Here is a 57,671-nt window from a genome sequence, read left to right on the forward strand (position 1 = left end):
GACCGCCCGGACGGGCGCGCGGGGGTCGACGCCGCGGACGAAGCAGATCTCGTTGCGGTAGACGTTGCCCAGACCGGCGAGGTTGCGCTGATCGAGCAGCGCGAGTCCGATGGGCCGGTCCGGGTCCGCGGCCAGATTCGCGATCGCGAGCTCCGCGTCCCACGTCGGTCCCAGCAGGTCGGGCCCCAGATACCCGACCGCCTCGTCGAGCGTGTCCAGGATCTCCACCACGCCGAGCTCGAAGCCGACGGCCACACGGTCGTCGGTGGCGAGCACGATGCGCGCCTGGTAGGCGGGCCGCCGCCAACGCGTCTCGGGGCGGTAGACGTGCCAGGCACCCTCCATCTTCAGGTGCGAGTGGATCACGTGGTGGGCGACCTCGATGGCCAGGTGTTTGCCCACCGAGTGCACCGCCTGCACGCGGTGGCCGGAGAAGTCGACGGTGGCGTAGCGCGGCACCCGCACGTCGCAGACGGTGAGAACCTTGCCGTCGAGCGCGTCGCGCAGGGTGTTGGCGGTGCGCCACACGGTGTCGCCCTCGGGCATCTAGGTGACCCTGATCCGCAGGCCGCGCGGGGTGGCCGTGAACCCCGACTCGGCGAGCACGGACGCGAGCACGGTGCCGTGGATGTCCTCGCCGTCGGTGCGTTCGACCAGCAGACGGTCGACCGAGCGGGTGGTCACCAGCGAGCTCAGCGCGGCACCGGCGGCCGACAGGGCGTCGCGGTCGGCGGTGAACGTCAGCACCGACTTACCGCCGCGCTCGACGAACAGCACCAGGTGACCGTCTACCAGCACCACGAGTGCGCCCGCCTTGCGTCCCGGGCGGTGACCGGACGCGCCCTCGACCTCGCTCTTGGGCCACGGCAGCGCGGCGCCGTAGGGGTTGGCCGGGTCCGTCGCCGCCAACGCGACGGCACCGAGGCTGCGCTCGGACTCGCTGCGCAGGCGATCCACCACGTCGGAGGTGGAGAACTGGGCGCCGCCGAGGGAGTCGACGAAGTACCCCCGGCGGGCGCGACCCGAGTCCTCGAACCCGGTGAGCACCTTGTACACCCCGCCGAAGCCACCGGGAATGCCCTCGTCCATCACCGACCCCCGCGTGACGACGCCGTACCGCTCGAGCAGGATCTCCGCCGTCGCGTGGGCGCGCACGGTGGGGTCCGTGTCGACCTCCGGCACCAGAGCCCACCGACCGCCGACGGTGGGCGGACCGGTGCGGGTGGGCAGGGTGGGCCGTGCGTAGCGCTGGTAGGAGCGGGAGCGGGGGGAGCGACGAGCCGGCCGGTGACTCGGCGCGGACCGCGTGGCGCCGTGCAGCAGTGACCGTAGCGGCGCGAACGTGTCGTTGGTCAGGTGTCCGGTCCACACGAGGTCCCACAGCGCGGCGGCGAGCGTCGTGTCGTCCGGCGGGTCGACCGCGCGTTCGCGCAGCACCGTTCCCACGGTGTCGGAGAGCTGGCGGAAGAAGAACGCGCCGCCACCCGACAGGGCTTGCAGGACGGCGTGTTGGAGGTCGCTGAGCTCGTCGTCGCGGGGGAGGGGGAGGGTCACCGGAGCGGCGTCGGCCGGGTGCAGGCAGACCCACCCGTCCTTCGACGAGATGGATCCGTGGCCGGACCACACGACCTCACCGGTGGCGGTGAGCTCGTCGAGCATGGCCGGCGAGTAGTCCCGCACGCGCTGCGGCAGGATCAGTGACTCCCACGCCGACGCCGGGATCGGGACGCCGGCGAGTTGATCGATCACGGTGACCACGCCGTCGAGACCGCGCAGGGTGCCGCCGACGTGCTGCCAGCGCGGCAGGAACCGGCCGAGGACGTGCGTGGGTACGGGCTCCACGTCCTGACGGGCCGCGGCGAGGGAACGCCGTCGCAGACGGCGGAGCACCTCGGCATCGCACCATTCGCTGCCCGACCCGCCGGGCCGGAACTCGCCCTCCACCACACGTTTCGCCGCGGAGAGGCGCAGCAGGACGTCGCGGGCCACTGCGGAACCCACGCCGAACCGGCCGGCGACGTCGGCCACCGAGAAGGGGCCGTGGGTGCGGGCGTACCGGCTCACCAGGTCGCCCATCGGATCGTCGACGGGTTCGATGAACGCGTCCGGAACGCCGATCGGGAGCGGGACGCCGAGGGCGTCGCGCAGCCTGCTCGCGTCCTCGATGGCCACCCACCACGAGGACCCGGCGAAGGACACCTCGAGGGCGCGCCGGTCCGAGACCAGGTCCGCCACCCATCCGGCCGCGGCCTCCGGGGTCTCGCACCGTGCCGAGAGTTCGGCCGTGGTGAGCGGGCCGAGCAGGCGCAGCAGATCGGCCACGCCCTCCTTGTCGCGGGCCTTCCGGTCCGGCGCGAGCCGTTGCAGCTCGGTCTCGGTGTCCGCGACCACGGCGGCGTCGAGCAGGTCGCGCAGCTCCACCCGGCCGAGCAGCTCGGCGAGCAGCGAGGCATCGAGAGACAGTGCGGCAGCGCGGCGTTCGGCCAGCGGCGAATCGCCCTCGTACATGAACTGGCCGACGTAGGAGAACAGCAGCGACGTGGCGAACGGCGACGGCGTGTCGGTGTCGACCGTCAGCACCCGGATCTGGCGCCGGGCGATGCGGGTGCTCAGCGCCTCCAGGGACGGCAGGTCGTACACGTCCTGGAGGCACTCGCGCACCGTCTCGAGCAGGATCGGGAACGTCGGGTACTTCCGCGCGACGTCCAGCAGCTGGGCGGCGCGCTGCCGCTGCTGCCACAGCGGCGCCCGCTTGCCCGGATTACGACGCGGCAGAAGCAGTGCACGCGCGGCACATTCGCGGAAACGGGAGGCGAAGAGCGCGGACCCGCCCACCTGCTCGGTGACGATGTCGGCGATCTCGTCGCGGTCGAAGACGAACAGGTCGGCGCCGGGCGGCTCGTCCTCGGTGTCGGGCAGCCGCACGATGATGCCGTCGTCGGACGCCGTCGGCTGGGAGTCGATGCCGAACCGCTCGATCAACCGTGCGCCCACGGCCAGCGCCCACGGCGCGTGCACCTGCTGGCCGTAGGGCGAGTGCAGCACCAGCCGCCAGTCGCCCAGTTCGTCCCGGAACCGCTCCACCACGAGGGTCCGGTCGGTCGGGAGATGGCCGGTGGCCGTGCGCTGTTCGGACAGCAACGCGAGCAGGTTGGTGACCGCGTTGGCGTCCAGGCCGCCGGCGGCCAACTTCTCGCGCATCGCGTCGTCGTCCGTCGCGGACCGGAGGAAACCGCCGAGGGCCTCGCCGAGTTCGGCCGGACGACCCAGCCCGTCACCGTGCCAGAAGGGCAGGCGGCCGGGTTGGCCGTACGCGGGGCTGACCAGAACGCGGTCGTGCGTGATCTCCTCGATGCGCCAGCTGGTGGCGCCGAGGGCGAACACGTCGCCCACCCGCGACTCGTAGACCATCTCCTCGTCGAGTTCGCCCACCCGGCTGGCCTTCTCCCCGACCATGAACACGCCGAACAGTCCGCGGTCGGGGATGGCGCCACCCGAGGTGACGGCCAGGCGTTGGGCACCGGGCCGGCCGGTGAGCGAGCCGCCGTCGCGATCCCACACCAGGCGCGGGCGTAGTTCGGCGAACTCGTCCGAGGGGTAGCGCCCGGACAGCAGGTCGAGCGTGGACTCGAAGGCCGATCGGGGCAGCGTCGCGAAATTGCCGGTGCGACGCACGGTGTCGAACCACTCGTCGGCGTCGATCGGTTCGAGAGCGCACGCGGCGACCGTCTGCTGGGCCAGGATGTCGAGCGGATTCGCGGGGACCTTCAGCGCCTCGATGTGGCCCTCGGTCATGCGCTGGACCGTCACCGCGCAGTGGATCAGGTCGGTGCGGTGCTTCGGGAACAGCACGCCGCGGGAGATCTCGCCGACCTGGTGGCCCGCACGTCCCACGCGCTGCAGTCCGCTGGCCACCGACGGCGGCGCCTCGACCTGGACCACCAGGTCCACCGCGCCCATGTCGATGCCGAGCTCGAGACTGCTGGTGGCCACCACGCACTTGAGGCGCCCGGACTTCAGGTCGTCCTCGATGAGGGCACGCTGATCCTTGCTGACGCTGCCGTGGTGGGCGCGCGCGAGCAACGGCTCCGATCCGTGGACCACCTCGCCGGAGGATCCGATCTGCGACGGCGGCGCGTGGTCCGTGGGCACCCCCTCGCCGAGCCGCTCGGCGTACACCTCGTTGAGGCGCGCGGTGAGACGTTCCGACAGGCGCCGCGAGTTGGCGAACACGATCGAGGACCGATGCTCGAGCACGAGGTCGACGATCTGCGCCTCGACGTGCGGCCAGATCGACCCCTGCTGCGGCGCCGCGGAGGCGGATCCCTCCTGCGGCTCGGTGGTGCCGAGCTCGGTCATGTCCTCCACCGGCACCCGCACCGAGAGGTCGAAGGTCTTGGGCGACGCGGGAGCCACGATGCGGATGGGCGCGCTGCCGGTGAGGAAGCGGCCCACCTCCTCGTGCGGGCGCACCGTCGCCGAGAGCCCGATGCGTTGCGCGGGACGGTCGAGCGCGCCGTCGAGCCGCTCGAGTGAGAGTGCCAGGTGCGCACCGCGTTTGGTGCCGGCGACGGCGTGCACCTCGTCGACGATGACGGTGTCGACGGTCTGCAACGTCTCCCGCGCCGCCGAGGTCAGCATGAGGAACAGCGACTCCGGGGTGGTGATGAGGATGTCCGGTGGCGTCTTGAGCATGGCGCGGCGATCCGCGGGACTGGTGTCACCCGAGCGCACCCCCACCGAGATCTCCGGCGGCGCGATGCCCTGCAGCTTGGCGGTCTGCGTGATCCCGACCAACGGCGCGCGCAGGTTTCGCTCGACGTCCACGGCCAGGGCCTTGAGCGGCGACACGTACAGAACGCGCGTCCCCCGCTCGGCGTCGTCCCCGGCGCCGGTGGGCCGCTGGACCAGCCGATCGAGAGCCCAGAGGAACGCGGACAGGGTCTTGCCGGACCCGGTGGGTGCCACCACCAGAGTGTGATCACCGCTCGAGATGGAGTCCCAGGCACCGAGCTGCGCGCCCGTCGGCGCCGGGAACGCACCCTCGAACCACGCGCGGGTGGGCGCGGAGAACCGTGCCAGTACCTGATCGGGCGGGGGAGTGCTCACCGGTCCATAGTGCACCGACCCACCGACACGGCCACGGATCAGATGTCCTCGAGCTTCTCCTCGCCGCGGTTGCGGAAGAACTTGAACCCCGGAATGCCGATGACGGCCTTGCGCACGTCCTTGGTCACCTCGAGCAGTTGGTGGATCTCGGGAGCGACGGTGTCCATGGTGGCGAGGATGGGCATGATCGCCTCCATGCGCTCCATGAGCTCGGGCAGCTGGTCGACCATCCGGATCGACGCGTCGAGCTCCTGCTCGGAGAAGTTGTCGACGAAGCGCCGGCCCAGGGGAATGCCGCGGTCCGCGATCGGCTGCAGCTCGGCGATCATGGACTGCGCCCGCGCGGAGGCGTCGCCCGCACCGACGACGACCTCGGCCGCGTCGTCGGTGGTGCGCGCCGCGGCGTCGATCACCTCACCCGCCCGCGCGGTGATCTCCTCGACCGACGTCAGCAGCGCGTCGAGCCGTCCGAAGAGATCGTCGATCCGCGACGGCATGGCGGCGACGAGGGCGACGGTGTCCATCGACCACGACACCGTCGCACGGACCAGGGAGAGCGCGGTGCCGACGGACGGCACCGGCAGTCGCACGGTCTGAACCTCGAGTTCTCGGTCGGACGCCACCGCATCACTATGTCACCCGGCCGCCTCCGAGCGGGGACGAGCGGGTGACGACCGTCACTCGGACGAGACCTCGCCGTCGACGTCCGTAATCTCGGATCCATGAAGGCATTCGTCACCGGCGCCAGCGGCTACATCGGTTCTCGGCTCGTCGCCTCCCTGGTCGCGGACGGCGTCGACGTCGTGGTGGGATCGCGGACACCGGAACGCCTGCGCTCGTTCGACTGGTACGACGCGGTCGACGCCGTTCGACTCGACGTCACCGACGCCGACTCCTGCCGGGACGCACTCGGCGAGTCCTCCGTCGACGTCGCCTACTACCTGGTCCATGCCATCGGCGAGTCCGGGTACCGCCGCACCGACCTCGACTCGGCACGCCATTTCGCGGAGGCCGCACGCGACGCCGGTGTCGGTCGCATCGTCTACCTGGGCGGATTCGTACCCGAGGGCGAGGAGTTGTCCGAGCACCTCGCCAGCCGGGCCGAGGTCGGGGAGGCGTTGCAGGTCGACGGGATCGAGGTGGTGTGGCTGCGCGCCGCCATCGTGATCGGTGCCGGGTCCACGTCGTTCGAGATGATGCGCTACCTCGCCGACCGGCTGCCCGTCCTGCCGTTGCCGACCTGGCTGGACAAGCCCGTCCAGCCCATCGCCGTCGACGACGTCGTGCACTACCTGCGCGGCACGGCCGACGAGTCGGTGCCGGCGGGGGCCTACGACATCGCCGGTCCGGAGATCCTGCCGTACCGGGATCTCGTCTTCGCCTACGTGCGCGCGGCCGGACTGCACCGGCTCGGCGTTCCGACGCCGCCGGTCCCCACCAAGCTGGCCGGGTTCGTCATCGGGCGGTTGATCCCGGTGCCGGGACTGCTCGCCGACGACCTGGTGCAGTCGCTGGTCAACTCCATGACGGCGTCGGAGAAGCGCATCGAGCGCTACGTTCCCGACCCCGACGGCGGGCTCACCGGCGTCGACGACGCCATGCGGCGCAGCCTCCTCGGCGCGGGACACCCGCGGTCGGTGAGCCGGAACCCCGATGCGCTGCGGCTGGCGGACTCGGACGCGGAGTGGACCGGCGGCGACGTCCGGTCCATTCGCCGCTACGGCGCCGAGCTGCTCGGCGAGGACGGGTGGAAGCTGATCGAGGCGCTCGGTGCCGGGGCCGTCCTCTACTCGTGGCCGATCGCGCCGGTGGTGCGGACCAACCTCGACGTGGCAGCGAGCGTGGTTGGCACCGTCTCCGCACGGGTACGGTCGCTCCTGCACCGCTGACCCGAAAGGACGGTGAGGTTTGTCCATGGTGTCCTGGCAGACCCGAATGGAGAGCGTCGTCCGGTCCGCCCTGGTCGACAAGGTCGACCGCGACCACACCGAAACCGATCGCGCGTTCTTGCGGCGTCGCATCGTCGTCGGGATCGTGCTGGTGGTGGGGGCGACCCTGCTCGGAATCTCGCTGTCGGTGGAGCCGGGCGATCCGTTGTTCTACACCTTGACCATCGCGTTGGCGCTGGTGTGGATCGTCGGCGGATTCCTGTCCGGGCCGCTGCACCTCGGACGGATCCCGTTTCGCGGGCACCTGCGTCGGCCCATCCTGACCCCCATCGCGATCGGCTTGGCGGCGGGCGCGGTCTTCGTCCTGGGCGCTCTGATCGTCCGAGAGATCCCACCGCTGCGGGACTTCACCGCGAACGTTCTCGACCACGCGCGCGTCGGACCGTTGGCCCTGATCGTGTTCATCACGCTGTTCAACGGGCTGGCCGAGGAGATCTTCTTCCGCGGCGCCCTGTTCGCCGCCATCGGCCGGGGACGTCCGGTGCTGATCTCCACCATCGTCTACACCATCGCCACCCTCGCGACGGGCAACCCGATGCTGGGCTTCGCCGCGATCACGCTCGGGTTCGTCCTCGGACTCGAGCGGCGCGCGTCGGGCGGCATTCTCGCGCCGATCCTGACCCACGTCTCGTGGTCGACGGTCATGGTGTTCGCCATGCCCCCGCTGTTCGCGTGAGTGCCGACCGCGTGAGTGCCCCGAAGCCGACGCTCGACGCCGTCGACACGGTGATCGTCACCGAGCTGATCCGCGACGGCCGCGCCACCCTCGCCCACCTCGCGGAGAAGGCGGGCCTGTCGGTGTCCGCGGTGCAGGCGCGGGTGCGTCGACTCGAATCGTCCGGCGTCGTCACCGGGTACACGGCGCGCGTCGATCACGAGGTGTTGGGGGAGCCGCTGACGGCGTTCGTCGCCATCACCCCGCTGGACCCGACGGCGCCCGACGACGCCCCGGCGAGACTGCGTGACCTCGACGGCGTCCGCGCCTGCCATTCCGTGGCCGGCGAGGACAGCTACGTCCTGCTGGTGCGCGTCGGCTCCCCCCGCGACCTCGAACACCTGCTGCAGCGGATCCGCACCACCGCCGGAGTGAACACGCGCAGCACCATCGTGCTGCAGACCTTCTACGACGAGTAGCCGAGCCGAGTAGGCGAGAGCCGAGTTGGTGAGACCCGAGTAGGTGAGCGCCGCACGGCCGGATTACGAGCCGCGACCCGGGGGCATACAGCCCCCATGCCGATGAGTTCGACCGAGGGAAAGTCCTGGACCCGCGATCGCGTGTTCGCGCTGGCGGAGGAGGGGCCGGTGTCGGTGCTCGACATCGGCCCCGGCGTCGGGACGTACGCGAAATTGCTGGCCGGGCCGCACGTGAGCCGACTGACGGGCATCGAGATCTGGCAGCCCTACGTCGACACCTATCGGCTGCACGAGTACTACGACGAGATCGTCGTGGGCGACGCGCGCAAGGTCGACCTGCCGGACGCGGACGTGGTGATCATCGGTGACGTCGCCGAGCACATGACGGAGGCGGACGCCCTCACGCTGTGGGAGCGCTGCACCGCGGCGGCGCGCAAGGCCGTCTACCTGTCCATCCCGATCGTGCACTACCCCCAGCACGAGATCGAGGGCAATCCGCACGAGATCCACGTCGACGAGGACTGGAACCACGAGCGCGTCCTCGCGGCCTTCGACGGCATCGGCGCGTACGAACTCGGCAGCGAGGTCGGCGTCTACGAACGCCGCGTCTGAGCGCCTGTTCGGGCGAGCACGGCTCCGAGCTCGACGAGGTCCCGGACCACGACGTCCCAGTCGCCCGTCGGCCCGGGATCCGCGCCGCCGGGGCCGTGTTCGAGCGGTCGGCGCACGAACGCCGTGCGAAGGCCGCAGGCCTGCGCCGCTGCGAGATCGTCGTTGTGCGCCGCCACCATCAGGCACCGCTCCGGCTCCAGATCGAGCAGGTCGGCGGTCCGCAGGTAGCTCTCCGGCGTCGGCTTGTACGCCCGCACCACCTGGGCGCCCAGAATCGTGTCCCACGGCAGCCCGGCGTTCCGCGCCATGTCCAGCAGCAGCGAGACGTTGCCGTTGGACAGCGGCGCCACCGGCACCAGACCCCGAATCGCGGTGAGTCCTGCGACCGAATCCGGCCACGGCGGGAGCGCGTGCCACGCCGCGTTCAGGGCGTCGACGGCCGCACCGTCCACGTCGATCCCGAGCTCGGTCAGCAGATCCACCAGGCTCTCCCGGTGCAGGACATCGAGTGCGGTGAACCCCCGCGTTCCCTGGCGGATCGGCTGCATCGACGGCTGATACCGCGCCCGCCACCGGTCCGCGAAGTCGAACGGATCGAGGTCGACGCGATCGGGTGCGTGCGCCGCGAACCAGCTTCGCGCGGCCGACGCGATGCCGGACCGCCAGTCCACGACGGTGCCGAAGACGTCGAACAGCGCGACGCGGACGTCGATCATCGGTCGTCGCGGCCGGCGAAGAGCAGTGCGCCCGCCGCCGGGATCGCGAGGAACCACAGCCAGGTGCCGGTCACGAAGAAGAGCACCGTCGCCGCGATCGGCACCAGGGCCATGACGGCGCGCCGCCAGTCACGGCCGGCGCCGGTGTCCGAGACGGCCGGCGTGGACTTCTCGCCCGTCACGGCCGTGGACGACCCGTCCGTCGAGGACGAGGGCACCAGGTCGGCTCCCGCGCCGGGCAGGTCGGCGAACAGCGGGACCAACTCGCCGCGGGTCACGGCACGACCGACCGCCGCCGACCGCTCGTCGAACTCGGCGGGCGAGAGGCGTCCGGCCGCGAAATGCTCCCCGAGCAGCGAGAACGCGCGTTCGCGCTCCGCGGTACCGATACGAACGTCCGGACTGTCGGCCATGCCGCGAGCCTAGACCGCCCACCGGAAACCCGCGGGGCGCACGCGTCACTTCAGTTCGGCGAGCACCGTGCCCTGGGTGATGGCCGAGCCGGGCTCGACGGACAGACCGGTCACGATGCCGTCCTTGTGCGCGTTGACCGGGTTCTCCATCTTCATGGCCTCGAGGACGGCGATGAGGTCACCTGCGGCGACCTCCTGGCCCTCGGTGACGGCCACCTTGACGACGGTGCCCTGCATCGGCGCGGTGACGGCGTCGCCGGATGCGGCGCCCGCTCCGCCGCCGCCGCGCTTGCGGGCGGTGGGCTTGCGGCGAATCGCGCCGTCGGACGGTGCGCCGCCGCCGAACGAGAACTGTCCGGGCAGCGAGACCTCGATGCGGCGTCCGCCGACCTCGACCACGACGTTCTGGCGGGGAGCGTCGTCCCCCTCCTCGATCGGGGCGCCGGCAGTGAACGGCTCGACGGTGTTGTCCCATTCCGTCTCGATCCACCGGGTGTGGACGGAGAAGCCGTTCTCGTCGCCGACGAACGCCGGGTCGGAGACGACGGCGCGGTGGAACGGGATGACGGTCGCGAGGCCCTCGACCGTGAACTCGGCCAGGGCGCGACGGGAGCGGGCGAGCGCCTCCTCGCGGGTGGCACCGGTGACGATCAGCTTGGCCAGCATGGAGTCGAACTGTCCGCCGATGACGGAACCGGACTCGACACCGGAGTCGACGCGCACGCCGGGGCCCTCGGGGGCGACGAACGTGGTGACCGGGCCGGGAGCGGGGAGGAAGCCACGGCCGGCGTCCTCGCCGTTGATGCGGAACTCGAACGAGTGGCCACGCGGAGCCGGATCCTCGGTGATGGAGAGCTCGTCACCGTTGGCGATGCGGAACTGCTGCAGCACCAGGTCGATGCCGGAGGTCTCCTCGGTGACGGGGTGTTCGACCTGCAGGCGGGTGTTGACCTCGAGGAACGACACCAGGCCGTCCTGGCCGACGAGGTACTCGACGGTGCCGGCGCCGTAGTACCCGGCCTCCCGGCAGATGGCCTTGGCGGAGCTGTGGATCGACTGGCGCTGCTCGTCGGTGAGGAACGGCGCGGGGGCTTCCTCGACGAGCTTCTGGAACCGACGCTGCAGCGAGCAGTCGCGGGTGCCGGCGACGACGACGTTGCCGTGCTGGTCCGCGATGACCTGAGCCTCGACGTGGCGCGGCTTGTCGAGGTACCGCTCGACGAAGCACTCGCCGCGACCGAACGCGGCCACGGCCTCGCGGGTGGCGGAGTCGAACAGCTCGGGGATCTCCTCGCGGGTGCGGGCGACCTTCATGCCGCGCCCGCCACCGCCGAAGGCGGCCTTGATGGCGATGGGCAGGCCGTGCTCGTCGGCGAAGGCGAGGATCTCGTCGGCATCCTTCACCGGCTCCGAGGTGCCGGGAACCGACGGTGCCTTCGCGCGGGCGGCGATGTGGCGGGCGGTGACCTTGTCGCCGAGGTCGCGGATGGACTGCGGGGACGGCCCGATCCAGATGAGGCCGGCGTCGATCACGGCCTGGGCGAAGTCGGCGTTCTCGGAGAGGAACCCATAGCCCGGGTGGACCGAGTCGGCGCCGGACTTGGTGGCGGCGTCGATGATTTTCTCGATGTCGAGGTACGACTCGGCGGAGGTCTGCCCGCCCAGCGCGAACGCCTCGTCGGCCAGCCGCACGAAGGGCGCGCCGGCGTCGGGGTCCGCGTAGACCGCGACGGAGGTGTAGCCGGCGTCGGCCGCAGCTCGGATCACACGAACGGCAATCTCACCGCGGTTGGCGACGAGAACCTTGCTGATTCGAGATGTGGCGTGGCTGGGCACGAAGCCTCCTGTGCAGGTCGAGTGGTCGTGGATCCGAGCGTGACGCATCCCTGCATACACGGACGCGGCGACGGATGGACATCCTTGTATCGGAGTCTAGGTGGGCGACATTTCGTCGACGCAGGTGCCCTGTGACACAGCACGGTCGGTGCCCGGAGGCACAGCACGGTCGGTCGCCCCGGACACGGCGTCCGTCACCACGAAGGTGCCGTCGCGGACCACCCGAGCGAGTGCGGCGCGCACGGCGGCGAGGTAGTCGTGCACGGCCGCCGTCGCCCGGTCGGTGCCGGGGAAGCGCGCCGACACGTTGACGCCCTGCGGGGTGCGATGGAACCAGAGGTAGACGTCGTGGTCGTACTTGCGACTGCGCAAGGCCCGCGCCCGGACGTCGGGCCACGTCTCGGCGTCGGGCGCGAACCGCACGTCCATGAACGAGACGACGAAGCGCGGCTCGGTGTCGATGCCCGCCGCCCGGCCGACGACGTCCATGGGCACGCGGGAGACCGTGCGGGTCCGGGACAGGTCGGTCCCGGCGCGCCGTACCAGGTCGGCGAAGGAGTCGCCCGCGGCGACCTCGACGTCGACGGGACCGAGCCCGACGAACCACCCGAGCGACGCCGCCCAGGACGGGTCGTGCCGGGTGTGCATGGGTGTGACGGTGCGGAAGCGGTCCGCCCCGGCGGTGGTGTGCGCTGCGGCGGCGAGCGCTGCCGTCAGCCCCGCGAGGAAACCCGGCCCGGCCCGGCGGCACGCGACGGTGAAGGCCTCGGCTTCGTCGGCGTCCATGATCCAGGCCGACAGCCCGCTCTGCACGACGCGTTGGGACGGCTTCTCGCCGATGGGGAGTGGGAAGGCCGGGAACAGGCCGTCCTCCTCGGCGAGGAAGTCGCTCCACTCGGCCGCGGCGGTCGCTGTCGCGTCGACGTCGGTGCACCGCTCCCGCTCGGCCACGCCGAAGTCCAGGTAGCTGCTGGTGGGGAACAGGCCGGCCGGGACGCCGGAGATCTGCTCGGTGTAGAGGCGGGTCAGTTCGTGGGCGATCAGCACGATGGACAGGCCGTCGATGATCGAGTGGTCGGCGGCGAAGAACACCGTGAACCGATCGGCGAGGGCGGGATCCGACGGCTCGACGGTCGCGAACGCGTACGACGGCCACGCGAGCGGCGAGGTGTACTCGTCGAAGAGGTGCTGCAGGTGCGCGTACACCTCGTCGCCGCGGGCGCACTCGTCCTGACGGATGACCCAGATGTCGGTCGCTCCCACCGGCGCGGTCACGCGCGAGAGTGCTCCCGTCTCCGGGTCGACGGTGGCGTTGGTGCGCATGGGCTCGTGCCGGTCGATCCAGGCGAGCACGGCGGCGCGGAAGGCGTCGACGTCCAGCGGTCCCGCGATGTCGAACGCGGTGCCGAGCCAGGACTCCCGTCCGGCCGACGGATGCGCGAGAGTGCGACGCAGGTGCGCCTCGTGCACGAACGAGGTGGGGCGATCGTCACGCCTCCAGCCGGCGTTCTCCGGAGTCGACGCGTGGGGGCCGACGCTGGGAATCCACTCGGTGATCGTGCCGGCGGACACCGGGTAGTCGACCAGTTCGGTGAACTCCACGGGTGTCGACCGTCCTTCCGGGGCGTCGGTCTCGATCGGGGTGGGAGCGAGACCGGTCGGCTGTGCGCGGCCCGCCGGGGATGGTCGGCGGGCGGCGCCGAATCGCACCCAGTCTAGCGGCCGTCGAAGAGTTGTCAGGACAAAGGTCGGTCCCCGCCGGTGTCTCCCCGTCCCGACCGCACAGACCGGCTAGCCCCGCAGACGACGCTTGACGCGCCCGAGCATCGCCGACATCCCCCGCAGCCGCAGGGGACTCACCGCGTCGGCCAGGCCGAGCTCGGTGTAGAAGTCGTCCGGCACCGCGAGGATCTCCTCGGCCGGCAGCCCGTCGAGGCCCTGCGCGAGGATCGACGCGAACCCGCGGGTGGTCGGCGCCTCCGGCGGTGCGCTGAAGAACAGGCGCACCGCCGAGCGGTCGTCGTCGTCGACGGACAGGAAGAGCGGCGACTGGCACTCCGGCACCGGCTCCATCGCGGCCTGCTCGAGCCCGGCCGGCAACGGCGGCAGCTCGGTGCTGAACTCGAGCAGCAGCGTGATCTTGTCCTGACCGTCGACGGCCTTGAAGTCGTCGACGATCTCGGCGAGCGGGGCCGGCAACGTACCGGTCACGGTGCGGCCCCGGGATCCTCGCCGCGCACGATCGGCGTCCGGACGGCGTTGCCCCACTCGGTCCACGAACCGTCGTAGTTGCGGACCTTCTCGTGCCCGAGGAGGTGGGTCAGCACGAACCAGGTGTGGCTCGACCGCTCGCCGATGCGGCAGTAGGCGACGACGTCGGCGTCGGCGTCCACGTCCGCGTAGACCTCGTCGAGTTCGGCGCGCGACTTGAAGCGCCCGTCCGGTGCCGCGGCCTTGGCCCAGGGGATGGAGACGGCGGTGGGGATGTGGCCACCGCGCAGCGCACCCTCGTCCGGGTAGTCGGGCATGTGGGTCCGCTCGCCGGTGTACTCGGCGGGCGAGCGCACGTCGACCAGGGGACCCGACCCGAGGTGGGCGAGGACGTCGTCCTTGAACGCGCGGATGGCGGCGTCGTCACGCTCGACGACGGGGTAGTCGGTGGGCGTGACGTCGGGAACGTCGAGAGTGGTGTCGCGGTTCTCGGCCAGCCAGGCGTCGCGGCCGCCGTCGAGCAGGCGCACGTCCTCGTGGCCGAACAGGGTGAACACCCACAGCGCGTACGCGGCCCACCAGTTGCTCTTGTCGCCGTAGACGACGATGGTGTCGTCGCGGGAGATGCCCTTGCGACTCATGAGGGCCGCGAACTGCTCGCCGTCGATGTAGTCGCGGGTGACCGGATCGTTGAGGTCGAGGTGCCAGTCGATCTTCACCGCACCGGGAATGTGGCCGACGTCGTAGAGCAGGACGTCCTCGTCGGATTCGACGACCTTCAGTCCGGGGGTGCCGATGTTGGCGGACAGCCACTGCGTCGTGACGAGTCGTTCGGGGTGAGCGAACGACGCGAAAGCGGGATGGGGATCGGGCGCGACGGACACGTGCGGCTCCTGAGCTGATCGGGGTGGACTTGCCTTCCGCGATCCTAGGTGTCGCGACCCCGGCCCGCCCACAACGCCGAGACCGTGACGTTCACCTCGCCGAGCAGTCGGCGCACGAGGGGCAGCCCGAGGCCCACCACCGACGACGGGTCGCCGTCGATGCCGTCCACGAACCATCCACCCAGTCCGTCGAGCGTGAAAGCCCCTGCGACGGCGAGAGGTTCGCCGGAGGCGAGGTACGCCTCGAGGTCGTCCGGATCGGGGGTGCCGAAGCGCACGACGGTGCCCGAGTGCCGGGCCGCGCGCGCGGTGATCCGCCCGTCGTCGAGTCGCAGGACGCAGTGGCCGGTGAGCAGTTCCCCGGCCGACCCGGCCATCACGGACCACCGGTCGCGGGCGGTGTCGACGTCGTGGGGTTTGCCGACCAGCGTGCCCCCGATCGAGAGCATCGAGTCGCATCCGACGACGACGACGGTGCCGTCGGCGAGGTCGGGGTCGGCCGCCACGGCCTCGGCGACCACTTCGGCCTTGGCCGTGGCGAGTTCGGTCACCACCACCGAGTGGGCGACGCCGGGCCCGAGGGTGCGGACGACCGCGTCCTCGTCGACGTCGGAGACCCGCACGAGGGGGTCGACGCCGGCGGCGCGCAGCAGTGCCAGCCGGGCGGGCGAACGGGATGCGAGAACCAGGCGCACCGGGCGCACCGGGTTCGAGGACGTCATCGGGGTGGGCGCGCGATGCCGCTGCCGAAGGCGAACGGCGAGAAGGCCCGCAGGTCACGGTGCAGGCGCGTGGGGTGGCCCCAGGTGTCGAGCACCGGTTCCGGCGCCGGAGCGCTCGCCGACGACGCCGCGGCGAGCACGGTCACCAGGGCAGCCAGCTCCTCGTCGGACGGGTTGCCCCGCACGACGCGAACGGCGGGGGCCGGAGCGGTCTCGTCCGCTGCGCTCACGTGGTTCCTCCGATGCGGTCGATCCGATGGATCGGGCGGCTGGGTGATCGGGTGGCTACCTTACCGGGCCGGTCGCGGCGGGAACGCGCGCCGCCCGAGCGAGCGCACCCAGGTGTGTTCGGACGCGGTCGACCAGCACGTCCACGGTGGCCCCTGCGGTGGCGGTGTCCGGATACCGGGTGCGCAGGGCCAGTCCGCCGCGGGTGCGCGAGAACCAGATCTGGACGTCGTCGGCGTCGGTCACCGCGGAGACGTGGCGGGCGTCGAGCGCCGCGTGGGCGTCGTGACCCGGCAGGCGCCGGTAATCGACGTACGACGCCATGAACACGTCCCGCCGCGGTCGACGGAGGTCGCCGACCGCCCGCACGACGGTGTCGATCGGAACGGCGCCCAGGGGGAGAGCCTCGCGGAGGGCGAGGGCGGCCGTGACCGCCGTGTCGCGAATGTTCGCCGACAGCTCGACGGTGATCGGGGCGTTGGTCACGTACCACCCCACGGCGCCGGCCTCCGCCGGCAGCGTCCGCGTGTGCAACGGGAAGAGCAGGGACAGCGGACCGGTGCTGCCGGTCGTGTCGGCGACGCCGTGGGCCAGCGCGGCCAGCGCGGCGGCGAACGGTCCCACGCCGAGACCCCGGCACGCCGCGTCGGCCGTCGGCGCGTCGATCAGGGTGTCGTCGCGCAGGATTGCCCGCCGCACCTCGCCGTCGTGCACGCCCGTCGCGCCGGGGAAACGCGGCGCCGCGTCCCCGTGTGCCCGCAGGAAGCGGACCCAGGACGCCACCCGGGCGTCCTGCGGATCGACGACGGTGCCCGACTCCCGTTCGCAGTGCGCCCCGAACGCCGGCGGCGGGGTCGGGTCGACGGGCTCGCCCCGGTAGAGCCGAACGAACTCGTCGAGCATGACGGTGAGCGACCACGCGTCGCCGAGGGCGTGATCGACGGCGACGACCACGGTCGATCGATCGGGCCGATCCACCGCGGCCACGGCGACCGGGGGCGTGGACCACTGCGCACACCGCTCGTCGACGAACGCGGTGATCACGTCCCGAGCCTGCTCGGGTGAGGTGACCGTCCGGGTCGACGCCGGGACCACGGCCAGCGACCCCGGCGGGTGAACCGCCCGGCGCAGTCCCGTTCCCGTCGACCGGAACGAGGTGCGCAACGCCTCGTGTCGGTCCAGCAGCGTCGTCACGGCACGCGCGAGGTCGGCGCGGCGGAGGGGGCCCGGCACCTCCACGGCGAGAGCCAGCCACGTTCGCGGCGCCTCGCCCGACAGATGCGTGCGCTGGTTGAACGACGGCGGCGCGTCCTGTACCCGAGCGGCCGCGGCGTCACCGGACACCGCCCACAGCATTGCGGTACCAGGCCGCGGCACCAGGTCGTCCGCACCGATCACGCGCATCGCACGTCCGCATCGATCACGCGCATCGCACGTCCGCGGACACCTGCGCGCGCACGACGTCGGTCAGCACGTCGATCAGGCGATCGTGGTAGCGCCGCACCGTCCGGCGAGCCGTCGGTGTCGACGGGATCTGCGCGCCGAGGTAGAGGTGCCGGTGGTCGCGGTTGAACCACATGGAGGCGTTGGCCGTTCGGCCCTCACCCGTGAACAGCACGGCCCGCTCGTCCGCCGGGGTGCCGGAACCCGGGAATCGGCGGAAGTCGAGGTAGGAGAACAGTTGTGGGCTGCGCGCCAGCCCCGCTCCGCCGACACCGCCCGCGCCGAGCAGTTCCAGGACTCGGCCGATGGGAACGGACGCCGCCGCCTTGGCCCGCGCGTACGCGCCGGTCGCCGAGCGGACCACGTCGGCGAAGTCGTCCCCGGTGCGCACGGGGAAGGTGACCGGAGAGAAGGCGCAGAACCACCCCTGCGACAACGCGAACGGCCCGCGGTGGCGGGTGGAGAGCACGGCGATCCCGTCGTATCGGCCCGTTCCGGCCAGGTCGTGTTCGACGAGGGCGCAGGCGGCGAAGAGTCCGCTGGTGAACGTTCCGCCGGCGTCACGGCACACCCGCTCGAACACGTCGGCCTCGGCCGCGGTGAGGAGATCGCGCTCCACCGGTTCCATCGGTGCGGCCTCGCCCGGGGCGAGCCCGAGATCGAGCGGGAAACGGGGAAGGCCGCCGTCGTGCCGGGACACCACGTCGATCCAGTCGGCGAGTTCGGGGGACCGGAGGTCGTACGTTGGGGACACCTCCTCCTCGATCCGGACGTGATCGAGGAAGCTGCCCTGGTGCTCGGTCAGGTCGAGGGCCGGGGCCCCCGTGACCTCGGCGCGGTAGAGATCCGCCAGTTCGGCGATCACGCTCACCTGGGACGCGCCGTCGGAGAACGCGTGGTCCGCGCCGTAGTACAGCGAGAAACTGCCGGGTCGCCGGATCGCGCCGACGGCCACCGGGGGCCACGACAGCGGCGTCGCGTCGCGGGAGAGCCTGTCGCGCACTGCCTCTCGCACGGCATCGGTCGAGGCGGCGGAGCCGGCGACGACGGGCACGAGTGCCGCCTCGGCCGGTACGCGGTGGCGCCGCACGGACCCGTCGTGAACGGAGAACCACGTCCGCAGACCCTCGTGTCGGGCGAGGAACACCGCCACGGCTCGGGTCAGCGCGGCGGTGTCGAGATCGCCGTCGATCTCCGTCGCCGAGCCGAGGAATCCGGTGTGTCGTTCACCGCGGCGCAGTGCGGCCTCCACACCGCGGACGTGGTTGGCCTGCAGGAAGGACGCCGGCACCGGGTGCGTGTCGGCGTCGTCGGGGGTGGCCGCGGTGGGACGCCACTCGAGCATCTCGCCGGGGGCCGGTCGCCAGTTCGCCATCGCGGTGATGATCACGCCCGAACCTCCCGCCGCGCGCTGTGGATCGGAGTGGACCGCTCGACGATCTCCGCGCCGGACGCCAGGGCTTCGACGACACTGCGGCAGCGGGTCACGAACCGGTGGACCGCGGCGGTGGCCGCGTCCGTACCGGGGAAGCGCGCCGACAGGAACAGTCCCTCCCGGGTGCGCAGGAACCACAGGTAGACCTCGGTGTCCGAGTACGTGGCGCTGCGGAGCGGTTGAACCCGCCACGCCGGCCACGAGGCCGCGTCGGGGACGTGGCGCAGGTCGAGGTAGCTGACGACGAAGCGGGGGACGTCGACGACGCCGAGCAGAGCCGCGATGGCGGACCACGGCCAACTCTCCAGGCCGGCCACGGCGCGCACGCTCTCGGCGGCCGTCACCAGTGCGGTGTCGACGTGGTCGGAGTCCACCTCCACGCTCACCGGGACGACGCCGACGAACCAGCCGACGGCGCGCGCGAATTCGGGCGCGTACCGGGTGTGCATCGGCATCACGAAGCGGCACGGACCGGCGGTGTCGACGCCGGGTGTCGGATCGGTCGAGCGCTGCGCGAGGGCGACGACGGCCGCGACGCCCGCCGTGAGCGACGCGTCGCTCCGGCGGCATCGGGCGGCGAACTCCGCGGTGGTCTCCGGTGCGGCGATCGAGACGGACAGCGCGCCCTGCCGGGTCGTGGCGGTCGGCTCCTCGGCGCGGTGGCGCGGCGCCGGGAGCAGGGGGAACGCCGGGAACGGGCCGTCCCGCAGGAAGCGGTCCCAGACGGCGACGGCCTCGGAGTCGGCGGTCACGTCGTCTCCGGTGCGGCGGTCGTGCACGCTGTAGTCGAGATGGCTCCCGATCCCGGGCAGGTCGTGCTCGCGGGCGTCGAGCTCGTGGTCGTAGAGCCGGCGAATCTCGCCGACCGACAACAGCATCGAGTACGCGTCCATGACGGAGTGGTCGGCTCCGAACACCACCAGGAAGCGACTGCGGTCCACGTGCAGGAACCCGGTGTCGGACACCGTGGCGATCAGCACGTGCGGCCAGCGGAACGGCGAGAGTCCGCGGCCGAGGTAGGTGATCAGGTGGTCGTGAACATCCGCCCCCGATCGCAACCCGACGACGCGGTCGACCGCCGTGACGGCGGACGGGTCGATCGTGCGGCGAGTCAGGTCGTCGCCCACGGCGTCGACGGTGGTGCGGAGCGCCTCGTGTCGCGCGATCCACCGCTGCACCGTCCGCCGCATCGCCTCCGGATCGTAGGTCCGGTCGATCTCGAGGACGGCGCCGATCCATTCGGCGTTCCCGGTGGGGCCGGTCGTGTCGAGGGCGCGGCTCCGGTCGAGGCTGTGACGCAGGTGGGCTTCGTGGGTGAACGCCAGGGGGCGCGCGTCGGGGCGCCACGCGGCCGCGTCCGCCACGGACGGGGTCCATTCCGTCACCACTCCGTCCGGGAGGGGGTAGTCGGCGAGTTCGGTGAAATGCATGTCGGCCGTCCTGATCTCGGGGAGGTTGGCGGTCGTCCGGGTGATCCGGGGACTCGTCGAACGGACTGTCAGGGCATACCGCGTGCGGCGGGGATCGGGGTGCGGGTGGCCGTGCGGACGACCAGCAGGCGCGCGGCGTGCAGGACCACCACGCCCGGGACGTAGAGCGCGGCCGCGGCCACCGCGAGACCGAATCGCCGGTGCAGCAACAACGTTCGGGGCAGGCAGACCATGTATCGGACGAATTCGCTAGTCGGGGAGTGCATTCGGCGGGGAGAGACACCCACCGTGAGATCGGCGAGGAAGCCGTTGCGTCCGCCGGCGGCGCGCACGCACAGTCCCATGTCGACGTCCTCGAACACGTCGCGACGGTCGGACACGCGATCGCGGATGACCTCCCAGGTGGCGCGGCGCAGAATCATGTTGGAGCCGTACAGGACCGGCACGTCGCGCACCTCCGGAGCGCGGCGTCGGCCGAACGGCGAGAATCGGTTCTTGGCCCGGGCGGCGGCGGTGCCGTAGGGCAGGTCGTACGCCTCGCCCCGGCCGCAGACGGCCCACCAGCGGCCGTCGGTGTCGCGGGTGAGGAAGTCGCGGACGGTGCGGGCCCAGTCGGGCCCGACGCGGGTGTCGGCGTCGATGCGGGCGATCAGGTCACCGCGGGAGGCGTCCATCCCGGTGTTGCGGGCGAACACCAGCCCCTGACGGTGCTCGGTGACGGTGCGGATCAGCGGTGACCGAGCGGCGCGATCCGCCACGATGTCGGCGGTGCGATCGCGGGAGTTGTTGTCCACCACGATGATCTCGTCGATGTCGGCGGCTTGGGCACACAGCAGGTCGAGGCACGATCCGATGGACTCCTCCTCGTCGTAGGCGGGGATCACCACCGAGAGGGTCAGTCGGGGCACGGCACTCTCCTGTCGGTTGCGCGCTCGAGCGCGTCGGCCGCGGCTCGGACCGCGACGTCCGGCGGTACGAGCTCTCGGGCGAGGGCGGCGGCGCGAATGCGGGTGTCGGGATGCAGCACTCGATCGAGTGCGCGGCCGAGGGCGGCGCCGCAAGCGGCTCGCACGGGCATGCTCGCGCCGGCACCGAGTGCGGTGACGCGCGCGCCCCACAGCGGTTGGTCGGCCCCGATCGAGCAGACCAGCGTGGGGCACCCGGCGCGCAGTCCGGCCGCGACGGTGCCGGCCCCGCCGTGGTGCACGACGGCGGCGCAGCGGGGAAGAACGGTGCGATGGTCCACCTGGTCGACCCACCGCACTCGGTCCGGGGCGGCGCGTCTCGGGTCGCGGCCGGCGGTGTCGGTGCCGGCCGCGCCGAGTCCCGACCAGCCACCGGCGACGAGGACGCGGTGTCCGCGACGTCCCAGCTCGCCGAGGAGCGCCTCGATCACGGCGGGCCCGTCGGGCACGGTCATGCTGCCGAATCCGACGTAGACCGGCGCCGGCCCGGCGGACAGCCAGGCGTCGAGGTCGGGACGGAGCCCGGCGGGACCACCGGTGGGGCGCAGGAAACCCACGAGAGGCCGGCGCGCGCCCCACTCGCCCGTGAGCGTCGGGAAGAGGGCCGGGTCGTAGGCCTGGATCTCGGTGGTCCCGAGCCGGCGCAGGCGCCGGGCCACCGACGACGACGCCGCGGGGAGGCCGAGATCGCGTCGGTGCGCGGCCTCGGTCGCGCGGGCGGCGCGCCAGAGCGCCCGATCGAGCGCATGCCAGCCGGCCAGGCGAACCGGTCCCGGCACACGGCCCGGGAGCGGGGGGAAGGAGACCGCGCGCGTCGGACGCACGGGGCACAGGTGGACGGGCACGTACGGCACACCCAGCCGCTCGGCGACGTCGAGCGCCGCCTCCTGGCCGACGTTCGAGCCGATCACGACGTCCGAACCGTCGGCGACGGCGAGCAGATCGCGTCGGGTGCGGATTCCGTCCTCGGTGGCGAGAGCCGTCGCCGCGCGAAGTCGACGGACGGGGTTGCGGGACTTGATCTCCCGAGTGGCCGTCGACGACGCCAGCGTACGGGCCGTGTCCGGTCCACAGGCCGACACCACGGCAGTCGGGGCGGCGGCGGCCAGTCGGCGGCGTACGTCGTCGACGACGTTGGGAGGGACCGCGACCCGCACCGGCCGGCCGCGGCGGACGAGTTCCTCGGCGAGCGCGATGCCCGGCTCGACGTCCCCTCGGCTGCCCTGGAACACCAGGGTCGACACCATCCGAGTCCTCCTTCCGTTCCGCTGCTCACTCTGCGAGAAGTCCTCTCGCACCGGGGGATCGATCGATTGGCGCGGCACTCGTGGTCGGGGCCGCGATCGCGCCGACCCGGCGAACGGCCGTCGTCGACGACGGATCGTTCGACTCGGTACCGAGTCGCGTGTCAGCGACGATGGCAGACGATCGCGGAGGCCGCCAATCGAGACGGCGTGGATCACACCCTTCGCACGGGGGTGACCGGTCTCATGGTCTCCGTGACCGGGGCGAACGCCGGTGACATGCACCGTATTCACCGCGGAAACACGCAGTTAACGGACGCAATGCATTGTGAGACAAAGTCATTGGTGACGGATCGCGAAGGTCTGTGACCATCCAGTGATCGCGCGGTCGTCCGTTGTCGCCTGACGGAAAACTCGTCGCGTCGACCCGTCCGCGACACCGCCGCTGCCGAACCCGCCGCAGTGTTCTGCGAGCAGTGTCCTGCACGCGCTGTCGAGACCGGAAGGAGAACCGATGCGTGTCGTCGTCGCCGTGAGCGGCACCAGGGGGGACGTCCAGCCGGCGGCCCATCTGGCGGCGGAACTGCACTCCCGATCCCACGACGTGGTGGCGGCATTCCCGCCCAATCTGCTCTCGCTCGCGTCCGACCACGGTGTCCCGGTCGAGCCGTTCGGGTACGACACGCGGGCGCACCTGGCCTCGGACGCGGTGCGACGGGGCGCGCACGGATCGGTGATCGACCGCGTCCGGTCCGCCGGTGAGCTGTGGAATCTCGGGTGGTCGGAGATGGTCGCGGACCTGTCCGCCGTCGTCCACCGGGAGCGTCCCGACGTCGTCGTCACCGGGATCACCACCGAGCAGGTCGCGGTCCCGCTCGCGGAGTCGGTTCGGGCGGCGGTGGTCGGTCTGCACCACGCGCCGGTCCGCACCAACGACGTCCATCTGCCCGGTTTCGGCGCGGACGGTCTGCCTGCTCCGGTGACGCGGGCGGCCTGGTCCGCCTACGAAACCGTGCTGTGGACCGCCACCCGGCGCCGGGAGAACACGCTGCGCGCCGGGCTGGGGTTGCCATCCGCGCGGCGTCCCGTGCCGTACCGACTCGCGGATGCCGGCGCCCTCGAGATCCAGGCGTACGACGCGGCGCTCTGCCCGCCGCCCGCGGGCGGCGATGGCGCCCGCCGACCTCTCGTCGGCTTTCTCGGTGGCGCGCCGCCGTCGTCGCCGCTGCCCGCGGGACTGGCGGCCTGGCTGGACCGCGGTGACCCGCCGGTGCACATCGGATTCGGCTCGATGCCGCTGCGGGCTGCGGGGCGGTCCCTGCGCCGGGTAACCGAGGCGGTGCGATCACTGGGCCTGCGCGCCCTGGTCGCGCCCGGGTGGAACGATCTCGCCGACGATGACGCGCTCGGAACGGCCCCGGACGTGCGGGTGCTCACCGGCGACGTCGACCACGCCGCGGTGTTCCCCCGCTGCTGCGTGGTCGTCCATCACGGCGGGGCCGGGACCACGGCCGCGGTCCTGCGCGCCGGACGCCCCGCCGTCGTGCGGCCGGTGTCGGCGGATCAGCCGTTCTGGGGGCGGCGGCTCGAGGACGCCGGCGCCGGCGTGATGCTCCGGGGTGACGATCCGTCCCCGGCCGCGTGGGCGGCCGCGATCGAGTCGGCCGCGGCGTGCTCGGACGAGGCGCGTCGGGTGGGGGACGCCCTCGTCGATCCGGAGGACGCGGTCGCCCGAGCGGCGGACCTCGTGGAGTCCCGACTCCCGGTCGCGCGATGAGCCGCCTCCAGGACCAGGACTTCACGTACTGGTTTCTGCGCGAGGCCTTCGGCTGGGACGTGGTGCTGCAGCTGACGTGGATGTTCGACACTGCACCGGCGACGGCCGCGGTGCAGGACTTCACCGACGCGCTGACCGCGAGTCGGCTGCACCGACGGGTGGTGCGGCCCCGCATCCCGCCGGCCCGGCCGTCCTGGGTGCGCTCGACCGCCGATCCCGTCCTGTCCGCCCGGGACGCCCCCGTGCCCGCCGACGAGCGGGACGCGTGGGCGCGCGCGCTGCTGCGGACGAGCGACCTCGACGCCGAGGCGGGTCGCTGCTGGGCCGTGCACCTCGCCCCGGACGACCACGGCGGCGCCGTCCTCTCCCTGACCTGCCTGCACCTGGCGGCCGACGGTCGCGCCCTCACCACGGCGGCGACCGATGCGGCCGCGGCGACGCGCATGCGTGCCCCCGCACCGTCGACTCTCTCGACGCGCCCGCCCGGCCCCGTCGACGACCTCGTGGACGCCGGCCTGCAGGTCGGCCGTGCCGCCCGGGGGACGGCCCGAGCCGTGCGCGCCGCGCTGACGTCGCGGACCGCCGGCACCGGGGAGACGTCCGGAGCGCGTCCCGCCGCGATGCCCGCGCGCCCGCCGAGGTCCGCACCGGCGATACGGGCCCCGCGAGCGCACCCGTCCTGGGTGGTCGTCGACACCGACACCGACCACTGGGCGGAACGCGCCGCGCGGTACGGCGGCACACCGAACTCGTTGTTCGTGGCCGTCGTCGCCGGCGCGCTCTACGCGTCCGGATACGCCGCGCCGGGCGACCCCGTAAGCATCGGGGTTCCGGTCAGTCTTCGCGGACCCGATGCCGCGGACGATCAGCGCAGCAACGCGACCGGAGGGGTGACCGTCGTCGTCGACGATCGTCCCTCCGCGGGTGGCGACCTCGGCCCCGTGCGGGCCCGGTGCCGGGCGGCGTTCACCGCCGTCGGCGCCGGTGATCGACCCGCCGCCTACCACCTGCAGTCGCTCCTGCAGGTGCTGCCGATCGCGCTGGTCACGCGCGTGGTCATGGCCGGGCCCTCCGGCATGCCGGACGCGGTGGCGTCGAACCTGGGTCGGTTCGACGGGTTGGCGCGGATGGGCGACGCGACGGCGACGTCCGTCTCGTTCCGCGGTGATGCGCGCGGTGTCCGCCCGGACCGTCCGGAGCGATTCGGTGAGGGAGTGCAGTCGTGGTTGCTCGAGACCGAGGGCCGAACGACGTTCGCCGTGGCCGGTTTCGACGAGACCTGTGTCGGAACCGTGTCCGCGTTGCGCGACGCCGTGCGGGCCGAACTGGATGCGTGGGGGGTGCGCGGTGACGTCGCGTGAGGCAGCGAAGACCACGGACACGGCGGCCGATCCGGCGGACCGGGTGGCCGGCGCCGACGAGTCCTACGACCTGGCGGAGCGGCTGTTCGGGTGGACCGCGCCGATCCAGTTCGCCTGGGTCCTGGGCGACGATCCGGGGCACGACGCGGTGGTCGACTGGGCAACGGCGTTGGCGCGCGGCGGTTTCGGTCGCCGGATCGTGCGCACCCGGGTGCCGGTCGCTCGGCACCGCTGGGTCCGGTCGGACCGACCACCGACGGTGTACGCGGAGCCGACGATCCTGAACGACGACGCCGACACCGCCGTCGGCGCCTGGCTCGACCGCCGGTTGCGGGACGTCGACCTCGATCCCGGTGCGGGACGGGGCTTCACGGTGGAGTACGCCCACACCCGTTCGGGCCGAGTGGTTCTCACGCTCCTGGTGTCCCACATGATCGCCGACGGTCACGCCGTGCACGACGCCCTCCGCGACGCGCGACGATCGGCCGAGCACCGGCTGGGGTCGGTGCGCGGTCTCCCGACGGCGTCCGAGGTGTCCGGGTGGTCGGGCGTGCGCGGTGATCTGCTCGACGCCGCGTCGCAGATTCCGGCGATCGTCCGCGCGAGCGCCGTGATCGGGCGGGCGGGGGTGCGGGCGGTGCTGGGGCGGTCGGCCACGGCGGCGCCGGTGTCGGACGCACCGTCGGGGTCCGACGTGGTGGGTGAACCCGGGGACCGCCCCGCCCCGCCGCAGCGGGACGCTGAGGCCACTCTGGCCGTCGTCGACGTTCCGAGGGCGCAGTTCGAGGCGCGCGCCGCCGCCCTGGGCGGAACTCCCAACAGCCTGTTCACGGCGGTGTTGACCGGCGTCCTGCGCGCGACGGGGCACGCGATACCGCCGGGTGGTACCCGAGTCTGCATCGCGGTGGACACCCGCTCCGACGGCGACGACCGGGCGAACGCGTCCGGCGGCGTGTGGATCCGGCTGGCGGGGCCGGTCGGACCGGAGACGGGGCTCGGGACCATCCGGCGGCTGAGCAAGGAGGCCTTCGCACGCTACGCGGCGACGGACGACGCGGTGGTCGACCATCTGCAGGCCGTCGCCCGGTTGCTGCCGGATCCCGTCCTCGGGCGCGTGATGAAGGCCGTCCCCGGACCGGACATCACCGTGTCCAATCTCGGTGCGGCCCCGGCGGAGTCGCTGGCCCCACTGGGCACCCCGGCCGAGCGGTTCGCGATCCGCGCCGTGATGCAGGGGCGTTCCGCGGCCGACCGGCGAGCGCAGGGTCCGGCGCTGGCGGCGTGGTCCGTGCAGTACGCCGACACCGTCACCGTGACGGTCTTCGGGATCCACCCCGACCTGCTGGGCGACCCCGCCGTCGTGCGATCGGTCCTGGCCGCGGAACTGACTCGGTGGGGCCTCGATCACCGGTTCTGGTGATCGTGACCCCACCGGTCGGATCGGAACGTCAGAGCGGGATGTTGCCGTGCTTCTTCGGGGGCAGGGTGACGTACTTGCGCTCGAGCAGGCGCAGCGCGGTGACGATCTGCCCGCGGGTGTGGCTCGGCGGGATCACCGCGTCGACGTAGCCGCGCTCGGCGGCGACGTACGGGTTGACCAGGGTGTCCTCGTACTCGTTCTGCAGTTCGAGGCGCAGCGCGTCGACGTCGTCGCCGTTCTTCGCGGCCTCGAGCAGGCGCTTGCGGTAGACGAAGCCGACCGCCCCGGACGCGCCCATGACGGCGATCTGGGCGGTGGGCCAGGCGAGGTTGATGTCGGCGCCCATGTGCTTGGAGCCCATGACGTCGTACGCGCCGCCGTACGCCTTGCGGGTGATGACGGTAATCTTGCCGACCGTCGCCTCGCCGTAGGCGTAGAGCAGCTTGGCGCCGCGCCGGATGATGCCGTCGAACTCCTGGCCGGTGCCGGGCAGGAAGCCGGGGACGTCGACGAGCGTGACGATCGGGATGTTGAAGCAGTCGCACGTCCGGACGAAGCGGGCGGCCTTCTCGGAGGCGTCGATGTCCAGCGTGCCGGCGAACGACGTCGGCTGGTTGGCCACGATGCCGACGCTGCGGCCGTCGACCCGTCCGAAGCCGACGATGATGTTGCGCGCGCGGCCTTCCTGGACCTCGAGGAACTCGTCGTCGTCGAGGATGCGGCGGATGACCTCGTGCATGTCGTACGGGGTGTTCGGCGAGTCCGGGATCAGCGAGTCCAGCTCGAGGTCCTCCGCGGTGAGGGAGTCCTCGATGGATCCGTCGATCGGGTCCGTCGGCGCCAGGCGCGGTGCGGCGGCCTGGTTGTTCGACGGGAGGTAGCCGAGGAGGTCGCGGACGTAGTCGAGGGCGTCCTGCTCGTCGGCGGCGACGTAGTGCGCGACACCCGACTTCTCCATGTGGGTGTGGGCGCCGCCGAGGTCCTCCATGGTGACCGTCTCGCCGGTGACCGTCTTGATGACGTCGGGTCCGGTGACGAACATCTGCGAGGTCTTGTCGACCATGACGACGAAGTCGGTCAGGGCGGGGGAGTAGACGTGACCGCCCGCCGCGGGACCCATGATGAGCGAGATCTGCGGGACGACGCCGGACATGCGCACGTTCCGGTGGAAGATCTCGCCGTACAGGCCGAGGGAGACCACGCCCTCCTGGATGCGTGCGCCGGCGCCCTCGTTGATCCCGACGAGGGGACGGCCGGTCTTGAGGGCCAGGTCCATGACCTTGACGATCTTCTCGCCGTAGATCTCGCCGAGGCTGCCGCCGAAGACGGTGGCGTCCTGGGAGAAGACGCAGACGTCGCGGCCGTCGACGGTGCCGTAGCCGGTGACGACGCCGTCGCCGAAGGGGCGGTTGTCCGCGAGGCCGAAGTTCACGCTGCGGTGGCGGGCGAGGGCGTCGAGCTCGACGAAGGAGCCCTCGTCGAGCAGGGCCTCGATGCGCTCGCGGGCGGTCAGCTTGCCCTTGGCGTGCACCTTCTCCACGGCGGCGTCGCCCATGGGGCGCTCGGCCTGAGCCCGGCGGGCGCCCAGCTCGGCGAGCTTGCCTGCGGTGGTGTGAATGTCGGGTGCCGGCGCCGCCGACCCCTCGGCATCGTCCCGAGCAACGGATTCCTGCGCCGCGGCGTCCTGCACACTCGTCATAGCCTTGCACTGTAACGACTCCCGCGACCGGGCCGTGCGCCCGGTCACGCTCCCCCGAGCAGCGTCGGCCTGTCTCTATGCTCGAACCCCATGGCGGACAACCGTGACCCCGGCCCAGCAGCGGGACCCGGGCTCTGGACCGATCTCGACCGGGCGCCGCTCGACGGCCGCGCCATCACGCGTGCGCTGGTGTCCGGCCCGCGTGCGTCGTGGGCCGAGGTGACGGTGGTGCCGCGCACCGGATCGACCAACGCCGATCTGCTCGCCGCCGCGCCGACGGCGGCGGACCGCACCGCCGTGATCGCCGACGTCCAGGACGCCGGTCGGGGCCGGCACTCGCGGTCCTTCACCGCGCCGCCTCGATCCCAGGTGACGGTGTCCGCGCTGGTCCGCCTGCCGGGCATCGCCCCCGACGTCGTCGGGTGGATGCCGTTGCTGACCGGCATCACCGTCGTCGACGTCCTGCGGTCGGTGTGCGAGGTGGACGCCGTCCTGAAGTGGCCCAACGACGTCCTGCTGACCGGCGACCGCGCGCCCGGCAAGGTCGCCGGAATCCTGGTGGAGGTCGCGGCGGGGTCGCCGGTGATGACGGTGGTCGCGGGGGTCGGCATCAACGTGACCCCGACGGCGGCGGAGCTGCCGGTCGCGACGGCGACCTCGCTGCGCGCGGCGGGCGCGGCGGTGCTCGATCGAGGAACCATCGCGAGGGCGTTCCTGCGCGCGTTCGGCTCGGCGGTGGACGACTGGCGCGACAGCGGGTGGGACACCGCCGCCCTGGCGCAGCTCTACCGCGCGCGCTGCGACACGCTGGGTCGCTCGGTGCGCGTGACCATGCCGGGCGAGGTGGTCCTCGTGGGGACGGCGACGGACGTCGACGCGCACGGCCGCATCGTCGTCGCTCCCGAGGACGGATCCGAGCCGGTCGCCGTCTCGGCGGGAGACGTCACGCACCTGCGTCCCGTCGTCGACACGGGGGAGTGACATGGCCTTCCCCCGCGACGCGATCGGGCCCGACGAGGACGTCGCCCTGCACCGTCATCCCCACTGGAAGATGCTCGTCCTGCCCGCCCTGACCGCGCTGGTGGTGACCGCGCTCGCCGGCTTCCTCGCGGGCGTCGCCGAGCGCACCACCGACGGGACCGCCCGCACGGCCGCCATCGCGGCCGTCGGCGTCGCCTGGGCCGCGATCGTCACGCTGCGGACGGTGGTTCCGGTGGTGCGGTGGCGCACGACGCACTTCGTCGTCACCGACCGGCGCGTGATCGTCCGCCAGGGAGTACTGACCCACCACGGCACCGACATCCCGCTCGCCCGGATCGCCAACGTCCAGTTCCGGCACGGTGTGGTCGACCGAATGCTGCGCACCGGCACGCTGGTCGTCGTCGCCGGGTCGGACGATCCCCTCGAGTTCGACGACGTCCCGGACGTCGAACGGGTGCATTCGCTGCTGTACCACCACGTGGTGTCGGACGATGCGGGCGGCGACCGGCGCTGGACCTCGTAGGGTGGTCCGGTGACCGACGTTCTGCTCGCCGAAGACGACGAGGCCATCGCGGCGCCGCTGTCGCGGGCCCTCGGCCGCGAGGGCTACACCGTGACCGTCGAACGGACGGGTCCGGACGCGCTCGCCCGCGCGCTCGACGGCAGCTTCGATCTGCTGATCCTCGACCTGGGCCTCCCCGGAATGGACGGCCTCGAGGTCTGCCGCCAGATCCGCGCGTCGACGTCCGATCTGGCCGTCCTGATGCTCACCGCTCGGACCGACGAGGTGGACTTCGTGGTGGGGCTCGACGCCGGCGCCGACGACTACGTGTCGAAGCCGTTCCGCCTGGCCGAGCTGATGGCGCGGGTGCGCGCCCTGCTGCGTCGGCGCGGTCCCACCGCCGAGGACACCCCGGTCGAGGTGGGCGGTCTGCGCCTCGAACCCGCCGCGCGCCGCGTCCTGCTCGACGGCACAGAGATCAGCCTGGCCAACAAGGAGTACGAGCTGCTGAAGATCCTGCTCGACCACGCCGGTCAGGTGGTCTCCCGCGAGACCATCCTGCGCGAGGTGTGGGGCGACGTGGAGCTGCGCGGATCGAAGACGCTCGACATGCACATGTCCTGGCTGCGTCGGAAGATCGGCGACGAGGGGCCCGTCGCGGAGCGGCGCATCGCGACCGTGCGGGGCGTCGGCTTCCGCATCAACACCGACTGAGCCGATGCGTCGTCGCATTCTCCAGGCCATCCTCGCGGTGGTCATCCTCACCGGCCTGCTTCTCGGCATCCCCCTGACCTACACCGCCTGGCTCTGGGTGGAGGACTTCACTCGCGGTGACATGCGGTTACGACTCGACCGGCTCGCCGCAGAGATCATCGAGCAGGAGGGCGGCGACGGTCGCGTGGACGGGACGCTGGACACCACGTCGCTGCGCCTCGCGGTCCCCACCGGCGGCCGGCTCGAGGTGGTCTATCCGACGCCCGAGAACCCGGCCACCCGCGTCGACATCGGGACGGCGTCGGTGGAGCGGCCCATCGAGGAGTCGCTGTCGATGGGCACCTCCGGATCGCTCCGGCTCGAGATCCCCTCGGCGCAGATGCGCACCTCCCAGGCACAGGCCGTCGGCGCCGTCGCGCTGGTGGTCCTGGCCTCGATCGCCGCCGGCACGATCGTCGCGGTGCTGACCGCGCGGCGTCTCGCCGATCCGCTGCAACAGGTGGCGGGGCGGGCGGCGCGGCTCGCCGAGGGGGACTTCCGCAAGGACGCCACACGGCACGGCATCCCGGAACTCGACCGCGTGTCCGACGTCCTCGACTCCGCCACCGTGGAGATCGTCGGGCGCCTGCAGCGCGAGCACGCGTTGGTCGCGGACGTCTCCCATCAACTGCGCAGTCGTCTGACCGCGGTGCGCCTGCGCCTCGACGAGCTCTCCGAGCACCCGGACCCCGAGGTGGTCACCGAAGCCAACGAGGCGATGGCACAGGTGGATCGACTCACCGACGCCATCGACGACCTGGTGCGATCGTCGCGCGACGACGGGTCCGCCGGTGCCGCGGAAGTGGCCGTGCTGCCCGAACTGCAGGTGGTGGTCGAGGACTGGCGTCGCACGTTCGACGACGCCGGACGCACCCTCACCCTCACCGGCGACGCCGCGTTGACGGCGTCGGTCACCGACACCCGGCTCCGCGAAGCGGTCTCGGTACTCATCCACAACGCCCTCGACCACGGCGGCGGGGACTGCGTGGTCACGGTGCGCGCGGTCAGCGGTCGCGAGCACCGCGAGCCGACGGTGCGGGTGGACGTCGCCGACTCCGGTGCCGGCGTGTCCGACGAGCTCGCCCCCCACATCTTCGACCGGGGATTCTCGGGCGCCGGATCGACGGGCGTGGGGCTCGCGCTCGCACGGGCGTTGGTGGAGGCCGACGGCGGTCGGCTGGAGCTGCAGCGACGGCGGCCGGCGATGTTCACGGTCTTTCTGCCCGCCCCGACGCCGCGGGTGTCCAGTCCGCCGGCGGAGCCGCGGTAGGCGGGTGAGCGGCGGACGACCGTCCGTGCGGGACACTCCTCCCGGGTGTCACCCGACTCGCGAGCGGCACCCCGGTTTCGATGCGGCGGCCCCGATCGGAAGAGCCGCTCCGGAACGCGGGCCCCGCTCGGGCCGGTCGATCGGCCCGGTGACGAGTTCGGGCTCAGCTGTGGCCCATGAACGGCGCCTGCTGGCCATCGGGGTCGAGATCGTCGTCGTTCAGCTCGGTGTCCGTGCGCGGATTGCCGTGGTGGTCGAACTCGTCGAGGGGGTTGGCGATGACGCCGCGACCGTTCTCATCGGGGAACGCGAATCGGCGCAGGGCCCAGAACCGGAACGCCATCTGCAGCAGATTGCCGATGACGTAGTTGAGGACGAAGTCGATGATCACCAGCGCGGTGAGACTGGTGGCGCCCTCGCGGATGTCGAACACGTTGTTGGCGATCCACAGCGGTGCGGCGCTGAGCAGCACCCCGATGCCGCTGATCGTGAAGAAGAGCAGGGCCTCGTGGTGACGCTCGCGCCCGCCGCGGTTCTTGAACGACCACTCCCGGTTGAGGATGTAGCTCAGGATCGTGGCCAGCACTCCGGAGAGAACCTTGGCGACCACCGGCTTGCTCTCGAGCACGGTCAGGCTCAACGAGTAGAAGATCGTCAGGTCGAACACCATGGTGGTGGCGCCGACGATGGCGAACTTGATCAGTTCCGCATGGCGCAGCGCGACATCCCGAAACGGTTGCGGAATGCTGGCAACCACACGATCCATCACAGGCACGATTGGTTAGTTTACGAACGGATCGGCGCGATCCCTAATCTCGCCACGCAGGAACGCCCACCCCGGACGGTCGCGGGACCGCCTCGTGACACGATATGGGCCGTGACGGAGAACCCGACCGAAGTCCCGCCCCGTGAGGAACCGCCCCGCGATCGCATGACCTCGATGCCGGTGGTCGCGATGATCGGTGGAGGTCAGCTGGCGCGGATGACCCACCAGGCGGCGATCGAGCTGGGGCAGACGCTGCGTGTGCTGTCCGGCAGCGCGACCGAACCGGCGGCGAGGGTCAGCGCCGACGTGGTGCTCGGGTCGCACACCGATCTGGCCGCGCTGCGCGAGGTCGCCAGAGGGGCGCACGCCCTGACCTTCGACCACGAGCACGTGCCCACCGAGCACCTCGACACCCTCGTCGCGGAGGGCGTGAACGTCCAGCCGCCGCCGACGGCCCTGGTGTTCGCCCAGGACAAGCTGAAGATGCGCGCGCGCCTGCGCGAGCTGGGGCTCCCGGTCCCGGACTTCGCGCCGGTGGCCTCGGAGGCGGACCTGGTGGAGTTCGGCGAGGCCCACGGCTGGCGAATCGTGATCAAGACGGTGCGCGGCGGATACGACGGCCGCGGCGTCTGGCTCCCCGACACCGCCGACGAGGCCACGGCCGTGGTGCGCGAGCAGCTCGCCGCGGGTGCCCCGCTGATGGTCGAGCAGCGGGTGGAGATGGTCCGCGAACTGTCCGCGATGGTCGCGCGGTCCCCGTTCGGGCAGGGCGCCACGTGGCCGGTCGTGGAGACGGTGCAGCGGAAGGGTCAGTGTGCGGTGGCCATCGCCCCCGCGCCCGGTCTGTCCGACGACGCCGCGGCGGACGCCGAGCACATCGCGCTCCGGGTGGCCTCCGAACTCGGCGTCGTCGGGGTCATGGCGGTGGAGATGTTCGAGAAGGCCGACGGCTCGGTCTCGATCAACGAACTCGCCATGCGACCGCACAACTCGGGACACTGGACGCAGGACGGCGCGCGGACCTCGCAGTTCGAGCAACACCTGCGGGCCGTCCTGGACTACCCGCTGGGCGACTGCTCGCCGACGGCTCCGGTCACGGTCATGGCGAACGTCCTCGGGGCACCGGCCGAGCCGGACCTGTCGATGGACGAGCGGCTGCACCACCTCTTCGCCCGCATGCCGGACGCGAAGGTGCACCTCTACGACAAGGGCGAGCGGCCCGATCGCAAGATCGGCCACGTGAACGTCGTCGGCGCTGCCGGTGGGTCGCCCGACGACCCGGCGTACGTCGCCGACATCAGAGAACGCGCCGAGCGCGCCGCGCACTGGCTCTCGCACGGCGTCTGGACCGACGGATGGGACCCGCACCATGGCTGACAGCACCACCACCGGCGCCCGGGTGGGCATCGTCATGGGCAGCGACTCGGACTGGCCCGTGATGGAGGCGGCCGCCGAGGCCGTCGCCGAGTTCGGCGTGCGCTTCGAGGTCGGCGTGGTGTCCGCCCACCGCACCCCGCAGCGGATGCTCGACTACGCCCGCGACGCCGCCGACCGCGGCATCGAGGTGATCGTCGCCGGAGCCGGAGGTGCGGCGCACCTGCCGGGCATGGTCGCCTCCGCGACGCCGCTGCCGGTGATCGGCGTGCCGGTGCCGCTGAAGTACCTCGACGGGATGGACTCGCTGCTGTCGATCGTGCAGATGCCCGCGGGGGTACCGGTGGCCACCGTCTCGATCGGGGGCGCCCGCAACGCCGGCCTGCTCGCGGTCCGCATCCTCGGTGCGTCCGACCCCGCCCTGCGCGGGCGGATTGCGGAGTTCCAACGCGGCCTCGAGCAGATGGTGCTCGAGAAGGACGAGGCCCTGCGGCGGTCCCTGCTCGGATGACCGCTCCGCTGCGGGTGTCGCGGACGACCGTCCGCGCGGTGTCGCGCGACAGTCGTCAGGTGGCGTTCGCTACGCGGGTCGCGCTGCTGTGGGGCGCACTGTGGGGCGGCCGGGTCGAGTGGGACCGAGAGTCGGCGCTGCTCGTCTGCCACGGCATGCGCGCCGGCTACGGCCGCGGCGGCACGTGCGTCGGTGCGGTCTTCCTGACCGGTCCCGTGACGCCGGGTCGTGCCCTCGCCGACCCGCGGCGGCGCCGCGCCCTGCTCACCCACGAGGCCGTGCACGCCGAGCAGTGGCGTCGATACGGGGTGTCGTTCGCGATCCGCTACCTCGTCGAGGAAGTGCGCCGACCGGGAGCGGCCAATCGCTTCGAGATCGAGGCCGGGCTGTCCGACGGCGGCTACCGCTGACGACCGCGCCGATCCCTCACGCCGGGAACGAGTGCGTGACCTTCTCCGTCGTTCGCCGACGGTCCTGCGCGGCGTCGTCGGCGTTGGCGACCTGCACCAGCGACGCACCGGCCGCCAGGATGGCGACGAGACCGTCGACGACGGCGTCCGCATCCGGCCACGGCGCCGTCGACAGGACCCGACTCGACGTGTCCCACGAGCGATCCGCCGCGCGGCGTCGGGCGTCGCCCAGGACGTCGGCCGCGCTCCGGCCGCCGAGGGCGGGTCCGGTGCCCGACGGCGTGAAGGCGTCACCGTGCACGCGCACCGCGGTCGCGTAGTCGGTGACCCCGATGGGCAGATGCGGCAGCGGACGGCCGAACGGGTCGAGGGAGAGCGCCGCCACTTCGCTCTCGTCGGCGTCGTCCAGACCCGCGGACGTGACCAGTGCGACGTCGGCGGCGACGGCTCCGTCGGCCGCGCCGATGACGGTGTGCGCGCCCGCCCACCAGGCGCCCAGCAGAACCGCGGCGGTCTGCCAGTGCGCCGGCAGGTCCACTCGCACGGCGTCGCCGGGAGCGACGCCCAGCTCGTCCCGCAGGAAGTTGGCCGTCTTCGCGGCCCAGTTGGCCAGCGTCAGGGCGGACAGTTCGATGCGCTCGCCGGTGGCGTCGTCGTAGTAGGTGACGCGCGGGCCGGCGGGGTCGGACTCGAGGATCGGGGTGAGAAGCAGGTCGGTCAGGGTGCGATCGGTCACGGCGTCGCCTCTCGGTTCACGTACTAGTTCACGCACTGGGGTCCGGTGGACCCGGCGTCGATGGGATCGGCCGCGACGGGAGCCGGGGTGGGTGCGTCGCCCGCGGACGTCACGCCGGTGATCGCGGACGACGGCGTACCGGTGCCCGAGTAGTCCGACGCGAGCACGAGGCGCACCGTGCCCGAGGGCAGGGAGTCGTCGACGGCCGTCGACGACGCACCGACACGCGCCGCCACCGCCTGTGCGGCGTCGTCGTCCGAGGGGCTCGAATACACGGTGGTGGTGTCGACGGACGTGCCCTCGTAGTTGCCCACCTCGCCGGTGCGGAAGCCCTCGGCGCCCAGCGTCGAGGACACGGACGAGGCCAGACCGCTGATGCCGGAATCGTTGGCGACGTCCACGGTGACCGTCGACGGGTCGATCTGCGGAACGTCGGGTGCGTCGGGATCGGTGGCGGGCGGCGCGTCGTCACCCAGCAGTCCGCGCACCCAGTTCTGCACCTCGGTCGGGTCGACGGCGACGATGGACTCGCCGTAGTCGGTCATACCGTTGATGTCCGCGACCGGGATGGTCTCGAAGGTGACGTTGCCGCCGGCGAGGTCCTGCAGATTGGTGGCGAACTGCAGGACGTCCCAGTCGTCGTCGAGGACCACGGACCGCGAGACGGCGTTGGACAACTGGCCGAGGGTTCCCGGGTTGCTCAGGGTGCCGGCGCTGAGCACCTTGCGCACCAGCGACGCCATGAACACCTGCTGGCGCACGATGCGGTCGAGGTCGCCGCGCGGCAGATCGTGCCGTTGCCGGACGAAGCTGAGCGCGTCGGAGCCGTTCAGGGTCTGGTCGCCGGCCGGAAAGTTCGCTCCCGACAGCGGCTCGTCGACGGGAGCGTTCAGGCAGACGTCGACACCGCCCACGGCGTCGGTGAGCAGTACGAAGCCCAGGAGGCCGACCTCGGCGTAGTGATCGACGGTCACGCCGGTCAGACCGGCCACCGCGGAGACGAGGGCCTCGCGGCCGGCCTGGGTGGACTCGCGATCCGCCTCGTCGTCGGGGACGCCGCTCTCGACCAGTTCGAGGCGCTTCTCCTCCTTGGTGGCGCCGTAGGCGGCGTTGATCTTGCTGTTGCCGAGACCCGGCACGGCCACGTAGGAGTCGCGGGGGATGGAGATGGCCGTGGCGGACGATCCGTCGTTGGGAACGCGGATCAGCAGGATGGTGTCGGTGTTGTTCGCGACCTCCTCGCCGGCCCGCAGGGAGGCGAGTTCGGAGGCGGACAGCGGATTGCCGTGGGCGTCGGTCCGGCTGTCGGTACCGACCATGAGGATGTCGACGGCGCCGTCGGCGGCGCCGCCGAGCCCCAGGTCGGAGACGGTCGCGAGGCTGCTGCGCAGGGAGTCGATGCTGCGCCACGCCACGCCCGTCACCAGCACCGCGGCGGCCGACAGGGACGCGACGGCGATGCGGCCCCACGGGCGTCCGGGCGTCGTGGGGGATCGGTGACGCGTGCGGGGAGGCGGCCGACGGCCGGTCCCGGAGCGGTCGCCCGCATCCGATCGGTCGTCGGTCCGACCGGGTCGGCGGCCTGTCGCGTATTCGTGGCGACCACGCGGCGACCCGGGGTTCGTCACAGAATCCGTCACCGGTCCAGGCTAACGGCCCCACCTCGGTGGTCCACGCAAGCGGTCGCGGCGTGCCACACTCTTCGCCTGTGACACCAACCGCAGCCGCCCGTCCGATCGTCGTGACCGGGGCGGCCGGTCAGCTGGGACGACAGGTGGTCCGACGCGGCGGCGGCGCGGCGGTGGGATTCGGATCCACCGACCTCGACATCACCGATCCGGCGTCGATCGCGGCGACGATCACCGGTGAGTGCGTGGTGATCAACTGCGCGGCCCACACCGCGGTGGACGCGGCGGAGACCGACGTCGAGAACGCCGAGCGGCTCAACGTCCTCGGCCCGCGGTTGCTGGCGGAGCGGTGCGCCGAGGTGGGTGCCCAGCTGGTGCACGTCTCCACCGACTACGTGTTCCCGGGCGACGCCCGGACCCCGTACGAGCCGTCGGACCCGACGGGTCCGCGCACCGTGTACGGCCGAACCAAGCTGGCGGGCGAGCGCGCCGTCCTGGCGGCGCTGCCCGGAGCAACCGTGGTGCGGACGGCATGGGTCTACACCGGTGTCGGCACCGACTTCGTGGCGACGATGCTCCGCCTCGAACGCGAGCGCGACACCGTGACCGTGGTGGGCGATCAGGTCGGATCCCCGACGTACGCGGCGGATCTGGCGGACGGACTGCTCGAGGCCGCGGGCATCGTGGGGGCGCTGCCCCCCGTCGTCCACGCGACCGGAGGCGGGTCGGCCTCCTGGTTCGATCTCGCGCGTGCGGTGTTCGAGGGCGTCGGCGCGGACCCGGAACGGGTCCGGCCCTGCACCAGCGCGGACTTCCCCCGGCCGGCCCCGCGCCCCGCCTACTCGGTGCTCTCGCCGCTGTCCTGGGCCGGGTCCGGGCTGACCCCGCTGCGACCCTGGCGAGATGCGCTGGCCGCCGCGCTCGCGGCTCGGGCGGACGACGACGGACGGTCGGGTGGCCGATAGGGTGACCGGCGTGAACGCGCCTCTCGCCGTCGTGACGGTGACCTACTCGCCCGGAGAGCACCTCCGCACGTTCCTCGATTCGTTGGCGACGGCGACCACCCGGCCGGTCACGGTTCTGCTGGCCGACAACGGGTCCACCGACGGAGCACCGGAAGCCGCCGAGCGCGAGCGGGACAACGTGCGGTTGGTCCGCACGGGGGAGAACATCGGGTACGGCGGCGCCGCCAATCGGGCTGTCGCCCTGGCCGACTCGTCGGCCGAGTTCGTCATGGTGGTCAATCCGGACGTCCGCTGGTCACCGGGGTCCATCGACGAGTTGCTCGCCGCGGCGGAGCGCTGGCCCCGCGCGGGATCGCTCGGCCCGCTGATCCTCGAGCCCGACGGCTCCCGCTACCCGTCCGCCCGACGGGTGCCGGACCTGACGTCCGGATCGCTGCACGCCGTGCTCGGATCGGTCTGGCCCACCAACCCGTGGACCCGCCGGTACCGCCAGGACACCGACGCCGTGGACGAACGCCCCGTCGGATGGCTGTCCGGCTCCTGCCTGCTGCTGCGGCGAGCGGCCTTCGAGTCCGTGGGGGGCTTCGACTCCCGCTACTTCATGTACATGGAGGACGTCGACCTCGGCGATCGACTCGGCCGGGCCGGGTGGCTCAACGTCTACGTGCCCGACGCCGTCGTCACCCACGCGAAAGGTCATGCGGCGGGCCGACATCCGGAGTCGATGCTCCCGGCGCACCACGAGAGCGCCTATCGCTTCCAGGCGGATCGTCATCCCGCGCCGTGGCAGGCCCCCCTGCGCGGGGTACTCCGGCTCGGTCTGGCGGTGCGCTCGCGCATCGTCGTGGCAGCCGCGTTGCGCCGCCGCGACGGGGCTGATGGGGTACCGGGGGACGACGCACCACACACGCAGGTCGGGACCGGCGAACGACGAGAGAGGTAGATCGCGATGACAGCTCCGGCAACGGATGCCGTGGTTCTGGTGGGAGGCAAGGGAACTCGGCTGCGGCCGCTGACCCTCTCGGCTCCCAAGCCGATGCTGCCGACGGCGGGACTGCCGTTCCTCGAACACCTGCTGGCCAGGATCAAGGCCGCGGGTATCGACCACGTGGTGCTCGGCACCTCGTTCAAGGCCGAGGTGTTCGAGGAGCACTTCGGCGACGGCAGCGACCTCGGTCTCGAGCTCGAGTACGTCTTCGAGTCCGAGCCCCTCGGCACCGGCGGCGGCATCCGCAACGTGCTGCCGCGACTGCGTGCGGACCACGTCATGGTGTTCAACGGGGACGTGCTCGGCGGCACGGATCTGCGCGCGGTGCTCGACACGCACCACTCGTCCGAGGCCGACGTGACCCTGCACCTCGTGCGGGTGGGTGACCCGCGTGCGTTCGGCTGCGTGCCGACCGACGAGGACGGGCGGGTCACCGCGTTCCTCGAGAAGACCCAGGATCCGCCCACGGACCAGATCAACGCCGGCTGCTACGTGTTCCGGCGCGAGATCATCGAGCAGATCGCGGAGGGGCGCCCCGTCTCGGTCGAGCGCGAGGTGTTCCCCGCGTTGCTCGCCGAGGGCAAGCGCGTCTACGGCCACGTCGACGCCGCGTACTGGCGCGACATGGGAACCCCCGAGGACTTCGTCAAGGGGTCGGCGGATCTGGTGCGCGGCATCGCCCCGTCACCGGCGCTCGACGGCACGCGCGGTGAGTCGTTGGTGCACCCGGGAGCCGGGGTCGCGCCGGGGGCGCTGCTCATCGGCGGCACGGTGGTCGGACGCGGCGCCGAGGTCGGCGCGGGTGCCCGGCTCGACGGCGCCGTGGTGTTCGACGGCGCCGTGGTCGAAGCCGGTGCGGTGGTCGAGCGCTCGATTCTCGGCTTCGGTGCGCGGATCGGACCGCGAGCGCTGGTGCGCGACGCCGTGATCGGCGACGGAGCCAACGTGGGTGCGCGATGCGAACTGCTGCGCGGCGCTCGGGTCTGGCCCGGAGTCACGTTGCCGGACGGCGGCGTTCGGTTCTCCACCGACGTCTGAGCACCCTCAGCGGGCGTCGGCCCGATCGATCATGGCGCGCAGCGCGTCACGTTCGGCGCCCTCCGGACCGTCGGGGAGGGCGTCGATCGGCCACCAGCGCAGGTCCGTCGACTCCGCGCTGCGGACGATCGGCACGTCCTGCGCGTCGGCCGCGGCGCGGACGACGAAGCGCAGGTCGAGATGTCGGGTGGGCACGCCCAGCGAGCAGGTGATGGGGTGCGTGTGCGCGTCCAGGAGTTCCGGCTCGAGCGTGAGCTCGTCGATCCCGCTCTCCTCCCGGGCCTCGCGCAGCGCGGCGTCCCGGACGGTCCGGTCGTCGGGTTCGCAGTGACCGCCCAGCTGCAACCACCGACCCACGCGCGGGTGCAGCGTGAGCAGGACGTGGCGGCCGCCCCGGTCGAGCAGCACCGCCGACGCCGTGATGTGGCCGGCGGCGCTCTCGCGCAGGCACGCGCGCGGTTCGGCGGCGAGGAACGCCAGCGTGGTGTGCCGCAGCGAGTCGGCCGCCGCGTCGTCCGTCCGCCACTCGGTCAGCACGTCGACGGCGGACTCGTGCAGCGTCGCGGCGCTCATCGCAGCACCAGGACGTCGTCGACCGACGTGGCCGGCCGCGGTGTCGGCCGGTCCGCGGGCACGCCGATCGCGACGGCTCCGACGGGGAGCCAGGACGGGGGAAGGTCGAGCACCCGCGCGACCTCCTCGGGCGCGAAGATGGTCGAGCCGATCCAGCACGAGCCGAGGCCCCGCACGGACAGTCCCACCAGGAACGCCTGCACGGCCGCGCCGGCCGCGACGGTGAACATGGTCCGCTCGGCAGCACGGCGACGGGCGTCGGGATAGGCGTGTTCACCGTCGGGAACGAGGAACGGGAGGACGACGGTCGGCGCGTCTCGCAGGATGCGCCCGCGTGCGACCCGCGCGTCGATCGAGCCGGCGGTGCGGGGGTCGGCGGCGAGGTCGCTGCGCCAGCGTCGTTCCATCGCGTCGAGGAGGACGGTCCGCTGGTGCCCGTCGGCGAGGTGGACGAACCGCATGGGGCGAGTGTGGTGCGGGGCGGGTGCCGTGACGGCGTCGGCGACGGCCGCGCGCACCGCGGCGGGGTCCACCGGGTCCGCGGTGAAGCGGCGGACCGAACGGCGGCCGGGGACCGCCCCGAGCGCACCGCGCCGCATCGCTTCCTCGGTGCCGAGCCAGAACAGGTCGTCCTCGCCGGGGCGCACCAGATCCCGTGCGCTCGACCCGTCGTCGGCGACCGCGAGGCCGCGCACGACGGCGACGGGGACGCCGCCGAGCTTGCCCTTGACCAGATCGCCCGCGGCGGCCAGTTCGTCCGCGAGGGCCACCTCGGTGACCAGCAGTTCGTTCCCCTGCCCGTCGCGTTCACCGGCGTAGCCGTGCAGGACCGGGAGACCGGCCGCGCCGATCGCGTTGTCCGTCTGGCCGTTTCGCCACGCGCGGCCCATCGTGTCGGTGATCACCACGGCCACCCGGACGTCGAGGCGGGCCTGCAGGTCCGCGCGCAGGGCGCGGGCCGAGGCGTCGGGATCCTCCGGCAGCAGCGCGAGTTCGTCGCCGACGACGTTGGATCCGTCGATGCCCGAGGCCGCCTGCACGATGCCGAGGCGGTTCTCGGTGATGAGCGTGCGTCCGCGCTGCGCCAGCACCCGTACGGCTTCCTGCTCGACCAGGATGCGCCGCAGCGCATCTCGGGCCTCGGGATCGGTCGGGGACACCACCAGTCGTCCCTCGACCTTGGAGACGATCTTGCTGGTGACCACCAGGACGTCGCCGTCGCGGATCCACGGGGCCGCCGACGCCAGTGCGGCGCCGAGATCGCCCCCGGGACGGAACTCGGGGAGACCGGTGACCGGCAGGATCTCCACCGACCCGCCGGGCGCGTGATCGCTCACGCCACGCCCGCCACGTCCAGTGCGGCCCGCACCATGGCGGCGGTCGCCGCCGGATCCGACATGACGAGCGGGATCGCGCGCGTGGTGACACCGGGCACGTCCGCGGTGTCGCCCTCGTCGACCAGCCAGGCGTCGAGCAGACCGGTGCCACTGCGGGCGCCGTAGTGACGTCCGATGCCCTCGGCCGAGGTCTCCACGCCGATCACCGACAGGCACTCGTCCGCCATGCCCCGCAGCGGTCGGCCCGCGATGACGGGGGACAGGCCCACCACCGGTGCCGCGGTCGTTCGCAGCGCGGAGCGCATCCCGGGGACGGCGAGGATCGCGCCGATGCTCACGACCGGGTTGGACGGAGCCAACAGGACCACGTCCGCCTCCGAGATCGCGTCCAGCACACCGGGAGCCGGTGACGCCTGCTCGGCGCCGACGAAGGCGAAGCTGTGCGTGGGCACCGCGGCGCGATGACGCACCCACCACTCCTGGAAGTGCACCGCCTTGCGGGTGTCGTCGTCGGACTCGGGGTCGGTGATCACGACGTGGGTCTCGCACCGATCGTCGGTGACGGGCAGCAACCGGACGCCGGGGGACCACCGCACGCACAGCGCCTCGACGACGGCGGAGAGCGGATAGCCGGCCCGCAACATCCGGGTGCGGACGAGATGGGTGGCGATGTCCCGGTCGCCGAGACCGAACCAGTCCGGTCGAGCGCCGTAGGCCGCGAGTTCCTCCTTGACACTCCAGCTTTCGCCGCGCCGGCCCCACCCGCGGTCGAGGTCGATGCCGTCGCCGAGGGTGTACATGCACGTGTCGAGATCCGGCGTGATGCGCAGTCCGTGCATCCACACGTCGTCGCCCACGTTCACCACGGCCGTGATCTCGTCGGCGTCGGTCAGCAGCTCACGCACGCCTTGCAGGAAGCGCGCTCCGCCGACGCCACCCACCAGAACGGTCACCTTCATGGACACACCTTCATGACCGACGACCCTATGCCTTGCGCGGTTCGCTCCCGTTCGTGCCCGTCGCGCCGCCCGTGCGGTGGGTGGGGTTTGCCGCGCGGAGCGGTCGGGTAGAGGGGGTGTGGCGAGGTGGGGCCGGTGGGGGATCTGCGGGGGCCGACGGCGATAACACACCGTGGTTGTTCCCTGCCCGGAAAACGGGGGGCGTGATGGTATGGCAAAAAGCGCTCTCCGCTTGACCGCGACACACCGCGGCGTGTCTAATCACAGTCATGTCATTACCGGTTCGGACGGCGGAATCGCTTGCAGCGAACCACCGTTCGAACACGTGTTCGCTCGCGTCGTCGCGAGTGCGCGCATCGCGATCCGGCTTCACGGTCGATCCTCGACACCAGTGACCGACAACGACCGCACCGCCGCTTCTCGGCGGGGCGCGCAGAAGAAGAGGAGGCGGACGTGATGCCCGACCAGCACGCGAACTCCGATCTGCAGGACCGCGCCGCTCTGCAGGACCCTGCCGACGACGTTCTCGACCTCACCGACCGACTGGGCGGCACCCTCGACGACGGCGCGGACGGCGCGGACGGCGCGGACGGCGTCGACGGCCCGGACGGCATGGACCTCGACGGGGACGTCGACCCGCCGCTCGTGACCCTCGGAATGCCCACGGCCGCACCGCAACCCGGCCTCGTGCTGGTGGACGGTGCCGACGAGGACGACCAGTGGCAGGAGCGCGCCCTCTGCGCGCAGACCGACCCCGAGGCGTTCTTTCCCGAGAAGGGCGGCTCCACGCGGGAGGCCAAGCGCATCTGCCTCGGCTGCGAGGTCAAGGACGAATGCCTCGAGTACGCGTTGGCCAACGACGAGCGCTTCGGCATCTGGGGCGGACTGTCCGAGCGGGAGCGCCGGCGCCTCAAGCGCGGCATCGTCTGACCCGGTCCGGCGGGTCGGGACCGGCCGGGATCGGGTCGGGACCAGCCGGGATCGGCTCAGTCCAGCGGGTCGGGATCGACCACGTCCGGCGTGACGCCGAGGTAGGTCGCCACCTGCTCCACCAGCACGTCGTGCACCAGCGCCGTCAGGTCGCGGGTGCTGCGCGCGCGGCGCTCGAGGGGACGACGGAACACGACGATGCGCGCGCGGACGGTCGCGCCGCGCTTGTCCACCCCGGCCGGGATGAGACGGGACAGCGGCACCGGTCCCTCCGCCACCACCTCCGGCGGCCACGTCACCGACGTCGGGTCGACCGCCCGAATCTTCGGCACGTCGTCGACCGCGATGTCGAGCTTCATCAGACGCTCGTGCCAGCGACGCTCGATGGGGGCGAAGGCCTCGAGGACGGCGGCGTCGAACTGCTGTGCGCGCGAACGCCGTCCGGGCACCGACTCCGGCAGGAGCACGCCCCGCATGCCGCGACCGCGTCGGGTGGCGGAGCGCGACGTGGAGGGTCGGGTACGCCCGGAACGCGATTGTCCGGAGGAGGAACCGTGGGGCGACACCCGAACATGGTACGGCGACCGGTTCCGGCCTCGTCGCATCGGCGGTCACCGTCGTGTCGGCTGTTCGGTTGCTCGCTCCGCGGGTTAGGGTGCTGGCTGTGAGAGCTGTGCGGGGATGTTGCCGACCGGGGTGCAACCGACCGGCCGTGGCGACGTTGACCTACGTCTACTCCGATTCCACCGCCGTCGTCGGTCCACTGGCGACCGTCGACGAGCCCCACTCGTGGGATCTGTGCGAGGTGCACGGCTCGTCGATCACCGCACCCAAGGGCTGGGACATGGTCCGGTACGAGGGTGGCTTCGCGACGTCCGGACCGGACGAGGACGACCTGACCGCGTTGGCGGAGGCCGTGCGCGAGGCCGGCGCCCGCGATCGCGGCCCGCGGGCCCGGACGAACGCGATGCCCGATTCGGGCCCGTCCGACGGCGGCGTCGCCGGAATCGTCCCGACGATGCCGACCGCACGCACCGGCCGACGCGGCCACCTGCGCGTGCTGCCCGACCCGTCGTCCTGAACCCGGCGCGGCGGCCGTGACGGGCCGACGCGGCTACCCCTCCCGACGGCGCTCGGGGCACTAGGCTTCTCCCGTACCCACCGAACCCCGTGTGGGTCCGTCGCCGACGGTGGCGCATCACGCGCCCGCGGCGATCGTTCGTGATTCGGTGTGCGCACCGTCTCGTTCCCACCACCTCCGAGGAGACAATGTCGTGGCTCGATCAGCGGACCTGGTCACAGCGGTCATCAAGGCGTACGACGTGCGGGGCGTCGTCGGGGAACAGATCGACGAGGACTTCGTCCGGGACGTGGGGGCGTCGTTCGCGCGGCTCGTCGGTGCCGAGGGTGCCGACCGTGTGGTGATCGGACACGACATGCGGGATTCGTCGCCCGCGCTGGCCGCGGCGTTCGCCGAGGGCGTCGTCTCCCGCGGACTCGACGTCGTGCACATCGGCCTGGCGTCGACGGACCAGCTCTACTTCGCGTCGGGCCGATTCGACTGCCCCGGAGCGATGTTCACCGCCAGCCACAACCCCGCCCGTTACAACGGCATCAAGCTGTGCCGGGCCGGCGCCAAGCCGGTGGGACAGGACTCGGGGCTCGCGACCATCTCCGCCGACGTGATCGAGGGGGTGCCCGCCGCCGACGGTCCCCGCGGCGAGATCACCACTCGTGACGTCCTCGGCGACTACGCGGAGTTCGTCCGCACTCTGGTCGACATCGCGTCGATCCGGCCGTTGAGCGTCGCCGTCGACGCGGGCAACGGCATGGGCGGGCACACCGTGCCCGCGGTGCTCGGCGACACCGTGCTCACCGTGCACCCCCTCTACTTCGAGCTCGACGGGACCTTCCCCAACCATGAGGCCAACCCGCTCGAGCCGGCCAACCTGGTCGACCTGCAGGCGTACGTCCGGGAGACCGGGGCGGACATCGGGCTCGCGTTCGACGGCGACGCCGACCGGTGCTTCGTGGTCGACGAGCGGGGCGAGCCCGTGTCGCCGTCGGCGATCACCGCCCTCGTCGCCGAGCGGGAGCTCGCCGCGCACCCGTCGTCGACGATCATCCACAACCTGATCACGTCGCGGTCGGTGCCAGAGCTGGTGGAGTCGCTGGGGGGACACCCGGTGCGCACCCGTGTCGGTCACTCCTTCATCAAGGCGCTCATGGCCGAGACCGGCGCCGTGTTCGGTGGCGAGCACTCGGCGCACTACTACTTCCGCGAGTTCTGGGGAGCCGACTCCGGCATGCTGGCGGCGCTGCACGTGTTGGCCGCACTCGGCTCGCAGGACGCTCCGCTGTCCGAGCTCATGGCGCGGTACGAGGTCTACGCCGCCTCGGGCGAGATCAACTCCACCGTCGCCGACGCCGCCGAGCGCACCCGCGCCGTCGTCGACGCGTTCGCCGACCGCACGGTGGCCGTCGATCGTCTGGACGGCGTCACCGTCGACCTCGGCGACCACACCTGGTTCAACCTGCGCGCCTCGAACACCGAACCGCTGCTGCGCCTGAACGTCGAGGCCCCCACGGCCGCGGACGTCGATCGACTGACGACGGAGATCCTCGGCATCGTTCGGGCGTGAACCGGGTAGTCCCTGGCATGGTGGAGGGCACCGTCCGAGAGGCCGGTGCGCGCACGAGAGGTGGGTGAGATGGCCGAGATGTCCGAGATCTCCGAGTACCCCGAGTTCTCGCGGCTGTCGGCGACCGATCCGTCGACGCCCGTCGACCTCGACGACGCCGATGCCGTGACCCGCGCCGATCGCGCCGGCGTGCTCCACGCGTCCGCGCTGGCGGGCGCGCAGATCCGGGCGACCGCTGCCGCGGTCTCCGAGGGTGCGCTGGCCCGGCTGGACGGTGTTCGGCCGCGCGCGGTCGTGGTGGTCGCCCCGTCCGGCCCCGCCCGCCGGGCCGCCGGACTCGTCTCCGCCCTGTCGGCGTCCGCCGGCGTGCCCATGGTGCTCGCACCGTCCACCCCGTCCTGGGTGGGCCCCCTCGACGTCGTCGTCGTCGCGGGTGACGACGCCGGCGACCCCGCCCTCGCCCGGTCCGTGGACGCCGCCGTGCGTCGCCGCGCCGACGTGGTGGTGACGGTGCCGGACGAGGGGCCGGTGGCCGACGCCGGCGCCGGCCGCGTGATGGCGCTGCCGCCCCGCGTGCGCCTGCCCGACCGCCACGGTTTCGCGCGCCACGTCGCGTCGATCGCGGCCGTGCTCGCCGCGGTCGACCCGGCCTCGGCCGTCGGCGATCTCGCGGCGGTGGCGGACGTCGTGGACGCGGAGTCGGCGCGGCACCACGCCTCCGTCGAGGTGTTCCGCAATCCGGCCAAGTCGTTGGCGTCGCGCCTGCTCGGTCGACGGGTCCTGCTGACCGGGGACGGCGTCGTCGCCACCGAGGTCGCCCGTCACGGCGCGGCGGTGCTGCTCCGGGCGGCCGGGATCGTCGCCGCGTCGAGCGAGCTGTCGGACGCGGTCGCGGTGGTCCACGAGTTCGGTTCCGTGGGCGGTGATCCCGACGGCGGTGCCGCGCGGGGCGGCGGCGCGGACTACGACCCGCTCTTCCACGACGATCAGATCGACGGCCCCCGCCCGGCGGATCCGGTCCGCATCCTCACCGTGTCGATCGACCCCGACGACTCGTCGGTCCGCCGCCGCGTCGCCGTCCTGGGCGAGGTGGACGTGATCCGCGCCGACGACGTCGCCGGCGACACGCCGTCGGTGGACGCGGGCGTCGCGCCCGCGCCGGGTGCGGCGTCGACCGCGAATCCCGCTGTCGCGCTGCGTCACTGCCTGGTCCTGGCCGCCCGGCTCGAGGCCGCGGCGGCGTACGTCCATCTCGCCGGTGGCCGATGACGGCCGACGCGACGCAACATCCCGCCGCCGTCCGACCGGACGACGGCTCGACGGTGACGACAGGCGGTCGAACGTGAACCTTCTCGACGGTGCGGCTCGGTCCTATGCCTGGGGGTCGCGGACGGCGCTCGCGGAACTCCGCGGACTTCCCTCGCCCACCCGACATCCCGAGGCGGAACTGTGGTTCGGGGCGCACCCCGGCGATCCCGCGCATCTGGTCTCCGAGGCCGGACCCACCTCGCTGCTGGAGGCGATCGATCGGGACCCCGTCGGTCAACTCGGCGCCGCGGTGGCCGAGCGGTTCGACTCCCGGCTGCCGTTCCTGGTGAAGTTCCTCGCGGCCGACGAGCCGCTCTCGCTGCAGGCGCACCCGTCGTTGGACCAGGCCCGCGAGGGCTACCGCCGCGAGAACGCGGCCGGCGTGCCCATCGACGCGTCGGTGCGCAACTACCGGGACGCCAACCACAAGCCGGAACTGGTCGTCGCGCTCACCGAGTTCGACGCCCTGGCCGGCTTCCGCGTCCCGCGCGAGACCATCGAGCTCTTCGCGCTGCTCGGCGCGGAGGAGCTGGCGCCGTATCAGCGCATGCTCGAGGACCAGCCGGACGCGATCGGTCTGCGGACCCTCTTCACGTCGTGGATCACGCTGCCGCAGCGGGCGCTGGACGCCGTGCTGCCCGCGGTGCTCGACGCCTGCGTGCGGGCGCTGGAGCGCGCGGAGACCACGCGTGACCGCCGGTTCGTGGCCGAGCTGCGGACCGTGCTCGAACTCGGGGAGTACTACCCGGGTGACGCGGGGGTTCTCGCGGCGCTGCTGCTGAACCGGGTCACGCTCCGCCCGGGGGAGGCGCTCTACCTCGACGCCGGCAACCTGCACGCCTACCTGCGCGGAACCGCGGTGGAAATCATGGCGAACTCCGACAACGTGTTGCGCGGTGGGCTGACGCCCAAGCACGTCGACGTGCCGGAACTGCTGCGCGTGCTCGACTTCGAGCCGTTGCCGTCGCCGGTGCTCGAGTCGCGGACGCAACCGGACGGCTCGGTGCGCTACCCGACGCCCGCGCCGGAGTTCGCGCTCACCAGAGTCGAACTGAGCAGTGGTGCGGGGGCCGACGGCGCGGGGTCCTCGCCGTACACGTTGGGTCCGCTGGACCGGCCGCGCATCCTGCTGTGCGTGCACGGCAGCGTGCAGGTCCGCGCCGGCGGCGCGACGTTGCCGCTCCAGCGGGGTCATGCCCTGTGGATCGCCGCCTCCGACCCCGATCCCGAACTCTGCGCGGCGACGGAGGACGCGACGGTGTTCGTCGCCGAGGTCGGCTCCGTCGATTAGCTCGGTCGACCAGGTCGGTCGAGCAGGTCTGTCGGTGTGACGCACCGGGCACCCGTTGACCCGTTGTGACCTGTCCTCGTGTGACGATAGGGCGCACAGCGCCGTCGTCGACGGTGCGCGGACGCGAAGGAGCACGCCGGTGACGAGTCACGGCAAGGGCGCGACCGGGGAGCCGGTGACCGGTTCCGGAGGAGGTCTTCGGCGAACCAAGTCGATCGAGCAGTCCATCCGGGACACCGACGAGCCCGACACCAAACTGAAGAAGACGCTGAACTCCTGGGACCTCACGGTCTTCGGCGTCGCCGTCGCGGTCGGCGCGGGCATCTTCACCCTGACCGCGCGGACGGCCGGCAACGTCGCGGGTCCCGCCGTCTCGCTGGCATTCGTCTTCGCCGCGATCGCGTGCGGCCTCGCCGCACTCTGCTACGCCGAGTTCGCCTCCACCGTTCCGGTCGCCGGCAGTGCGTACACCTTCAGCTACGCGACGTTCGGCGAGTTCATCGCCTGGATCATCGGGTGGGACCTCATCCTCGAGTTCGCGCTGGCCGCCGCGGTCGTCGCCAAGGGGTGGTCGCTCTACCTCGGCGAGGTGCTCGGCACCGCGTCGCCGGTCGCGAGCATCGGCGGAATCGACGTCGACTGGGGCGCCCTGCTCATCGTGGTCGTCCTGTCGGTGCTGCTGGTCACGGGCGTGAAGATCTCCTCGCGCGTCTCGCTGATCATCACCGCCATCAAGGTGGCCGTCGTCCTGCTCATCGTCGTGGTGGGTGCCTTCTACATCAAGGCGGCCAACTACAGCCCGTACATCCCGCCGGCCGAGCCGGCGGAGGCCGAGAGCGGACTGACCCAGTCGCTGTTCTCCTTCGTCACCGGCGCCGAGGGCAGCAACTTCGGCTGGTACGGCCTGCTCGCCGCCGCCAGCCTGGTGTTCTTCGCCTTCATCGGCTTCGACATCGTCGCCACCACGGCGGAGGAGACGGTCGACCCGCAGCGGTCCCTGCCGCGCGGCATCCTCGGCTCGCTCGCGATCGTCACCGTGCTGTACGTCGCAGTGACCCTGATCCTCACCGGCATGGTCAACTACACCGAACTGGCCGGTGATTCGTCCACGCTGGCCACCGCCTTCGAGCTCAACGGCATCACCTGGGCCCAGCAGATCATCTCCTTCGGCGCTCTCGCCGGCCTCACGACGGTGGTCATGGTGCTGCTGCTCGGGCAGTCCCGCGTGCTGTTCGCGATGTCGCGCGACGGACTGATGCCGCGCGCGCTGGCCAAGACCGGCTCGCGCGGTACCCCGGTGCGCATCACCGTCGTCGTCGCCGTGGTGGTCGCCGTTCTCGCCACGTTCTTCCCCATCGGGACGTTGGAGGAGATGGTCAACATCGGCACGCTGTTCGCCTTCGTCCTGGTCTCGATCGGCGTCGTCGTGTTGCGTCGGACTCGCCCGGATCTCCAGCGGGGGTTCCGGACCCCGCTGGTGCCGCTGGTGCCGATCCTCGCGGTCGTCGCCTGCCTCTGGCTGATGGTCAATTTGTCCGTCGAGACCTGGATGCGATTCGTGATCTGGATGGCACTCGGCGTCGTCATCTATTTCGCCTACTCGCGCCGGCACTCCGTGCTCGGTCGACAGCAGGCCGGACTCGAGTAGTCGCCCGACCACCGAACCCCCCGGCCCGCCGGACGTTCGTGAGGCAGCGAAACGGTCCGATGGTATGTTTTCGGCGGATGTGACGTTTCGATCACCCGTCCCGGCGGTCGTGCTCGGCGACGCGCTCGTGGCATCGGGATGAATCGACACCGGGGGAGGAGCGTGACACGGTGACGCGCGGATGGCGGGATCCGAAGAGGTATCTGTGGCCGTTGGGCATCCTGGCCCCGGCGTCGTCGTTGCTGCCGTCGCAGTTGGTGCTGCACACCGGGTCGCCCCTTTTCTGGTGGAGCGGGGTGCTGGTCTTCTTCGTCCTGATCCCGCTGCTGGACGTCCTGGCGGGTGCCGACGGCAGCAATCCGCCGGACGACGAGGTGCGCGATCTCCAGCAGGACCGCTTCTACCGCTGGTGCACCTTCCTGTTCCTCCCGGTGCAGTACGTCGGGCTCGTCGTCGCCTGCTGGCTGGTGGCGTTCGGAACGTTGTCCACCGTCGACCGCATCGGCTACGCGGTGTCGGTCGGTCTGGTCGGCGGCATCGGCATCAACGCCGCGCACGAACTCGGGCACCGGGTCGAGCGGGCGGAGCGCCGCCTGGCCAAGATCGCGCTCGCGCAGAGTTGCTACGGGCACTTCGTCGTCGAGCACAATCGCGGCCACCACGTGCGCGTCGCGACGCCCGAGGACCCGGCCAGCGCCCGTCTCGGCGAATCGCTCTACCGGTTCTTCCCCCGCACGATCCTCGGCGGGGTGCGCTCGGCGTGGGCACTCGAGCGCGACCGACTCCGTCGACGGGGCCGACGCGTCCTCTCGCTGCGGAACGACGTGCTCACCGCCTGGAGCCTGTCGGTCCTGCTGTTCGGAGTGCTCGTCGCGGCGTTCGGACCGGTGGTCCTGCCCTTCCTCCTCGTGCAGGCCGTGACCGGCGTCCTGTTGCTCGAGTCGGTGAACTACATCGAGCACTACGGCTTGCGGCGGCAGCGGACGGCCACCGGCCGCTACGAGCGCTGCGCACCCCGGCACAGCTGGAACAGCGACCACATCGTCACCAACATCTTCCTGTACCACCTGCAGCGGCACAGCGACCACCACGCCAACCCCGGCCGACGGTTCCAGACGCTGCGGTCTTTCGACGAGTCTCCGCAGCTGCCGGCGGGGTACGCGACGATGGTGCTGCTCGCCGCCGTCCCGCCGCTCTGGCGGCGCGTCATGGATCCGAAGGTGGTCGACCACTACGACGGTGACGTGACGCGTGCGAATCTCGACCCGAGCGCCGCCGACCGACTGCGCGCCCGGTTCCCGGTGAGTTCCACCGCCGACACCGGGGTCGCCGTCAGGGGATAACCTGGGTTGGCGATCACCAGCCGCGTCGATCGCCAGCCGACCAGGGAGTGCCCCCAGACATGACGACATCCGAGACGACGACCCCCGAGACGCAGGCGCTCGCCGAGACCCTCGGCACGCTGCAGTCCGACATCGTGAACGGTCTCGAGTTCAAGATCGCCGACATCTCGCTCGCCGAGTACGGGCGCAAGGAGATCGCCCTCGCCGAGCACGAGATGCCCGGCCTGATGGAGCTGCGTCGTGAATACGCCGACGTGCAGCCCCTCAAGGGCGCGCGGATCTCCGGCTCGCTGCACATGACGGTGCAGACGGCCGTGCTGATCGAAACCCTCGTCTCGCTCGGGGCCGAGGTGCGCTGGGCGTCCTGCAACATCTTCTCCACCCAGGATCACGCCGCCGCCGCGATCGTCGTCGGTCCGCACGGCACGCCCGAGGCGCCGCAGGGCGTCCCGGTGTTCGCCTGGAAGGGCGAGAGCCTGGCCGAGTACTGGTGGGCCGCCGAGCGCATGCTGACCTGGCCCGTCGCCGAGGACGGCACCGCCCGCCCGGCCAACATGATCCTCGACGACGGTGGCGACGCGACCATGCTGGTGCTGCGCGGCGCGCAGTACGAGAAGGCCGGCGTCGTTCCGCCCGTGGACGACGAGCACGACTCCGACGAATACAAGGTCTTCCTCGGCCTGCTGCGGGCGTCGCTCGAGCAGGATGCGGGCAAGTGGACCGCCATCGCCGAGTCCGTCAAGGGCGTGACCGAGGAGACCACGACCGGCGTGCTGCGGCTCTACCAGTTCGCGGCGGCCGGGGAGCTGACCTTCCCGGCGATCAACGTCAACGACTCGGTCACCAAGAGCAAGTTCGACAACAAGTACGGCACGCGCCACTCGCTCATCGACGGCATCAACCGCGGCACCGACGTCCTCATCGGCGGCAAGAAGGTGCTGATCTGCGGCTACGGCGACGTCGGCAAGGGCTGCGCCGAGTCGCTGGCCGGCCAGGGCGCTCGCGTCCAGGTCACCGAGGTCGATCCGATCAACGCGCTGCAGGCCCTGATGGACGGGTTCGACGTCGTCACCGTCGAGCAGGCCATCGCCGACGCGGACATCGTCATCACCTCGACGGGCAACAAGGACATCATCACCCTCGAGCACATGCGCTCGATGAAGGACAAGGCGATTCTGGGCAACATCGGCCACTTCGACAACGAGATCGACATGGCCGGTCTCGAGCGGTCGGGGTCGACGCGGATCAACATCAAGCCGCAGGTCGATCAGTGGGTGTTCTCGTCCGGCAAGTCCATCGTGGTGCTCTCCGAGGGACGTCTGCTGAACCTCGGCAACGCCACCGGCCACCCGTCGTTCGTGATGAGCAACAGCTTCTCCAACCAGGTCATCGCGCAGATCGAGCTGTGGACCAAGCCCGACGAGTACGACAACGAGGTCTACCGCCTGCCCAAGCACCTCGACGAGAAGGTGGCGAAGATCCACGTCGAGGCGCTCGGTGGCACCCTCACCAAGCTGACCAAGGAGCAGGCCGAGTACATCGGTGTCGACGTCGAGGGCCCGTACAAGCCCGAGCACTACCGCTACTGACCGCAGGCGCCCGAGAACGACCGAGGAGTCGATCGCACGTGGGAAGGCTCATCGCCGTCGAAGGGGTCGACGGGGCCGGCAAGTTCACCCTGTCGTCGCGCCTGGTGCGGGCCTGGGAGCGGGCGGGAATCGACGCGGTCCGCGTCGGTTTCCCCCGCTACGGGGAGTCGATCCACGCGGACCTCGCGGCGGAGGCGTTGGCCGGCGAGCACGGTGATCTCGCCCGCGGCGTGAACTCCATGGCCGTGCTCTTCGCACTCGATCGTGCCGGTGCGGCCGCGGACCTGCGCCGCATGCTGCACCGGCACGACGTCGTCCTGCTCGATCGGTACGTCGCGTCCAACGCCGCGTACTCGGCCGCGCGGAGGGGCGAGGACGCGGCGGGGCCGACGGTCGAGTGGGTGCGCGCCCTGGAGTTCGACCGTCTGGTCCTGCCGGTCCCGGACGTGCAGGTGTACCTCGAGGTGCCGGTCTCGGTGGCCGAGGAGCGCGCCCGCGGTCGGGAGGCCGCGGACGAGTCCCGCGCGCGCGACGTCTACGAGCGCGACGGCGGTCTGCAGGAGCGCACCGCGGCGGTGTACGCGGGCCTCGCGGCACGGTCCTGGATGTCCCCCTGGGTGGTCGTCGGAAGCGGCGCGGCGGTGGAGGACGAGGCCGACAGCGACCGACTCGCCGCGCAACTGCTGGATCGGACCGCGGAGTCGGACGGGATGACACGATAGGGCCATGAAGCCACGCATTCTGGTCGTCGACGACGACACGGCCCTGGCCGAGATGCTCACCATCGTGCTCCGCGGTGAGGGTTTCGAGCCGTTCGTGGTCGGGGACGGCACCCAAGCCCTGTCGGCGGTCCGCGAGAACCGCCCCGACCTGGTGCTGCTCGATCTGATGCTGCCCGGAATGAACGGGATCGACGTGTGCCGCGTCCTGCGCGCCGATTCCGGCGTGCCCATCGTGATGTTGACGGCCAAGACGGACACGGTGGACGTCGTCCTCGGGTTGGAGTCCGGCGCGGACGACTACATCATGAAGCCGTTCAAGCCCAAGGAACTCGTCGCCCGCGTCCGCGCCCGGCTGCGTCGCACCGAGGAGGAGCCGGCCGAGCTCCTCTCGATCGGCGACGTGGTCATCGACGTTCCCGCGCACAAGGTCACGCGCGACGGCGAGCTGATCTCCCTGACGCCGCTCGAGTTCGACCTGCTGGTGGCGTTGGCGCGCAAGCCGCGTCAGGTGTTCACTCGGGAGGTGCTGCTCGAGCAGGTGTGGGGGTACCGCCACGCCGCGGACACGCGGCTGGTGAACGTGCACGTCCAGCGTCTGCGCGCCAAGGTCGAGACCGACCCGGAGAATCCCGAGGTGGTGCTCACCGTGCGTGGTGTGGGGTACAAGGCCGGACCGCCGTGACCGACGGGGTCCCCGGACGAGGAGGTCGGTGATCTTCACGTCCCGTTCGCGACGCCGCATCAACGGCACCTTCTCGCCGGTGATGCGCTGGGCGCGGTCCGTCTGGGCCGCGGCCGGTCACGCGTGGCGCCGTTCCCTCCAGCTGCGGGTGGTGGTGTCGACCCTGACGCTGTCCTTCGTCGTCATCTCCGTGCTGGGGGTCGTGCTCACCGGCCAGATCACCGACCGGCTGCTGGACACGAAGATCGACGCGGCCACCAAGGAGCTCGACCGCGCCCGCTCGTCGGTGGAGAGTCAGCTCGCCGGGGACGACTCGACGTCCGTCGCCAACCGGCTCGAGCTCGCCCGCAGTGGGCTGACCAGTCGCGACGGCGACACCACGTCCGAGGGTGGGTCCGCGGGCACGTTCGATCCCGTTCTGCTCGTGCGCGGGGACGGCGCCCGCCGGGAACTGTCCACCGGCCCGGCCGATCAGATTCCCGACTCCCTGCGCGCGTTCGTCCAGGCCGACCAGATCAGCTACCAGTTCGCCCAGGTGTCCGAGCCCGGGGGCTACTCCGGCCCGGCGCTCATCGTCGGCAGCCCGACGGCGTCCGACCTGCCGGACCTCGAGCTCTACCTGGTCTTCCCGCTTGCCGGTGAGGACCGCTCGCTCGCGCTGGTCCGCGGCACCCTGCTGATCGGTGGCGCAGTTCTGATGGTGCTGCTGGCGGCGGTGTCGTTGCTGGTCGCCCGGCAGGTGGTCCTGCCCATCCGGTCGGCCTCGCGGATCGCCGTGCGCTTCGCGGACGGGCGACTCAAGGAGCGCATGCCGGTGCGGGGCGAGGACGACATCGCGCGGCTCGCGATGTCCTTCAACGAGATGGCGGAGAGCCTGTCCAAGCAGATCACGCAGCTCGAGGAGTTCGGCAACCTGCAGCGGCAGTTCACCTCGGACGTCTCGCACGAGCTGCGGACCCCGCTCACGACGGTGCGCATGGCCGCGGAACTCATCCACGACGGGTCGGACGAGCTCGACCCCCTGCTCAAGCGCTCGTCGGAACTGTTGGTGGCGGAGCTGGACCGGTTCGAGACGTTGCTGTCGGACCTGCTCGAGATCTCCCGGCACGACGCGGGCGTCGCCGAACTCGCCGCCGAGCAGTTGGACCTGCGCATGTGTGCGCGCGCCGCGATCTCCACGGTCCGGCACCTCGCGCGCGAGACGGGAACCGAGTTGATCGTCGACATGCCGGACGAGCCGGTCGAGGCCGCGGTGGACCCGCGCCGGGTCGAGCGTGTCCTGCGGAACCTGCTCGCCAACGCCCTCGACCACGGCGAGGGCAAGCCCGTTCTGCTGCGTCTGCGCGCGGACGACGACGCCGCGGCGTTCGTGGTCCGCGACCAGGGCGTGGGTCTGCGTCCCGGCGAGGAGAAGCTGGTCTTCAACCGATTTTGGCGGTCAGATCCCTCGCGGGTGCGGCGATCCGGCGGCACCGGGCTCGGCCTGGCGATCTCGCTGGAGGACGCCCGCCTGCACGACGGCAAGCTCGAGGCCTGGGGCGAACCCGGGCAGGGTGCGTGCTTCCGGCTGACGCTGCCGCGGGTGCGTGGTCGCAAGGTGGTGTCCAGCCCGCTGCCGCTGCGCCCGAGCGGGCACCGGTACGCCACCGGCCAGCCGCTGCCCGCCGCCCGACCGGAAGGTGTCGGAGCGTCGGCGGGGGAGCGCCGATGACCGCCGGCGGGTCGCGGCGCGCCCTGCTCGTCCTCGGCGCGATCGTGACGCTGCTGGTGTCCGGCTGCGCGTCGCTCCCGACCTCCTCCGCACCCCAGGCCATCGGCACCGTCGCGCGCGGCCCCGTCGCCGAGGAACTGCCCGAACCCACACCCGGCCGGGAGCCGAACCTCCTGGTCCGAGACTTCGTCAAGGCCAGCACCGACCCGACGGACAGCCACGCGGCCGCCCGGCAGTTCCTCACCCCCGAGGCCGCGGACCGGTGGAACGACGGCGCGCTCGCCATCGTCGTCGACAAGATCGACGTGCTCGAGGAGGCCCGGACGGACGACTCCGTCGAGTACACCGTCCGCGCCAACCGCGTCGGCCAGCTCGACACCGGTGGGCAGTACCGCGCCGAGCAGGGGTCCTTCGAGACCAAGCTGA

53 protein-coding genes (2 of these 53 only partly in view) are annotated in these 57,671 nt (G+C 71.9%); 29 read left to right on the forward strand and 24 right to left on the reverse strand.

Annotated features, from left to right (window positions below):
• The 3 genes in view from HQ603_RS03710 to HQ603_RS03720 are tightly spaced (at most 38 nt apart) and all read right to left on the reverse strand, a layout consistent with a single transcriptional unit that may run on beyond the window.
• On the reverse strand, nucleotides 1-546 hold the 5' portion of the coding sequence (locus tag HQ603_RS03710) for a DNA-formamidopyrimidine glycosylase family protein (RefSeq protein ID WP_222682950.1). 249 nt of this gene lie to the left of the window's left edge; only the first 546 of its 795 coding nucleotides appear in the window; the start codon lies at nucleotides 544-546; its stop codon lies off the left edge, out of view.
• Entirely contained in the window at nucleotides 547-5,109 is a 4,563-nt protein-coding gene (locus HQ603_RS03715; protein WP_222682951.1) for an ATP-dependent helicase, read from the reverse strand.
• 38 nt (nucleotides 5,110-5,147) lie between these two features.
• The gene (locus tag HQ603_RS03720) at nucleotides 5,148-5,732 is read right to left on the reverse strand and encodes a ribulose 1,5-bisphosphate carboxylase large subunit (RefSeq protein WP_308126347.1); all 585 of its coding nucleotides are present in this window, start codon (nucleotides 5,730-5,732) and stop codon (nucleotides 5,148-5,150) included.
• Between the two features lie 99 nt (nucleotides 5,733-5,831).
• Between HQ603_RS03720 and HQ603_RS03725 the strand changes: the two genes are divergently transcribed.
• The 4 genes from HQ603_RS03725 (at nucleotide 5,832) to HQ603_RS03740 (ending at nucleotide 8,804) form a co-directional block, all read left to right on the forward strand.
• Nucleotides 5,832-6,998 carry an NAD(P)H-binding protein gene (locus tag HQ603_RS03725; RefSeq protein ID WP_222682952.1) on the forward strand — a complete coding sequence of 389 codons (1,167 nt, stop codon included), beginning with the start codon at nucleotides 5,832-5,834 and terminating at the stop codon, nucleotides 6,996-6,998.
• Nucleotides 6,999-7,023: 25 nt separating this feature from the next.
• Nucleotides 7,024-7,734: a CPBP family intramembrane glutamic endopeptidase gene (locus tag HQ603_RS03730; RefSeq protein ID WP_222682953.1), complete on the forward strand. Its 711-nt coding sequence runs from the start codon at nucleotides 7,024-7,026 to the stop codon at nucleotides 7,732-7,734.
• Between the two features lie 11 nt (nucleotides 7,735-7,745).
• Nucleotides 7,746-8,192 (forward strand): Lrp/AsnC family transcriptional regulator, encoded by a 447-nt coding sequence (locus HQ603_RS03735; RefSeq protein ID WP_222682954.1) that lies wholly within the window; start codon nucleotides 7,746-7,748, stop codon nucleotides 8,190-8,192.
• A 102-nt stretch (nucleotides 8,193-8,294) separates the two neighbouring features.
• Nucleotides 8,295-8,804, forward strand: coding sequence for a class I SAM-dependent methyltransferase (locus tag HQ603_RS03740; protein ID WP_222682955.1), 510 nt, complete (start codon nucleotides 8,295-8,297; stop codon nucleotides 8,802-8,804).
• Here HQ603_RS03740 and HQ603_RS03745 read toward each other — a convergent pair.
• From HQ603_RS03745 to HQ603_RS03805, 13 genes are all read right to left on the reverse strand, one after another.
• The gene (locus HQ603_RS03745; protein WP_222682956.1) at nucleotides 8,786-9,520 is read right to left on the reverse strand and encodes a haloacid dehalogenase type II; all 735 of its coding nucleotides are present in this window, start codon (nucleotides 9,518-9,520) and stop codon (nucleotides 8,786-8,788) included. The two genes, HQ603_RS03740 and HQ603_RS03745, sit on opposite strands and share 19 nt — an antisense overlap.
• Nucleotides 9,517-9,933: a DUF1707 SHOCT-like domain-containing protein gene (locus HQ603_RS03750; protein WP_222682957.1), complete on the reverse strand. Its 417-nt coding sequence runs from the start codon at nucleotides 9,931-9,933 to the stop codon at nucleotides 9,517-9,519. Before HQ603_RS03750 ends, HQ603_RS03745 begins: the two co-directional genes overlap by 4 nt.
• 45 nt (nucleotides 9,934-9,978) lie before the next feature.
• Nucleotides 9,979-11,769, reverse strand: coding sequence for an acetyl/propionyl/methylcrotonyl-CoA carboxylase subunit alpha (locus HQ603_RS03755; protein WP_222682958.1), 1,791 nt, complete (start codon nucleotides 11,767-11,769; stop codon nucleotides 9,979-9,981).
• A gap of 96 nt (nucleotides 11,770-11,865) precedes the next feature.
• Nucleotides 11,866-13,371 (reverse strand): condensation domain-containing protein, encoded by a 1,506-nt coding sequence (locus HQ603_RS03760; RefSeq protein ID WP_222682959.1) that lies wholly within the window; start codon nucleotides 13,369-13,371, stop codon nucleotides 11,866-11,868.
• Nucleotides 13,372-13,560: 189 nt separating this feature from the next.
• Complete coding sequence (locus tag HQ603_RS03765) at nucleotides 13,561-13,980, reverse strand: SufE family protein (RefSeq protein WP_222682960.1); 420 nt, start codon at nucleotides 13,978-13,980, stop codon at nucleotides 13,561-13,563.
• Nucleotides 13,977-14,864 (reverse strand): sulfurtransferase, encoded by an 888-nt coding sequence (locus HQ603_RS03770; protein ID WP_222682961.1) that lies wholly within the window; start codon nucleotides 14,862-14,864, stop codon nucleotides 13,977-13,979. The genes HQ603_RS03765 and HQ603_RS03770 overlap by 4 nt, the downstream gene beginning before the upstream one ends.
• Before the next feature lie 44 nt (nucleotides 14,865-14,908).
• Nucleotides 14,909-15,586 (reverse strand): Maf family protein, encoded by a 678-nt coding sequence (locus tag HQ603_RS03775; protein ID WP_222682962.1) that lies wholly within the window; start codon nucleotides 15,584-15,586, stop codon nucleotides 14,909-14,911.
• Nucleotides 15,583-15,816, reverse strand: a complete 234-nt coding sequence (locus HQ603_RS03780; protein WP_222682963.1) for an acyl-CoA carboxylase epsilon subunit — start codon at nucleotides 15,814-15,816, stop codon at nucleotides 15,583-15,585. The genes HQ603_RS03775 and HQ603_RS03780 overlap by 4 nt, the downstream gene beginning before the upstream one ends.
• Nucleotides 15,817-15,871: 55 nt before the next feature.
• Nucleotides 15,872-17,218 carry a condensation domain-containing protein gene (locus HQ603_RS03785; RefSeq protein WP_222682964.1) on the reverse strand — a complete coding sequence of 449 codons (1,347 nt, stop codon included), beginning with the start codon at nucleotides 17,216-17,218 and terminating at the stop codon, nucleotides 15,872-15,874.
• 16 nt (nucleotides 17,219-17,234) lie between these two features.
• Nucleotides 17,235-18,647, reverse strand: coding sequence for a condensation domain-containing protein (locus tag HQ603_RS03790; RefSeq protein ID WP_222682965.1), 1,413 nt, complete (start codon nucleotides 18,645-18,647; stop codon nucleotides 17,235-17,237).
• Nucleotides 18,644-20,122 carry a condensation domain-containing protein gene (locus tag HQ603_RS03795; RefSeq protein WP_222682966.1) on the reverse strand — a complete coding sequence of 493 codons (1,479 nt, stop codon included), beginning with the start codon at nucleotides 20,120-20,122 and terminating at the stop codon, nucleotides 18,644-18,646. The genes HQ603_RS03790 and HQ603_RS03795 overlap by 4 nt, the downstream gene beginning before the upstream one ends.
• A gap of 68 nt (nucleotides 20,123-20,190) precedes the next feature.
• Nucleotides 20,191-21,030, reverse strand: a complete 840-nt coding sequence (locus tag HQ603_RS03800; protein WP_222682967.1) for a glycosyltransferase — start codon at nucleotides 21,028-21,030, stop codon at nucleotides 20,191-20,193.
• Nucleotides 21,018-22,334 carry a glycosyltransferase gene (locus HQ603_RS03805; RefSeq protein WP_222682968.1) on the reverse strand — a complete coding sequence of 439 codons (1,317 nt, stop codon included), beginning with the start codon at nucleotides 22,332-22,334 and terminating at the stop codon, nucleotides 21,018-21,020. Before HQ603_RS03805 ends, HQ603_RS03800 begins: the two co-directional genes overlap by 13 nt.
• 511 nt (nucleotides 22,335-22,845) lie before the next feature.
• On the opposite strand from HQ603_RS03805, the gene HQ603_RS03810 reads away from it, so the two are divergent.
• The 3 genes from HQ603_RS03810 to HQ603_RS03820 are packed head-to-tail and all read left to right on the forward strand — an operon-like array spanning nucleotide 22,846 to nucleotide 26,889.
• Nucleotides 22,846-24,108, forward strand: a complete 1,263-nt coding sequence (locus tag HQ603_RS03810) for a glycosyltransferase (protein WP_222682969.1) — start codon at nucleotides 22,846-22,848, stop codon at nucleotides 24,106-24,108.
• Nucleotides 24,105-25,469: a hypothetical protein gene (locus HQ603_RS03815; RefSeq protein WP_222682970.1), complete on the forward strand. Its 1,365-nt coding sequence runs from the start codon at nucleotides 24,105-24,107 to the stop codon at nucleotides 25,467-25,469. The genes HQ603_RS03810 and HQ603_RS03815 overlap by 4 nt, the downstream gene beginning before the upstream one ends.
• The gene (locus HQ603_RS03820; RefSeq protein ID WP_222682971.1) at nucleotides 25,456-26,889 is read left to right on the forward strand and encodes a hypothetical protein; all 1,434 of its coding nucleotides are present in this window, start codon (nucleotides 25,456-25,458) and stop codon (nucleotides 26,887-26,889) included. The genes HQ603_RS03815 and HQ603_RS03820 overlap by 14 nt, the downstream gene beginning before the upstream one ends.
• A 28-nt stretch (nucleotides 26,890-26,917) precedes the next feature.
• On the opposite strand, the gene HQ603_RS03825 is transcribed toward HQ603_RS03820, so the two are convergent.
• A complete protein-coding gene (locus HQ603_RS03825) occupies nucleotides 26,918-28,588 on the reverse strand; it encodes an acyl-CoA carboxylase subunit beta (RefSeq protein ID WP_222682972.1) in 1,671 nt (556 codons plus the stop codon).
• A 90-nt stretch (nucleotides 28,589-28,678) separates the two neighbouring features.
• Here HQ603_RS03825 and HQ603_RS03830 point away from each other — a divergent pair, with 90 nt between their 5' ends.
• From HQ603_RS03830 to HQ603_RS03845, 4 genes are read left to right on the forward strand one after another with little or no spacing between them, the layout of a single operon-like run.
• On the forward strand, nucleotides 28,679-29,569 hold the full coding sequence (locus HQ603_RS03830; protein WP_222682973.1) for a biotin--[acetyl-CoA-carboxylase] ligase: 891 nt from the start codon (nucleotides 28,679-28,681) through the stop codon (nucleotides 29,567-29,569).
• A gap of 1 nt (nucleotide 29,570) precedes the next feature.
• A complete protein-coding gene (locus tag HQ603_RS03835) occupies nucleotides 29,571-30,092 on the forward strand; it encodes a PH domain-containing protein (protein WP_222682974.1) in 522 nt (173 codons plus the stop codon).
• Between the two features lie 9 nt (nucleotides 30,093-30,101).
• Nucleotides 30,102-30,785: a response regulator transcription factor gene (locus HQ603_RS03840; protein WP_222682975.1), complete on the forward strand. Its 684-nt coding sequence runs from the start codon at nucleotides 30,102-30,104 to the stop codon at nucleotides 30,783-30,785.
• Between the two features lie 4 nt (nucleotides 30,786-30,789).
• Entirely contained in the window at nucleotides 30,790-32,094 is a 1,305-nt protein-coding gene (locus tag HQ603_RS03845) for a sensor histidine kinase (protein ID WP_222682977.1), read from the forward strand.
• A gap of 163 nt (nucleotides 32,095-32,257) precedes the next feature.
• Here the strand turns inward: HQ603_RS03845 and HQ603_RS03850 are convergent, their stop codons facing one another.
• Nucleotides 32,258-32,869, reverse strand: a complete 612-nt coding sequence (locus HQ603_RS03850; protein WP_222682979.1) for a GtrA family protein — start codon at nucleotides 32,867-32,869, stop codon at nucleotides 32,258-32,260.
• 156 nt (nucleotides 32,870-33,025) lie between these two features.
• On the opposite strand from HQ603_RS03850, the gene HQ603_RS03855 reads away from it, so the two are divergent.
• From HQ603_RS03855 to HQ603_RS03865, 3 genes are read left to right on the forward strand one after another with little or no spacing between them, the layout of a single operon-like run.
• The gene (locus HQ603_RS03855) at nucleotides 33,026-34,237 is read left to right on the forward strand and encodes a 5-(carboxyamino)imidazole ribonucleotide synthase (protein WP_261773367.1); all 1,212 of its coding nucleotides are present in this window, start codon (nucleotides 33,026-33,028) and stop codon (nucleotides 34,235-34,237) included.
• The gene (purE, locus tag HQ603_RS03860; RefSeq protein WP_222682981.1) at nucleotides 34,230-34,745 is read left to right on the forward strand and encodes a 5-(carboxyamino)imidazole ribonucleotide mutase; all 516 of its coding nucleotides are present in this window, start codon (nucleotides 34,230-34,232) and stop codon (nucleotides 34,743-34,745) included. The genes HQ603_RS03855 and purE overlap by 8 nt, the downstream gene beginning before the upstream one ends.
• Nucleotides 34,742-35,155, forward strand: coding sequence for a hypothetical protein (locus HQ603_RS03865; RefSeq protein WP_261773207.1), 414 nt, complete (start codon nucleotides 34,742-34,744; stop codon nucleotides 35,153-35,155). Before purE ends, HQ603_RS03865 begins: the two co-directional genes overlap by 4 nt.
• 16 nt (nucleotides 35,156-35,171) lie before the next feature.
• Here the strand turns inward: HQ603_RS03865 and HQ603_RS03870 are convergent, their stop codons facing one another.
• Both HQ603_RS03870 and HQ603_RS03875 read right to left on the reverse strand, forming a co-directional pair.
• The gene (locus HQ603_RS03870; RefSeq protein ID WP_222682983.1) at nucleotides 35,172-35,891 is read right to left on the reverse strand and encodes a TIGR03089 family protein; all 720 of its coding nucleotides are present in this window, start codon (nucleotides 35,889-35,891) and stop codon (nucleotides 35,172-35,174) included.
• 23 nt (nucleotides 35,892-35,914) lie between these two features.
• Complete coding sequence (locus HQ603_RS03875) at nucleotides 35,915-37,351, reverse strand: LCP family protein (RefSeq protein ID WP_222683275.1); 1,437 nt, start codon at nucleotides 37,349-37,351, stop codon at nucleotides 35,915-35,917.
• 248 nt (nucleotides 37,352-37,599) lie between these two features.
• On the opposite strand from HQ603_RS03875, the gene rfbD reads away from it, so the two are divergent.
• Genes rfbD through HQ603_RS03890 form a run of 3 tightly spaced genes read left to right on the forward strand, consistent with a single transcriptional unit; the run spans nucleotide 37,600 to nucleotide 40,510 of the window.
• Nucleotides 37,600-38,484: a dTDP-4-dehydrorhamnose reductase gene (gene rfbD, locus HQ603_RS03880; protein ID WP_308126348.1), complete on the forward strand. Its 885-nt coding sequence runs from the start codon at nucleotides 37,600-37,602 to the stop codon at nucleotides 38,482-38,484.
• 10 nt (nucleotides 38,485-38,494) lie between these two features.
• Complete coding sequence (locus HQ603_RS03885; protein ID WP_222682985.1) at nucleotides 38,495-39,427, forward strand: glycosyltransferase family 2 protein; 933 nt, start codon at nucleotides 38,495-38,497, stop codon at nucleotides 39,425-39,427.
• A 6-nt stretch (nucleotides 39,428-39,433) separates the two neighbouring features.
• Entirely contained in the window at nucleotides 39,434-40,510 is a 1,077-nt protein-coding gene (locus tag HQ603_RS03890; protein WP_222682987.1) for a sugar phosphate nucleotidyltransferase, read from the forward strand.
• Nucleotides 40,511-40,516: 6 nt separating this feature from the next.
• Here the strand turns inward: HQ603_RS03890 and HQ603_RS03895 are convergent, their stop codons facing one another.
• From HQ603_RS03895 to cofD, 3 genes are read right to left on the reverse strand one after another with little or no spacing between them, the layout of a single operon-like run.
• Entirely contained in the window at nucleotides 40,517-41,083 is a 567-nt protein-coding gene (locus HQ603_RS03895; protein WP_222682988.1) for an NUDIX hydrolase, read from the reverse strand.
• Nucleotides 41,080-42,420: a coenzyme F420-0:L-glutamate ligase gene (locus tag HQ603_RS03900; RefSeq protein ID WP_308126349.1), complete on the reverse strand. Its 1,341-nt coding sequence runs from the start codon at nucleotides 42,418-42,420 to the stop codon at nucleotides 41,080-41,082. Before HQ603_RS03900 ends, HQ603_RS03895 begins: the two co-directional genes overlap by 4 nt.
• On the reverse strand, nucleotides 42,417-43,379 hold the full coding sequence (cofD, locus tag HQ603_RS18810) for a 2-phospho-L-lactate transferase (protein ID WP_261773209.1): 963 nt from the start codon (nucleotides 43,377-43,379) through the stop codon (nucleotides 42,417-42,419). Before cofD ends, HQ603_RS03900 begins: the two co-directional genes overlap by 4 nt.
• 657 nt (nucleotides 43,380-44,036) lie before the next feature.
• Between cofD and HQ603_RS03905 the strand changes: the two genes are divergently transcribed.
• Nucleotides 44,037-44,309, forward strand: a complete 273-nt coding sequence (locus tag HQ603_RS03905; RefSeq protein ID WP_139203833.1) for a WhiB family transcriptional regulator — start codon at nucleotides 44,037-44,039, stop codon at nucleotides 44,307-44,309.
• Nucleotides 44,310-44,365: 56 nt separating this feature from the next.
• Here the strand turns inward: HQ603_RS03905 and HQ603_RS03910 are convergent, their stop codons facing one another.
• Nucleotides 44,366-44,785 (reverse strand): metallopeptidase family protein, encoded by a 420-nt coding sequence (locus tag HQ603_RS03910; RefSeq protein ID WP_261773210.1) that lies wholly within the window; start codon nucleotides 44,783-44,785, stop codon nucleotides 44,366-44,368.
• Between the two features lie 188 nt (nucleotides 44,786-44,973).
• Between HQ603_RS03910 and HQ603_RS03915 the strand changes: the two genes are divergently transcribed.
• The 11 genes from HQ603_RS03915 to lpqB form a co-directional block, all read left to right on the forward strand.
• A complete protein-coding gene (locus HQ603_RS03915; protein WP_222682993.1) occupies nucleotides 44,974-45,390 on the forward strand; it encodes a DUF3499 domain-containing protein in 417 nt (138 codons plus the stop codon).
• 193 nt (nucleotides 45,391-45,583) lie between these two features.
• On the forward strand, nucleotides 45,584-46,951 hold the full coding sequence (locus HQ603_RS03920) for a phosphomannomutase/phosphoglucomutase (protein ID WP_222682995.1): 1,368 nt from the start codon (nucleotides 45,584-45,586) through the stop codon (nucleotides 46,949-46,951).
• Between the two features lie 78 nt (nucleotides 46,952-47,029).
• Nucleotides 47,030-48,220 carry a tobH protein gene (locus HQ603_RS03925; protein ID WP_222683278.1) on the forward strand — a complete coding sequence of 397 codons (1,191 nt, stop codon included), beginning with the start codon at nucleotides 47,030-47,032 and terminating at the stop codon, nucleotides 48,218-48,220.
• A gap of 73 nt (nucleotides 48,221-48,293) precedes the next feature.
• Entirely contained in the window at nucleotides 48,294-49,550 is a 1,257-nt protein-coding gene (manA, locus tag HQ603_RS03930) for a mannose-6-phosphate isomerase, class I (RefSeq protein ID WP_222682997.1), read from the forward strand.
• 139 nt (nucleotides 49,551-49,689) lie between these two features.
• Nucleotides 49,690-51,198: an amino acid permease gene (locus HQ603_RS03935; RefSeq protein WP_371830956.1), complete on the forward strand. Its 1,509-nt coding sequence runs from the start codon at nucleotides 49,690-49,692 to the stop codon at nucleotides 51,196-51,198.
• A 170-nt stretch (nucleotides 51,199-51,368) separates the two neighbouring features.
• The gene (locus tag HQ603_RS03940) at nucleotides 51,369-52,541 is read left to right on the forward strand and encodes an alkane 1-monooxygenase (protein WP_222682999.1); all 1,173 of its coding nucleotides are present in this window, start codon (nucleotides 51,369-51,371) and stop codon (nucleotides 52,539-52,541) included.
• 59 nt (nucleotides 52,542-52,600) lie between these two features.
• Entirely contained in the window at nucleotides 52,601-54,130 is a 1,530-nt protein-coding gene (gene ahcY, locus HQ603_RS03945) for an adenosylhomocysteinase (protein WP_222683000.1), read from the forward strand.
• A 38-nt stretch (nucleotides 54,131-54,168) separates the two neighbouring features.
• Complete coding sequence (locus HQ603_RS03950) at nucleotides 54,169-54,852, forward strand: dTMP kinase (RefSeq protein WP_222683001.1); 684 nt, start codon at nucleotides 54,169-54,171, stop codon at nucleotides 54,850-54,852.
• 4 nt (nucleotides 54,853-54,856) lie between these two features.
• Nucleotides 54,857-55,534, forward strand: a complete 678-nt coding sequence (gene mtrA / locus HQ603_RS03955) for an MtrAB system response regulator MtrA (RefSeq protein WP_068101917.1) — start codon at nucleotides 54,857-54,859, stop codon at nucleotides 55,532-55,534.
• Nucleotides 55,535-55,616: 82 nt separating this feature from the next.
• Complete coding sequence (gene mtrB / locus HQ603_RS03960) at nucleotides 55,617-57,245, forward strand: MtrAB system histidine kinase MtrB (RefSeq protein WP_261773374.1); 1,629 nt, start codon at nucleotides 55,617-55,619, stop codon at nucleotides 57,243-57,245.
• Nucleotides 57,242-57,671: the start of an MtrAB system accessory lipoprotein LpqB gene (lpqB, locus tag HQ603_RS03965; protein ID WP_222683004.1), read on the forward strand. It continues 1,346 nt past the right edge of the window; only the first 430 of its 1,776 coding nucleotides appear in the window; the start codon lies at nucleotides 57,242-57,244; its stop codon lies off the right edge, out of view. Before mtrB ends, lpqB begins: the two co-directional genes overlap by 4 nt.

The sequence above is a fragment of the Rhodococcoides corynebacterioides genome (genome assembly GCF_019834675.1).
Classification (GTDB): domain Bacteria; phylum Actinomycetota; class Actinomycetes; order Mycobacteriales; family Mycobacteriaceae; genus Rhodococcoides; species Rhodococcoides corynebacterioides_A.

Coding starts and splice junctions, on each gene's coding strand:
- HQ603_RS03725 (WP_222682952.1), top strand. CDS start 5,832: ATGAAGGCATTCGTCACCGGCGCCAGCGGCTACATCGGTTCTCGGCTC.
- HQ603_RS03730 (WP_222682953.1), top strand. CDS start 7,024: ATGGTGTCCTGGCAGACCCGAATGGAGAGCGTCGTCCGGTCCGCCCTG.
- HQ603_RS03740 (WP_222682955.1), top strand. CDS start 8,295: ATGAGTTCGACCGAGGGAAAGTCCTGGACCCGCGATCGCGTGTTCGCG.
- HQ603_RS03745 (WP_222682956.1), bottom strand. CDS start 9,520: ATGATCGACGTCCGCGTCGCGCTGTTCGACGTCTTCGGCACCGTCGTG.
- HQ603_RS03750 (WP_222682957.1), bottom strand. CDS start 9,933: ATGGCCGACAGTCCGGACGTTCGTATCGGTACCGCGGAGCGCGAACGC.
- HQ603_RS03775 (WP_222682962.1), bottom strand. CDS start 15,586: ATGACGTCCTCGAACCCGGTGCGCCCGGTGCGCCTGGTTCTCGCATCC.
- HQ603_RS03785 (WP_222682964.1), bottom strand. CDS start 17,218: ATGCGCGTGATCGGTGCGGACGACCTGGTGCCGCGGCCTGGTACCGCA.
- HQ603_RS03795 (WP_222682966.1), bottom strand. CDS start 20,122: ATGCATTTCACCGAACTCGCCGACTACCCCCTCCCGGACGGAGTGGTG.
- HQ603_RS03805 (WP_222682968.1), bottom strand. CDS start 22,334: ATGGTGTCGACCCTGGTGTTCCAGGGCAGCCGAGGGGACGTCGAGCCG.
- HQ603_RS03810 (WP_222682969.1), top strand. CDS start 22,846: ATGCGTGTCGTCGTCGCCGTGAGCGGCACCAGGGGGGACGTCCAGCCG.
- HQ603_RS03815 (WP_222682970.1), top strand. CDS start 24,105: ATGAGCCGCCTCCAGGACCAGGACTTCACGTACTGGTTTCTGCGCGAG.
- HQ603_RS03825 (WP_222682972.1), bottom strand. CDS start 28,588: ATGACGAGTGTGCAGGACGCCGCGGCGCAGGAATCCGTTGCTCGGGAC.
- HQ603_RS03830 (WP_222682973.1), top strand. CDS start 28,679: ATGGCGGACAACCGTGACCCCGGCCCAGCAGCGGGACCCGGGCTCTGG.
- HQ603_RS03835 (WP_222682974.1), top strand. CDS start 29,571: ATGGCCTTCCCCCGCGACGCGATCGGGCCCGACGAGGACGTCGCCCTG.
- HQ603_RS03845 (WP_222682977.1), top strand. CDS start 30,790: ATGCGTCGTCGCATTCTCCAGGCCATCCTCGCGGTGGTCATCCTCACC.
- HQ603_RS03855 (WP_261773367.1), top strand. CDS start 33,026: ATGACCTCGATGCCGGTGGTCGCGATGATCGGTGGAGGTCAGCTGGCG.
- purE (WP_222682981.1), top strand. CDS start 34,230: ATGGCTGACAGCACCACCACCGGCGCCCGGGTGGGCATCGTCATGGGC.
- HQ603_RS03865 (WP_261773207.1), top strand. CDS start 34,742: ATGACCGCTCCGCTGCGGGTGTCGCGGACGACCGTCCGCGCGGTGTCG.
- HQ603_RS03890 (WP_222682987.1), top strand. CDS start 39,434: ATGACAGCTCCGGCAACGGATGCCGTGGTTCTGGTGGGAGGCAAGGGA.
- HQ603_RS03895 (WP_222682988.1), bottom strand. CDS start 41,083: ATGAGCGCCGCGACGCTGCACGAGTCCGCCGTCGACGTGCTGACCGAG.
- cofD (WP_261773209.1), bottom strand. CDS start 43,379: ATGAAGGTGACCGTTCTGGTGGGTGGCGTCGGCGGAGCGCGCTTCCTG.
- HQ603_RS03905 (WP_139203833.1), top strand. CDS start 44,037: ATGCCCACGGCCGCACCGCAACCCGGCCTCGTGCTGGTGGACGGTGCC.
- HQ603_RS03910 (WP_261773210.1), bottom strand. CDS start 44,785: ATGCGGGGCGTGCTCCTGCCGGAGTCGGTGCCCGGACGGCGTTCGCGC.
- HQ603_RS03925 (WP_222683278.1), top strand. CDS start 47,030: ATGTCCGAGATCTCCGAGTACCCCGAGTTCTCGCGGCTGTCGGCGACC.
- ahcY (WP_222683000.1), top strand. CDS start 52,601: ATGACGACATCCGAGACGACGACCCCCGAGACGCAGGCGCTCGCCGAG.
- mtrA (WP_068101917.1), top strand. CDS start 54,857: ATGAAGCCACGCATTCTGGTCGTCGACGACGACACGGCCCTGGCCGAG.
- mtrB (WP_261773374.1), top strand. CDS start 55,617: ATGCGCTGGGCGCGGTCCGTCTGGGCCGCGGCCGGTCACGCGTGGCGC.